Source organism: Microbulbifer maximicatervae (SeqCode), from assembly GCF_052467825.1.
Genome location: NZ_CP174327.1, coordinates 1,175,001 through 1,230,833, shown reverse-complemented (window position 1 = coordinate 1,230,833; position 55,833 = coordinate 1,175,001). Strand labels below are relative to the sequence as shown.

Here is a 55,833-nt window from a genome sequence, read left to right as displayed (position 1 = left end):
GGTGTTTATGATGTGCGGGATAACCTGACCAGTGCCCGTCGCGATATTGAGATCCAGCTGAAGCCTTACGCCACCACGATGGGCATTAACCTGTCAGATGTGGCCAGGCAGGTTCGTCAGGGTTTCTACGGTGAGGAGGTTCAACGTATCCCACGTGGTCGTGAGGATGTTCGCGTAATGGTTCGCTACCCTATGGAGGAGCGCGCCAGCGAAGAGCAGATGGACCGCATTCGCATTCGTACCAACGATGGGGAAGTACCCTTCTCAGCGGTGGCCGAGGCAGTTTACGTGCCGGGCTATACCACGATTCGCCGCAACGATCGCGAGCGCACCGTGCGGGTACTTGCCGAAATAACGCCGAATACTTCCAGCGCGCAGGATATCCTTAAGGATATGCGCGAGACCCTGGTACCTGAGCTGGAGCGCCAGTTCCCCGGTTTCTCCCTGAGAACCGCTGGGGAAATGCAGGAAGAGGAAGAGTTTAACGGTGCTATCCTGGCCTTCTTCGTATTGTCCCTGTTCGGCATTTATGCGCTGCTGGCGATTGCTTTCCGCTCCTACTCTCAGCCGCTGCTGATCCTTACTGCTGTGCCGTTTGGGTTCTTCGGTGCTTTAGTTGGCCACCTGTTGATGGGACACAACATCAGCATTATGTCGATGCTCGGCTTCCTCGCAGCGGCGGGCGTGGTTGTGAACGACAACCTGGTATTGATGGATCGTATTAATCAGCTGCGCGCTCAGGGTATGGCGGTGATGGATGCGGTAGTACACGCGGGCCGGGATCGTTTCCGCCCGATTATCCTGACCTCGATTACTACCTTTATCGGTCTGGTACCGATTATGTTCGAACGTTCAATCCAGGCCCAGTTCCTGATCCCGATGGTGATCAGCCTGGCATTCGGTGTACTGTTTGCAACGGCAGTGACTTTGATCTTGGTTCCCAACCTGTACAAAGTTATTGAGAAGTTACGCCCGAAGCACAAAGTTGCAGTAGAAGACGATACCCCGGTCTCATTGGAGACTGTGTAGCGCAGGTATTCAGGCGCAGTGGTGGATCGCCTTCACCATTGCGCCTTTGGGGTATAAATGCCTAAACTAACTGCCAGCAAAATGCCGACATTCCTGTCGGCTTTTTTATGGTGTTTGAATAGGATTCTCCCATGCGCATCCCGCGTATTTTTTCCAAGCAGCCTCTGGCTTCCGATCAAGAAGTAGACCTGGATGAGCTGGCTTCCCGTCACCTGGTAAAAGTACTTCGCTTGAATGCGGGCCACCCTTTAGTTCTTTTTGACGGCAATGGTGGTGAGTATACGGCGGAGTTGATCGAGACCGGCAAACGAGCGCGCGCACGCACGGGAGAGTACTGCGCAGGGGATCGCCAGTCACCGTTGGCACTGACCCTGGCGATCGGTATTTCTCGTGGCGATCGCTTCGATTGGGTGATTCAGAAAGCCACTGAGCTGGGAGTGGCGGCGATACAGCCGCTGTTTACCGAACGTTGTGAAGTGAAGCTGTCCGGGGACCGCTTACAGAAAAAACTGGGTCACTGGCGCCAGATTGCTATCAGTGCCTGTGAGCAGTGTGAGCGCAACCGGGTGCCGGAGATTGCCGAACCGATAAAGCTGGCGCAGTATTTACAGAGTGAATCTGCTGAAGCTGAGCCCCAAGCCAAGTTGGTATTGCATCACCGCACCGAGCTGGATTTGCGCCAATGGCAGGCGGAGCGCGGTACACCGGAGTCCGCCCTGCTACTGGTAGGTCCAGAAGGCGGGCTATCGCAGGTGGAAATCGATGCGGCACTGGCGCAGGACTTTATGCCTCTGCGCTTGGGACCAAGGGTGATGCGCACTGAGACAGCGCCGATAGCAGCATTGTCGGTATTGCAATTTCAATGGGGTGACTTGTAGTCGCTGAAGGAATGGACTCGAGAGTATTCAGGGAGAGAAGAGCATGATAAAAGCATTTATCTGGTTGTTGGGCATTGTCATCGTTGTGTTGTCACTGGCGATTATTGCCAAGCCGAAACTGGCACAAAGCCTCAGCGAACGGCTTAACGAAACCGGCTATGCCCTCTCCGCCTGGGCGCGAATTATTATTGGCCTGATCCTTTTACTAATTGCAGACACTCGCCACTGGTATATTTTGTTCAACGCTCTCGGCGTACTGGTACTATTGAGTGGTGCCTATATGCTGCAAATTGGTTTTGAGCGGGGCAAAGAATTAGCGGTTAAAATTTCCCGTGGCAATGAAAATTTCCTGCGTATTAGCGGCGTCATCGGTGTCATCCTCGGCCTGATGCTGCTCTCTGCGCGTTAACGATGTAGGTTCCCATGTCTTCTACCGATTTAATTATTTTTGACTGTGATGGTGTGCTGGTAGACAGCGAGAGCATCGTCTGTCGCATATTGGCAGAAGAAATGAATCGCCTGGGCTTGCAGACCACCGCCGAGGAGCTGGACGAGCAATTCAGCGGTCGCCCGGCCAGGGACTGCTTGGTGGAAATCGAGAAGCGCTTTGGCGGACCACTACCGGATAATTATTTTGGCAATACGGAGCGGCGTATCCGCGAGGCGTTCCAGCAGGAATTACAGCCAGTTGTGGGTATCGAAGGCCTGCTCGACCAACTGCAGCAGCTGGGGCTGCGCAGCTGCGTGGCCTCCTCGGGCTCTCACCAGAAAATGCAGCTGACACTGAATAAGACCGGCTTGTACGATTATTTCGACGGGCGTATTTTCAGTGCCGACGATGTATCCCGGGGCAAGCCCTGGCCAGAGCTGTTCCTGCACGCGGCAGATGCCATGGGGGTGGCACCGGAGCGCTGTCTGGTGGTGGAGGACTCCATTGCCGGTGTCTCTGCGGCCGTCTCTGCAGGTATGCGCGTGGTTGGCTACAGCGCTCACCCAGTGCGGGGCCCCCAGCTGGAACAGCAGGGTGCCCGGGTAGTCACAGATATGATGGCAGTTCTAAATTTTATTTAATGGCCACAGTGGCCGAGACTTCCGGTTGATCAGCGCTTTCGCTGTTCTACACTGAATTTGACGTCGAGAAACCGGAAGCTGTACCTATGGCGGGTAAATTCTTGTCTGCCAGTTGCCTATTCTTATTGGCCTTTACTCTGGTGGGCTGTGACCAGTCCGAATCCCCAAAGAAATATACGCTCGAACCTGTCGATGGAATACAGTCAGGTGACAGTGAGAAGACTGCCCGAGCAGCGGCCCCCTTTGCCGATGAGCTGGTGAGGTTTTTACGGGGAAATAACCGGTCCATCGGGGACACATTCCGCCTGCGCCTGGAGTTCGATCCCGGCGGTTTTGCCCCCCGCATAGAAACCATTGCCGATCTGGAAGCCTTGCTGGTGATCATGCGCGATTTTTCAGAGATGCGAATCTCCATTGAGGGGCATACAGACAGTGGCGGCGATGCGAAGAAGAATCTCAGCCTGTCCCAGCGTAGAGCGGATTGGGTAAAGCATTTCCTGATAGAGCGGGGCGTCTCCGCTGACCGTATGGAAGCCCAGGGCTACGGCGATACTGATCCGATTGCGGATAATGAGACAGAGAAAGGCAAGCGGGAGAACCGCCGCCTGATGATCCGGGTACTAAATTTTGATCGTGTTCCCAGCAAACTGCCGAGGCGCTAACCCCGAACAGCTTGCAGGTGAAGAGCTAGCTTAGGATAGTGTCTCAGCTAGAGGCATTACCCAATTCCTCACTGGAATTTACCGGCGCCTTTGGGGCTTGGTTGGAAAATATTTTCTTCATTAATTTTCCAGTTTGACGCAATCCAATAATACTCTGCGCTGTGAGCATACCGGAGATCATTGCACCGGCTACGCCGCAGCTCATCACATCCTGCCCTGTAAGGTAGAGCCCTTTGACCCGGCTTTTGGGTCTCAGCCAGGATTGCTCAAAGCGGTTGGGATCGTGATCCAGTCCGTAGATCTCTCCCCGTGGGTAGAAGCAGAAATAATCCGTGGATAACGGGGTTGAAAGCTCGTAGTAATCGATTTCCCCACGCAACTGCGGCATGTGCTTATACAAATGCTCCAGCAGGCGCTGGCTAAATGCCTCCTTCAGGTCCTCGTAATCATCTCCCCGCTTGCCCCAAGGCTTGTCGTGCCACTGGGCAAACCAATCGTAGTTGGCCGGTGCCACAATTTCGATAGTGGCGCGGCCCGGGTAGCGCTGGGTAAAGGTGGGGTCTTTCGCAGACGGGAACGAAATATAGACTAACGGTATTTCCTTATCCTGATCGTCGATAAAGGCCTGCATATCCTCTTCGTACTGATCGCTGGAATAGATCCAGTAATTAGTCTTGGGCAGGTTTAATTCTTCCGCAGTTTTTTCCAAGCCAATATACAGACACAGGTGAGACATGGAGCGGTTGACGGTGTCCAGGTCGCGGATATATCCCATGCGCTCACTGGTGCTGCGCGGTAACAGCTTCTCGAAGGTATTAAATACCCCTGCGCCGGAGACAACTAATGGCGCTTCGATTTCATGTCCGTCGGACATTCTTACACCGCGAACCTGATCCCCATTCATCAGGATGGTTTCCACCTTGGCATAGGTAAATACATCTCCACCACTGGCCTGGATTTGGGGAATAATCGTTTCGGAGATTTTGCTGGCGCCGCCGACAGGATAGTAACCGCCATAGAGATAATGCTTGGCGATCAGGGCGTGAATAATAAAGCTGCCCTCGGATGGGGTCATGCCATTATCACCCCACTGCCCTGTCAGCACAGAGATCAGCTTTTCATTGCTGGTGATTCCACTGAGAACTTCGCGGGTGGTTTTATTGAGCCAGGCGGGTTCGCGCAGCTTTCTCCACAGGCGAATAAAAGGCCCACACCAGGAGGGCAGCATTTTTTCCATTGCCAGTCGCTGCATGGCTTTGGCAACTACATTCAGCCGTTGCAGGTACTCCTCGATATTCGCGCGCTCATCGGGGAAGTGGCTGACCAACTCATCGATAAATTGCTGGCGGCCGGCTTTCAGGTCGTATTGTTTATCGCCAATACAGATGCGGTCATAGGTGCTGTCCATTGGCGCCCAGTGCAACTGGTTATTGGAAATAAAGTCGAAGATCTTGCGGGTCATGGTGGGGTGTTCGCCCACATCGCCGATATAGTGGACGCCGACATCCCACTCATAACCATTGCGGTCATAGGCGTGGGTGTATCCCCCGGCAGTGTAGTGTTGCTCAAGGACAAGTGCTTTCTTGCCCATGGCACTGAGCATCGCAGCACAAGTCAGACCGCCAATGCCTGAGCCGATGATAATGGCGTCGTAATTGCCTTCCAGGCGGCTCGGGCGATAGCGCCGACCAATACGCAGCCGGCTTGGTTTTGGGGCACTGCGCTTCTTCTCAGGGGTCTCTGTCATGATGGCCTCGCCACTATTGTTTTTATTCCTCAACCATAGCGCCCCCTATCGAGCTATGCAATAAGTTGCATATTAATATTCTGTATATCTATTTTGCGCTTTTATATGTAACGTATACAATTTGTATATAAAGCATATCAAGGTAATAGTTATGGGCATCGTCAAGATATCCGATGAGCTACACGATGAGATTCGCAAGGCCAGTACGGTGATGGCCCGTTCAATTAATTCCCAGGCGGAGTACTGGATCAAGATTGGGATGCTGGCGGAGCTGAACCCGGAATTAAGCTACAGCGACTTGTGTAAGAAGTTGCTGCGCAATCAGGCATTAACCCTGGAAGAGCTGACACGTGAGTGAAATAAAAATAAAGACTCCTGATGAGCAGGAGTTAATGCGCCAATCGGGTCAATTGTTGAGCCGTGTATTTGCCATGTTGGACTCCTTTATTGAACCGGGGGTCTCGACAATGCAAATTAATGAGCGGGTAGAAGAATTTATTGTCAATGAACTCAATGCCCGCCCCGCCAGCAAGGGGCAATATGATTATCCCTACGCCCTGAACACCTCAGTCAATGAAGTAGTCTGTCACGGCATGCCGAGTGATAAGCAGCTACTGCGGGAGGGAGATATCATCAATGTGGATATTACCCTGGAGAAATCTGGCTATATTGCGGATTCCAGCAAAATGTATAGCATCGGAACCGTGACCCCTATTGCCAGAAAACTGGTAACCACCTGCTATGAAGCTATGTGGGCCGGTATTGCCACGGTAAAGCCGGGAGTTACTTTTGGTGATATCGGCAATGCAATCCAGCGCCATACCGAGCGCAACGGCTTCAGTGTCGTACGGGAATATTGTGGTCATGGTATTGGCCGGGAAATGCACGAGGCCCCGCAGGTTCTTCACTTTGGGCGCCCTGGTTCCGGTGAAGTTTTGCAGGAGGGAATGACATTTACCATTGAGCCCATGATCAATCAGGGAAATCGTAAAACTAAACTTAAGAAAGATGGCTGGACTGTAGTAACTAAGGATAAAAAGTTATCTGCTCAATGGGAGCATACGATTTTGGTAACCGGTGACGGTTATGAAGTGCTAACGCTTAGGGATGAAGAGAGATCTTCTAAGATTAAATAGCGGCCAATTAGTGATCGTTAGGTAGATAGCAATGGGTAGCGAGACACTTTACATTTTCGCTACCCACTGTTTTCAATAGATATTTTAATCCAGGCATGCAGGTTCTGCTGCGGTAAACGTGTTAAAGACCCAAGTATTGGTGCCGCTGCAATCGCCCGGATCGGTATCATCTTCCAAATCGTAAGGTGAGTTATTGAGAGAGGTATTTCGAACAATCTTGTTAAATTCACTACCCTCAACAAAGATACCGATACCTCCTTCGCCATTACTCTCTACGGTATTTTGAGTTACTAGAGTATTTGAGGAAAGCCTAATCGGAATACCTAAACCAGAATTTCCTGAGACGTTATTTAGTGAGATGGTAGAAAAATCAGCATTGTCAGATTCATCTCCTTCCCCTACGGCAATACCATCATTTAATCCGTTGGTCACTATATTAGAGAAGACATTGGTAAATTGCCCATTTACTTCGATTCCCTGATTGCCACTTCCACTTATCTCATTAAAACTAATATTGTTAAAGGATCCTCTTAATTCAATGCCCGAGTTATCAATACCCGTTATGGTATTTCGAGTTACGGTATTAGTGTTACCATTTAATTCTATGCCATCGCCGCGATCGCTGTTGGTGATAATATTATCCCTGGCAATACTGTTATTGGATTCTATGTAGATGGCATCGAATATCGTATCAATGATTTCCATAGAATAAATACTGTGTGAGCCTTCCCCTTCCGCATTGACCCCGTCTCGACAGGCCGCAATGATCCCACCATATACCTGGGCTCCAATACCAGTTAACAGTATTCCGGCCTGCCCCGTTGCCTCTTCATCATCACAGGTAAGCTGAAAGCCGTCCATATTCAGGCTTCCACTAGGACCCTCTATGGTTAAAGCGACTTCATTTTGTTCCGTTATCACACAGAGCAAATCCCTATCCAGAGTGGTTGGTGTTGTAATAATATCTCCACAGTCAATAGCCCAAACAGAAAATGGACTCAATAATCCTGAAAATAAAACTGTTGCGTAAATGTTACGTATTTTCATTATGTGTACCTTTTAAGTGGAGAGTATTCCTATGACATTCGTTATGTTCCAATTGCGAATTTATAGGAATTAATTCCGCTTTTGTAATATATAATTGGAATTTATTTTCTGTTTTATATCATAATTTTAGATTTATTTATTTTTTTGTTTGGTGGCTGGCGCGCCAATTATTTATGTTGAATTCCTAAGGAAAGTATTGCGTTCGTGTAATGGTGACAGTGACGTCAGTCTTCTGTTTCCTTGACAGGTTCACGTCAAATGAAGATATACTGTATTTTTGTACAGTATTGTAGGTGTTTAATTATGCGCCCCAGAGTTATAGTTTTTGATAATGAACCCATAAGAATTTGCCGCTATCGATCCAGTTATGACAATCGCCCTATGTACGCGATTAGTATTTTGAACTATGAAAAGTACGTACGTCGGTTTTCTGTTGCTGTGGGAGTGGATTTGCGCAAGGAATTGGAGTTAACCTTGTGCCAGATGAGAGGGATCGAGAGTAATTTAAGGTGGCTGTCCGAATATACTGAAAAAACCAGTTCAGCGGGATAAGTGGGAGGCTATGGGTGTGTAGTGTCTTTGATGTCAGTGATCATGCGGGTATGGAGCGCTTTCTCGATACCTATGGTATTCGGGGTGCCGGACATATGATTTACGGTAGACGCCGGAGGCCCACCCAGCAGGTGTCTATCATAACTACTCGGAAGGGTGCTGCTGAAATAGAAAATGCCATTTGGCATCTCTACCTTGAGAGGTATGGTGATACTTGGCGGCCCCATAAAAAATACTGGTCCATCAACAGTAATTGGAAAAAACTGGACTCCAGACCGGAATATCGCAAGTCCCGTTGCTTAATACCCGCTACCGCCTGGGTGGAAAGCCAAGGTGGCAAGTACCCGGTAGAATTCAGTTATGGTGAACCTTTTTTCTTTTGTGGTTTGTATAAAATCTGGGGAAATTTACTCAGTTGCTCAATCATTACTTTGGACTCCCACCCAGCCACTAAGCGCTACCATGAAAAGTCACTTCCCATGATTGCGCCCAATCGCCCAGATTTTGTAGAGTCCTGGTTAAATTGTACGGAGTTGACAGAAGATTTTGGCCCATTCCTGAAACCGTCCGTTGAGTATTCGGGGAAAATACTTACAGCTCATCCTTTGCTGAGGGCAACTTCTACGGAGTATATCGGGGACCCTATCCCCGTAATTGAATAATTATTTGCCCTGGGATATTGGTGTATAGAAAAATTTATATTGCACAACCTAAATTGTACTCCTGGCGTGGTATATCAATTAGCTTCGTTCTTGAGCTTATACTTCTTTCGTGAGGTGCAAAATATGCGCTGGTTTCATCTAGAAGATCTACAAAGCGATATAGCCGATGTATTTGTTTTTGGTTTAAATTATCTTGAGCAAGGAGTGCATTGATTTCTGTGCTAGCCAGCTCCTTTGCTGCTATATCTTCTGGCAGGCCACTGCGAGTACATAATCCATAAGTCCCCTCAATAAAGTGTTGCCATTCCTCTTCGATATGTTGAGAGATTCCGGATGAAAATTTTGGGTTTCTTGATTCGTATCTTAAATTTTGCAATTGAGCTATTTTAGCCATATATCGATTAGCAAAGCATTGATAAATAGAGTTAAAGTCTTGCTTAGCCTCTATGATACCAATCCAGCTGGCGTAGCCTTTTGCAAAGTACTCAACTGCCTGTTTTTCGGAGTGGGGTCCAAAAAAGGATTCACACTCCCATTGAATATTAAGCTTATAAGAGGGCTTTGGCATAACACCCTCATCCTGGTAGCGCTGCAATTGTAGTTCGCTGATTTGAGTAGCCTGAATAAGCTGCTCTTTAGTTAGGAAGTGTTTATCCAGATAATTAAGCAATTCCACTGAATGTGCTCCAAGGTAGAAATCGAATGGAATTCTAGCGCCTGGAGCACTTAATACTTCGATGTGAGCCGAAGCATCTTTTCCCTTTTAACAAGTCTTGGAGAATTTATTCCTGCAGGAAGAGAATATCCGTTCTAATAATATATTTGATTCCTCGGGTGATTGGAGTAGAGCTGTGAATTCTGTGTAAGGGATGCATTCCATGGGGGAAGCACAGTACGGCTCCGGCAGGTGTGCGGACATCGATGTCTAATAAAGAGTCCCGACTGGGTTGTTTTAGGGGGTCATCTGCATTCACCCTGAATCGGGTTGCACCACCTTCAAAATCTTCACTCAGCAGTACTAAAAACGTCATTTCACTATAGCGATCGGGGTAGCCATTGGTGATCAACTGGTTGTTGTCAATGCGGCTACCGGGCCAGGCGCCATCGGTGTGGAACTGGAAGAAATCTCCCTCACCATAGCGATAAAAGCGAAAACGCCGATTTATGCCAACAGCCTCTCTTCCACCAAAGTAACCATTTAAGTCCTGCGCCAGGTCTCGGCATCGCTGCCAGATCTGCCGCTCTGTAACCTCGTCAACCACCCAGGTCAGGTTGTCGTTATGGCGGACCTCCCGGGGCAGGGAGACGGCTGCATCCGGTAAATAACCCACCGCTTCAGTGATATCAATCAGCCCTTGGCATTCGTCTTTGGAAAAGACATTGAGCAATTGGAAGGCTCCGGGTACCTCGGCGATATCTCGTCGTGAAACCGGTTGCGGTGCTTGTTCGGCCAGCGCCGCCGGGTTTTTACTGCGTGTAGCCCAGGTGGGTAGAGCCGGGTGTTCTGCTCCGGGTTCGCGAGCGATAACAAAGAAGTCATCCAAGTGGGTGACAGTATCAATACTTTCAGTCGTGGACATCTGCTGTACTTCTATTGGAAAATTTTTCAAAAACTTAGCGGTTTAAAACGGTAATTTGGGCAAACTGCCGGTGCCCTTCAGCTCCACCGTGGAAGCCAAAGCCACTTTGCTTGGCGCCCACCCAAGGTGAGCCGCCGGCGCCCTGGTTGATGCCAATCATTCCCGCTTGCAGCTGGCTGGCGACTTGCTCGGCCTGTTTGCTTTCACCAAACACAACCGCACCAAGACCGTAAACAGAGTTATTGGCCCGCTCGACCACATCGTCTACTGAGCTAAAGCGGTCGATGGCTACGATAGGCCCAAAAGTCTCATCATCTTCCACCAGCATGCCCGGTCGAATACCGCTGATAACTGTGGGCGGAATAAACGGCACCTGTGGATCGCGCTCCCCTAGAAGAAGCTTTGCGCCTTTATTCAGGGCATCGTGGATATGCTCCACTACCTTTTGATGTTGGCGGTGATTAACCAAGGGGCCGATATCCACCTGTGGCTCCTGCCACCCGCCGACACGATACTGCTTCGCCAATGCCACCACGGCATTTTCGAATTTATCGGCAATTTTTTCGTCCACATAAATACGCTCTGTGGAGGTACACATCTGGCCTGAATTCTCAAAACTGGAGCCAACGGCAAATTGTGCCGCCTGGGGAATATTGGCGCTCTGCAACACGATCATTGGGTCATTGCCACCCAACTCCATAACCAGGCGTTTCAATGCCGGAGCGGCATTGGCCATAATTTTTTGGCCCGTTGTTCGCGATCCAGTAAAGGCGACCATATTGATGGGGGATTTCACCAGGGCTTCACCGGTTGCGCCATCGCCGTGAGCAATTTGTAAAATGTCCTGGGGCAAGGTTTGATTGAGTGTTTTCACCAATAAGTCAGCGACCAATGGCGATTCTTCTGAAGGTTTTAAAATCACAGCGTTGCCGGCGACCAGGGCGGGAACAACCAGGTTATTGGCCATGGCAAGTGGATAATTCCAGGGGGAGATAACCGCAACAACGCCCAGTGGTCGATATTGAATTTCGCTACCGCCACTGCGTTTTGCCCGCAGGGCCTCTCCGGCATCCCCCGCTAACCAGGCACCGCCTTGGACTACGCCGCCGGCTTCATACTGTGCACGCCGGGCATCTTTGCCCATTTCACGGCTGATAAGTTGTGTCAGCTCTCTCTCTTCCGCATTCAGTTTTGTGTAAGCCTGCTGAAGTAGTTGTACCCGCTCCTGAAGAGATTTACTCGACCACACTCGCTGCGCTTTGTGGGCTTTCTCCACCATGTCCTGAATATCTTGGGGCTTGCTGACAGGTAGCGATCCGATGGCCTCTCCGGTTAGTGGATCAATCGATTGAAGTATATTTTCCATAATGAGGTCTCACTCAATCCGGCCACTTTATTGAGTGGCCGGGTGTTTTCTTAAAAGCGTTGGTGTTATTGGTCAAACAGGACAATAGTGCGAATTTCCAGGCTGGTTCTGCGTGGTGCCCCTGCACTTCCCGGCAGGTCGAAAGCGCAGTGGGGAACACCAGTTACATCGCCTCGGTGCTGGCTATCGAAGACTCGCAGTAAAATGCCTTCGCCGGGCTGCATGTCGCTAAACCAAATCCAGCGGTGAACCGGGTTGAAACTCAACACCGAAATCTGCCCTTTTCGCTCTGGGTAAATTAATCGCATATTGTGGAAATCACTGGCGGCGACAGTGCGCAGGTCCACCATTGCCAACGGTGACTCCTGCACCGGGCGCAATAGGGGCAGCCAGAGATTAATAAACTGGTAGCGCGGATAATCTGATGGCTTGTACCCCCGGGCCTCCAGGGTTTCCTTTAGCTGGCGCTCTGCGGACCAGGGTGTGTAGTCGTTGTGCACCAATTTCACCGGGGATCGGCGACTGCGACTCAGCTCCGGTGCCGCATCAGTCGATGGTTGGGCTCGTAACGTGTGGTCAAAGGTCAGTACCTTTGCTGCACCCAGGTGAGCGCCTATCCAGGATTCAATAGCTGGATACCATTGGGTGCGAATCAACTGGTCGCGCTCCTCAGGGCTGGGGCTACTCCCTGAGGGTTGGTCCAGCGCGTGTAGCGCATCATCCAGCTGGCGCAGGTTTATGCCGAGCATAGGGCGTACAAGCTCAAATCCCTGGGTATCGAGACGAAAACGCTCCCCGGCGGTTTTCAGGGCGCGACCATCGTAGATGTGAACCTGCTGGGAAATAACATTCTCGACCAGATTGGCGGGCCCGGGGCCCTCTGAACGCTTGTCGTACACCAGATCGCTACTGGGATCAGCGTAGTGAATAATTGCTGTAACTAATTGATCCTGAAAGGAGGATCGGGCTGCGGTTTGCATAGTGAACTCTCCCCCCACCGAAGTGGATGCCATACGGGCCAATCTACTCACAATGCTAGGGTTACGTGGATACAATGAAAACCAAGTAACAGTTGTGAGTGATACAGGTTTGAGCAGAAATCATCGGGCGAACCCACTGGAGAGGCTGGAGTTACGTCAACTTCGCTTAATGAACGCTATCTTGCGGGAACTGAACTTATCCCGGGTGGCTGACCAGCTGGGTGTGAGCCAGCAAACGGTCAGTGAACAATTGAAACGCCTGCGGGAAATCTTCGATGACCGGCTGTTTATTCGCACCAGCAACGGTGTTATTCCCACCCCCCTGGCCGAGCGCCTGGCTCCCAAATTGGATGAGATCCTGAATAATGTCGCGGCGCTGCTGCGTACGGATGAATTTGACCCGGCACAGCATCGGGGCATCTTTACCATCAGTGCAACAGACTTTGAGCAGCGGGTGGTACTGCCGGTTCTCCTCAAGCAACTGCGTCAGCAGGCCCCGGATATAAAAGTCGTGGTGCTTAAGTTGGAGATTGATCGCATGGCCCAGCAACTGCAAACCGGTGAAGTGGATCTGGTGTTTAGCACGCCGGGATTTGTGCCGGATAACAGTCCCAGCATGTTGTTGTATCGAGAGCGCTACGTCTGCGTATGCTGCCAGCACACCGAAATGCCGCACAGCGCCAGTCAGCCCTTGGGAATGGAAGAGTTGGCAGCTTTGCCACAGCTGGTGGTATCACCTTCCAGGGGGGATCTGCGGGGCATGGCGGATAGTTGGTTTGAGCAGTTTGGTTTGGAGCGCAATGTGGTGCTGTCTGTCCCCTCTTTTGCCGCCGCAGCCGAGTGCATTGCCTCTACCAATACCGTTGCCTTTTTGCCCTCGCGACTGTTGCCTGATCCCCGACTAAAAACACTGCCTATTGTCGAACAGCCCCCGGGGTTTGATGTGATTGCCGCCTGGCATACTCGCAGCAGTCAGGACCCATTGCACAAGTGGATTCGCACCCTATTGGCACAACAATTTCCCAGCAGTTAGTAAGAGAGGTAGCGCTGCTAAACTTGAGCATTCCAAGTGTTCCGGTAGTGGTCGCCATGCGTGTAGCATTTTTTCTGCTGATATTTTTAAGCGCTTCTGTTTACGCTCATACCAATTTTACCGAGCAAATGGGTATCCCCCACTTATTTGCCAAAGACGCACTGGTTGAGGAAATTAAAAAAGTGGATTGCACCCTCTCTGAGGGGCGCAAGACCCAATGCTGGATGATCGTGGTAAAGGCAGAGCCCAAGCATAAAATGGGGCCTTGGTGTCCACGCAATGTTGTCGACCCAATTACGTCTGGCGGCATGATGTTTATCAAGCAGCAGATAGTGCCGATTGATGGACCTTTCGTTAAAAATGCTGCGACCTTTTTCTCTGATCCAAAATGGAGCCTATATGATCCTAAAACTGGGGCGATAAAGGTTACCGATTCGAAGCAGGCTTGCGAGATGGCCGCGCGGCCTGATGTGGCACCGCAATACAACAATTACTGCGTGGAGTGCCTGGCCAGCTATATGGGCCCGGATTTTCATACCCGCTACCTGATCCCCGTACAGCCTGCCAAGGCCAAGGCCAAGTCAAAGCAGAATCCCGATGGTTTTTCCGGCTATGGGGTTGCTTTTAATGGGGTTAAATTTGATATCGCCGCGCCCATCGGTGCAATTTTAGGTGCACATACCTTAGCGCCAGTGGATGCCTGCGGTGGTCATGTAAACCCCCATGTGGGCTATCACTACCACGCTGCCCTGGGTTGCAGCCAAGCCTACCCGTCTGCCGCAAGTCATGCTGCGATTGTCGGTGTCGCCATAGATGGCTACCTGATCTATGCGCGGGAGAATGCCGATGGCCGCGAGCCCGGTGACCTGGATGAATGTCGTGGCCATGAGTTTGCAGACCTGGGCTACCACTACCACGCCAACCTCGCTGCAGAAAACGATATCTTGCATTGCCTAAAAGGGGAGAGAGGTTGTGCCCTGACCGGCAATCAAAGCCAGTGCGATTTCTCCCACCGGGGACCTCCCGGACCACCCAGGCGTTAACTCAGGCCCGATTGTTGCTTCAAATAGTGAAAGACGAAGAGAGTCTCAGCGCTCTTTTTGGTATTGATATCAATAAATGGCGTCGAATAACTGTCTTATAAGCCCAGGACTTGATCTGACCGTCAGGTTTCCTTAATGGCCTTGGGAGATAATGCCTCTAACTATTTCAGGTAATCCGGAATACCAACAATGAGCAATGGTACAAATTTCTATCTGATCCGAATGGTGGAATCCCTCGGTGTGCTGGTGCGCACTCGCCTGTGGATGCAGATAGTGGTCGCCATGATCCTGGGGCTAACTGTCGGCCTGCTGCTATCTCCTGAAGGGGCCGCGCTGGTGAGCCAGGATCTCAGTACGGCATTGGCCAGCTGGTTTAAGCTGCCGGGCTCCATCTTTCTGAATATGATCCAGATGGTGGTGATACCGCTGATTATGTCCTCAATCATCCTGGGGCTCAGTGGCAGCGGGAACGTCAGTCAGCTTAAACGTGTCGGACTGCGCATCGCTCCCTACTTTGTCGGCACTACCACTGTTGCGGTGATTATCGGCATTATCCTGGTCCAGTTGATCCAACCCGGTGACTATATCGATGAGTCCCTGCTCAGCGCCGCCACTGAGTTACAGGTTGCGAGTGCCCCCCAGGTGATGGAGTCCAAACCGCTTCCCGAGCGTATTGCTGAATTGATTCCCGCAAACCTCAACGAAAGTATCGCCATGCGCAATATGTTGCAGCTGGTGGTCTACGCGATTTTTATTGGTGTTGCCGTGATGCTGTTGCCGCAAAAGCAGCGGGAAACCGCGGTATACGCTTTTGGCATTATTCAGGAGGTGGCACTTAAAGTGGTTGGCTGGGCCATGCTGTTTGCGCCCCTGGCCGTATTTGGCCTCCTGGCAGATATTGCTATTCGTGTGGGCCTCACTGCAATTCTGGGAATGTCTGTGTATGTGGGCACCGTGATTCTGGGACTACTTATTCTTCTCAGTTTTTACCTGATAATTGTTTCCCTGGTGACCTCCGTCGGCCCGATCACATTTTTGCAGAGAATTAGCGGAGTGCAGCTGCTGGCATTCTCCACATCCAGCTCTGCTGCGGTAATGCCGCTGTCAATGAAAGTTGCAGAAAGTCCCCTGGGAGTAAAACCATCCATCGCCAAATTTATTGTGCCCCTGGGCGCTACTGTGAATATGGATGGCACGGCGCTCTATCAGGTAATCGCTGCGGTGTTCTTAACTCAGGTATATGGAATCGACCTGACAACCGCGCAGCTAGTGGGGCTGACAGTGACTACCGTTGGCGCTTCAATTGGTTCTCCCAGTACGCCGGGTGTCGGTATCGTAATCCTGGCGACAATTCTGGCCGGTATTGGTGTCCCGCCGGAAGGTATTGCGCTGATTCTGGGGGTGGATCGGATTCTGGATATGTGTCGTACCGCAGTCAATGTGACCGGGGATCTGACAGCCTGTCTGGTGATGGACCGCTTGTTAGGCAGCGACAACCTGGAGGAGGAAGCCGCCCAAACGGCCTGACTGTTAAAGTGATGGCTTAAGTGAGGGTTCCCGGTTTCTATTGCGGCATAACTAGAATTTCCAGAGTACGAGGGTCTTTTTGACCTTCGTAGTATTTCTCCAGGATTGTATCAAATAAAGTTCTGCCCTCTTCTGCCAATGCGGATAAGGCCATAGAATATTTCACCTTCAAATCTTAATTACTTCTAATGTATCTAAAGGAAGCTTGAAATAGAGAAAAATTGGCATATGTAAAGTATGGGTGATCTTTATAATATGAAAAAACAAATATAAATTATTTAATATCGTTCCAGTCTTTATATTTTTTATAATTTATCTGATTAAAAAATATGTAGAAATACTAAAAGTAATTTTTAGAGATAAAATCCCAAGTCTGTTCATACAGTAATTGATGTCCCTTGGAATTTGCATGGAGGCCATCCTCTGAGAGAAGGGTAATAAATTCCTGATCTCGCCATAAATTGTCAAACTCCAGTATGGGGATCATTTCGGCAGTGGCAGATTCTTTCATAGCTTGGTTATAAAGGTTCGCATCAGCCTGATAGAAATAGCTATCACTATTCCGAAAGGGAGTAGTTCGTTGCTCATCGAACGGAATGCCTGTCATTAGGAAGGACGGCGCGATGGTTTTAGACGTTTGTAACAGCTGTCGCACTGTTTGACGGAAAGAGTCCAGCGCTACAGAATTCTCAGCCTTTGGTCCCCCGATGCGGCAAATATCATTGAAACCAGGATATATCCCGATTAAGTGTGGCCTTCTTGGAGGCAGTTCTCGGGAAAGTCTTATGGCTAAAGAGTTCGTGTTCTCTCCGAATATTCCCAGAGCGTAAACTATATTATTGGGATCTAAAGCTTCGAACCGAAACCGGAATCGTTGAACAAATCCGCCTAGTTCTGTATCACCTTTTCCATAGATAGAACTGGAGCCAATAAAGACAATTTTTTTGGGGACTCTTCGTGCCATAGAAAATCACTAATTTGACTGAACTTTGGATTTTATTTGCCGTTACCATTATAGACATTGACCAAGTCCAGGTTGTATTGATTAGTATCAAATCGTGATTTCGAAAAGTTGAGAGTCCAAGGCTGGAGTAGGAATAGCCTTGTTAAAAGACAATTAGAAATCGAATGGAGAGAGTTCTAAGGTGGGCTGTAGATTTACAGTTTCTTTGGAGGGGGGGAAGAGGTGCTGATCGGCTTGGCTTAAAATGATGAGGAAAATTTAATATGGGTAGAGTGGTAGATTCTGTGAGTATGGATACTACAGTTTGTACGCCAATATAATGGTTCAGATTATGATTGCCATCCAGCCTTCCGATCATAAAAAAGCTCCACCCTTGCAGGTAACTAATGTTGGACAGGAACTTTCAGTATCTCGAAAGTACGAAGGTCCTTCTGTCCTTCATAGTATTTTTCCAGCACCTCTTCAAATAGCTTGTCTTTGGGATCGGCGATAGAAAATAGCGTCATGGATGACTTAAGTTTTACATCATCCGGTGAGCCGAATATCTGGTAAGCGGAGTAATTATTCAGTTGCAATAACTCCTTGCAGCACTCTTTGAGTCTGGGCCCGAGCACAGGGTGCTCCAGGTAAGCCCGGGCTTCATCCAGGTTTTTAATTGCAAAATGTTCGGATGTCGCGCTGTGCCCCAGGCCGGAGATTTGGGGGAATATATACCACATCCAGTGGGAGCGCTTATGGCCGCTATGCAACTCACTCAGGGCACTTTCATAAGAGCTTTCTTGCGCCGTCACAAAACGCTCAAGGTGAAATGGTTGGGCCATGCTTTGATTCCCTTTATTCTTATTCCTTTGCAGGCCCAAGGTTAGCAGCAATAAGGATGAATGCGAGAGGATGAACTGCCTGACGGCTGAACTTCCACCAATTAATTGATATTCATCATGATCTCAGCAAGGGCGGGCTCTTTGGCTCCCACTGGAGAATCTCCCAATAGGTTCTTCATATCGGCATAGGAAAGTTGAATTAGCCGATGTATGTCATTGGAGGTGTCAGCAGTACAAGGAAAACTACCGCTGACAAAGACGGAAATTGAATTTGTTCGCTGAGTATTAAAAATACGAATTTCCCGCCTGAAAAAATCATTGCCGCGACAGGATGCCGCTCTTCCTGATGGAATACTATTGCCTGCGGGAACGCTTAGCAGTACATCTTTGGATCTTTCTTCAAAGGGGCCACGTCTATAGATCAACATTTCTCGTAGTCCTTTAGACACTGGATGGTTAAACTCCAGACCGCTAATTGCGTCGATAACCTGCAAGCTTTCAACATCGTAGTAGCTGTGAGCTTGTCGATCGAAGGGGCCCTTTAACCCATAGAGAAGCTCCCGCAAACGTCGGGAGACTAGCGACTTGACGGGCTGCTTTTCAATCTCTCCAATAAGTTCAGGATCGGTCGGCAAATAGAAATTACCAAATTCCTTTAATAGGGCCTTGGATTCACGACTTGCTTCCTCATTTTGGAACAGCTTATCGAGTAAGGCTCGAATTGAAACTGATTGGTTGTTATCATCAATTTGTAGTTCCAGCTCATTGTTTCCTATTTTCACCCGTAGGGAACCATTACTTTCACTTTTATAGAGTAAAAAACAAAAGCTCAAAACAATAAGAGCAATGATACTTCCATAAATAAAATGAACACTCTTATTCGGCTTCCCTGCTGGCATATATACCTCTGAAACTTAGCTATAACTTTTTTGTGGTTCACTGCTTAGGTGCAAAAAGCCGCGCATTCTACAGTAGGTAGGGTGTTGGTCCAATTAAATATCTATCTTACGCTTGATATTTTTGATTGAAATGGTATTGGCCGAAAAGTTACAGGCTGAGATGATTAGGAAAGGGAAGTGAAATGATTCAAAATACTGTTAAGCTGATTTTTACCTTTAAAAAATACAATTAATATCAGGGTGCCTTCTTATTGCAGAAAGTTTAACTTCGTTGAATGTTACAGCGTAATGGCGCGATTTTTCTGGGGTGTATTTTAATTGTTGAATTTTTTCAAGTTCTGTAAGATTAGGCTCAAAGTCAGCATTGTCTTTATAAAATTTCAAGCTTACTAAAGTGGATAAGCAGTTTGGATATTTTTCTTCATCTAAACCTGGGATATTCGCTATTTTGCTTCCCATGTAGCTTTCTGCCATCAAGGTTAAATTGTTATTTTTTAATTCATTGGTTGCATGTTCTTGAGCTAGTGCCCGGGCTTCATTGAGGATGTTGTCATTGCCTTCTTTTCCGTATAGAAAGCTGTAAATTGATGAGAATAAAATAAGCATTAAAGAGGCTGTGCCAACTAGTATATAGTTCTTCATGTTGTATTCTTTTGTGGTTACAATTCTCTTGGTAAAAGACCAACGGATGTATGCATATATTCTGGCTTGCCAAGAAACCTGATAGATTCTTCGGCCTCTTTAAGAGGGATTAGTATTGGGTTTTTATTTTTCTCAAAGATAGCTACATATCTTGAGTTTACTTCTATTTTTTCCGGTTTTCCACAGCTTGATCCTTGCCGATGAACGCTAATGAATTTAGGCTGTGGATCTCCCCATCCATATAAAACTATAAAGCCAGTTTGTGCGTCGTATGGATGGTTGGTGTAATGATGATCAACATGGATTTCAACAATAGCGATATTACTAGAATTTTCAATTTTCTGAATAAAATAATCTTTTTCAGGTTTTGGGTATACGTATGTAAATTCTTTATCTGGAGACAGTGGGGGAATAGCGATCTTCTTTTGAATGATTGGCGCACATGCAGTAGATAAAGAGGGGGAAGTGACAAATATAAGGAGAGATATTTCTTTGAGTGTCATTGTTCTGATCCATCCCGCCTAGTTGTTGAAATATAGAAGTTGGTATAAAGGCTAAGTTTCTATTCTTCAGATATTTTTCTAGTTGAAAATTGATTCATTGTTAATGGTCAAAATAGGTAATATTTTCTCACAGTTTCTATTTTCAAGAGCGGAGATAATTAAACATTAATTTGCCCAGATAATACTTATTATAGGTGCTCCTTAAGTTAGATGTCACTTAGCGCTAAGGCGTGGTAGGGCCTTACTAACAAAAACAATTGCCAAAATAGATGAAAAGGGGAGGGTTTCCATCAAGCATAATCCAATAATTAATGAGGTCGAGAAGAAATAAAGCAATCTCTTAAAAAGCTGCACTTTGAGGTAGAAGGGGTGAAAGGACTCATGAAGAGGGTGGGGGAAATGGGTCGAGGTGTAAGCTTTCTAGTCCTAATGAGTTAAAAGCAAAAAGAATTTTTAAGGTGAAATGGGGGTTGGTGGGGTTAACAGGGCTGGATGAAAAGCGGACAAGCGTAGCAGAAGGGTGGGTGATTAATAAGTATGCCCTAGATTTGAAAGCTAGAGTTTCGTTGTGAATCAAGCATAAAAAAAGCCCCATCCTTGCGGATGAGGCTTTTTAATATGGTGCCCGGAGGCGGAATCGAACCACCGACACGGGGATTTTCAATCCCCTGCTCTACCGACTGAGCTATCCGGGCTTTGCGATCTTGCTGGGCTTCCCCTGCGTCGCGAGGCGCGTATTAAAGCCCTTCCCCGGGTCAGAGTCAACCCCTTGATTATAAAAAAGTTTTTTTTCTTTGCCGGGAAAGCTTCGGGGCCTTGTGTTACTGCTGTTCCGGCGGAACGTAACCGTCGGCTGCGTCGTATTCCTCGCCGCTTAAGAACTTCATCATCTGCTCGCTCAAGTAGGCGCGGCTTGAGGGTTCCATCATGTTCAGGTGCTTTTCGTTAATCAGCATGGTCTGGTGGGACATCCACTCCAGCCAGGCTTTTTTGGAAACGTTCTCGAAGATATCCATGCCTTTGGGGCCGGGGAAGGGCGGTGCATCCAGACCTTCCAATTCCTCTTGGTACTTGCGGCAGAATACGGTTCTGGACATGGACTCCTCCTGGTTTTAGTCGGCAGTGGTCGGCGTGAGCAGGGGAGCCTGCAGCGCCAGTAGTTGTTTTGCCAGCTTGACGATAGGGGCGGGTAGCCCCAGTTCCTGGGCCGCACGAGGGCGGTTTAAACGCCGCAGTTTATACCAGCCAGCGCCGCTCTCCGCCACCTGTGCAGGGACTTTGCTCAGTTGTACCCACACCGGGGAAATATCCAGGTGAAAGTGAGTGAAGGTGTGTCGCAGGGTCGGCAGGGTCTGGACGTCACTGGCACGCCAGCGCTTTGCCTTGAGCCAGTCGCTGCTATTGTCGGCTTCAGGTGGGCTCCAGAGTCCGCCCCAGATACCGCTGGGCGGGCGCTGTTCCAGATAGATTTCACCTTTGTGTTCAAGCAAGAGCAGGGTGGCGCTGCGCACCGGCTTTTCCTTGCGCGGTTTCTTGCCGGGGTAATCCTGTGGGTTGCCCTGGGCGTGAGCCACACAGGATTTTTTCACCGGGCATTCCTCGCAGCGGGGTTTCGAGCGGGTGCACAGGGTGGCACCCAGGTCCATCATCACCTGGGTGTAGTCGTTAACGCGTTGGTTTGGGGTGTAGGTCTCGGCCAGTTGCCACAGTTGATTGGCAACTGCGGTCTGTCCGGGCCAGCCCTCCACGGCGTGAAAGCGAGCCAGCACCCGTTTGACGTTGCCATCGAGGATCGGCGCCCTGAGTCGCATACTGATACTGGCAATAGCGCCAGCGGTGGAGCGGCCTATGCCGCTTAATTCGGTCAGTTCCTCTACGTCCTGGGGAAACTCCCCGCCGTATTCCTCCAGCACCGTCTGGGCGCACTTGTGCAGGTTGCGGGCGCGGGCGTAGTAGCCGAGGCCGCTCCAGTGAGCCAGGACTTTGTCTTGAGGCGCTCGGGCGAGACTTTCCAGGGTGGGGAAGCTCTGCATAAAGCGCTCAAAGTAGGGAATCACCGTGGTGACCTGGGTCTGTTGCAGCATGATTTCGGACACCCAAACCCGATAGGGGTTGATGTCCTGCTGCCAGGGCAGGTCTTTGCGCCCGTGTTTGTCGAACCATTTCAGGACGGCATTTTGGAACTGCTTTGGGGTCATGGGGATACTGCGGGCTGGAATCTGTGGTTGAACGCTGGAGTTGTGCACCGGGTGGACCCCGGTGCACTTTAGCGGGGCCTTAACGGCCGAAGAGATTTTTCAATTTTTCTTTCAGTTCGTCGACCTTTTCTTCAACTTTATCGCCATATTTCTTTTCGGCTTTGTGCTTCAGTTCTTCCCGCAGCAAGTCGTCGAGGCGGCGGCTGTCGGGTTTACAGGTGCTGATGTTCACATCGTCGAAGTCGCCCTTGCAGCGCAGCGGCAGCGGGCGATTGCGCCAGCGCTTGTTGCGCACGGTACAGCCGTCGGCGGAGGTGCTCTCGCCCACCAGGGCCAGGCCGAGCTTGAAGTCGAAGTCCTGTTTCTTCAGGTCCACCTCTCCGTCACCGGTCAGGGCGATATTTTCGATACCGGCGAGAATTTCGCTCACATCTACCTGGTCGCCTTTCACCGCGATGGTGGCGCGAAGGTCCTGCAGTCCGGTGCTATTGGGCCAGTCCCGGGTGGGCATTTCGGTATTTTCCGCGTAGCTGAACAGCTGGCACATGTTTTTCTCCAGGTTGAATGGAGAAATCGACATTTCCTTGCTGGAAACCTCAACGGAGGCGCGCAGGTTTTTCTCTAAGGCTGTGGATGTTTTACCTTTGGTGCTGGCACTCCAGTTAACGCTGGCTTCCCCAGCCAGCTGGACGTCTTCACTGGGGAAGAGGGCAGCTTGGACCTTGCCGATATCGACATTGGTGAGACCGCCGCGCATCTGCGCCTCGGCGGACTGGGCGCGAGCGTTGAGCTGGCCATTCGTGTTCAGCTGGCCACCATAGATATCGGCGCTCAATTTTTGCAGGCGGTAGAGGCCGTTATCCACGGTGAGTTGGATTTCCGGGCTGTCCATTTGCAGGTCAGCGGCTTGCAGTTGGTCCAGTGCCAGGCTGATATTGGCGTTGAAGCCGCGCAGGTCGCTCAGTGGCAGGGGTTCTGCCGCGGGCGGCTTGGCTGCTACTGTTCTCTTTGGTTTTTCTGCGGTTTCAGTTTGATCACTCTGTGTCGCCTGCTCTCCCGGCTTTTTGCTTTCAGCGGCAGGAGCTTGCGCACTCTGTGCTTCCACTCCCTCGGTTTGTTCCGCCGAAGCGGCTCCAGCCTCATCTTCGTTCGAAGGGGGCAGATAGTTATCCAGATTAAAGGCGCCGCCGCGCAGGTTCAGGTCCAGCCCGGGCATTTCTGCGTTGCGCAACTGGGCGTTGCCGCTAAAGGTGACGTCGTCCAGTTTCAATTGCAGCGGTGTTAGGTCGAGCTTTTGCTCTGTACCTTCCACACTCGCTTCGATACTCAGCTTTTGCAGTGCCGCTTTATCGCGGGTATCGATTTCGGTGCCCGTCAGTTCAAACCAGGGGCGCAGAGGGTCGGCATTGGCGTTGACGTTTAGTTGTATACGCCAGGGCTGGGTGTTGCTGTCCCTGCGCAGGTAGCCGCGCATATGCAGGCTGGCCTTGGCGCTGTTCTCAGAGGTGAGGTCTACTTGTAGCGGTTGCAGGCGCAGCCCATTGAGGCCCTCATCCAGGGCGAGGGTGCTATCAATTTTAAGCTTCAGCGGGTGTTTGAGGTCGCTGCCGGTAAGGTCTGCTGCGGCAGTGAGTTTGCCCGGCTCGCCACCCGGCACCAGGTTGATAACGCTTACCTGCAGGTCTTGGACTTTGTACTCTTTGTTGGTCTGGGCATCGCTGTAGAGCACCACGCCCTTCTCGATACGCAGCTTTTGCAGACTCAGGTCGACCTGTTGTTGTGAAGGCTCTTCCTGTTCCTTGGGGATGGAGAGTTTGGGAGGTTGCTTGCTCTGCGCTTCCAGGGCCTCGCTGATCAGTTCCCAGTTACCGCGTCCCTCCTTGTCAACGGTGAGCTCAATTTGCGGAGCCACCAGGACGATTTCTTCAGCTTCCACTTTGCGCTGTAGAAGAGGTTTGAGAGCGACACCGATGGCAATTTTATCCGCCTTGACCAGAGTCTGCTTTGGCAGTTTTAGCGGTGCAAGTTGAACGTCTTCCAGTTGCAGGCCGAGCTTGGGCCACAGCTGCCAGCCGATATCGCCTTCGAGCTGCAGGGAGATGCCCTGCTTGGCGGCGAGCTTTTCCAGCTGCGGTTTGTACTGGTTGATATCGAGCCCTGCGAGTAGCCAAGCGACGGCGCCGGCGAGAAGCAGGAAGACGATCAAAAGAGCGATAAAAGTGCGCTTGATCCAGGCCATGGAGTGCATTGTCCCTGTTTATTTACAGAAAGTGAGTCATGTAATACTACATGTCAGACGTCACAGCGCGGCTAGATGTTCCCGCGCACTTCTACGTAGAGGGTATGCCGGAATTGTAGGAGATACAGCCCCGCGAGGCTGGGAAAGCGCTGCGGGGCCATTGAAGCAGGTGTTTATTAGAAAATAAACCGCACACCGGCTTCGACACTGCGGCCCGCTTCGGGAGCGTAATCGCGCAGCAGAGAGGTGGAGTTGCGAATTTCTTCGTCGAGCAGGTTGCGGGCACTGGCGAAGATCACCGCATTGCTGCTGCCGATATTGAGGTTGTAGTGGGCACTCAGGTCCATGCGAGTGTAGCCGTCAGTTTCCTCTTCGTAGGCACCGGCGCGATCCTGGTCCGCAGCTTCAGTCGTGCGCCACTCCCAGCCCCACTGGTCGTATTCCGCCCCCAGGGCGAGACCCAGGCGCAGGGGAGGCATGCGGGGCACATCGGAACTCTCACCGGCGATATCTTCGTCGAAGTTCGCGCGCACAACATCGCCAAACAGAGTCAGGTAGAAGTTGCTGCGCAGGGGAAATTTCACCGAGGCTTCAGCACCGTAGAAGGTGGCATCGCGGTTGCCATAGGCGTAGATGGGCAGCTCTTCTTCAAACAACTCATTGGTGTTTTGCGCGTAGATGTAGTCGCCGATGCGGTTGTAGAAGACGCTGGCTTCAATCTGCGCTGCATGCCAGCCACTGGCCGCTTCGTTGTGGTGGTGATAGCCCAACTCCAGGTTAATGGATCGTTCTTTGTCCAGGTCACTGTTGCCAATTAAGTATGTACCCTCGGCCAGGTGCTCGCCGTCGGCAAACAGCTCTTCGGCTACCGGGGCGCGTTCGGAGCGGGTGGCACCGACGCTGATATGCTGGTGCTCTTGCAAGAAGTACTGCAGGGTAGCGCTGGTGCTGAACAGGTTGAAGTCGCGATCCTCTGCGGTCTCCGGGTCGACATCGACACGCTCAATACGCGCGCCCAGGTCCAGGTGCCAGTTGCCCCATTCGCGTTCCTTCATAGTGAAGAGGCCGGCGCTGCGGGTGCGGGAGGGCTGGATAAATGCCCCTTCGTCAGAGGTAAAGTCTTTATCGGACAACTGCAGACCGTAGGCGCCACGCCACTCACTATCGTTGTCGTGGGTGATTTCCAAGCGACCTTCCCAGGCTTCGTTGGCATAGCGGGTACCGGCTGCGTCCTCTTCCAACTCTACGTGCTCGTAGTCGTTATAGCCGATACGCAGGCGTAACTTGTCCCAATAGTTGCTGTTAAAGCGGTGCTCGCCTTTGAGGTCGTAGCGAGTCTGCGCCATATCGATACGCACAGCTTCGGCTTCGCTCTCCTCCTCATGCTCTTCGTGTTCCTCGTGATCGTCCTCGTCGTGCTCCTCATCATCGTGGTGGTGCTCGTGAGTGCCGAGGGGGATACCGTAGTTGTTTTCCAGCTTGTTTACTGACAGGCCGATGTAGCCACTTTCAGTAATCCAGGAAACACCGCCGCTGTAGCTGTGAGCGCGGGCATTGGTGTTGCCGACGAAGCCGTCGGTGTTGAACTCTTCCTCGTGCTCGCCTTCGTCCTCGTCGTGCTCTTCATGTTCCTCGTGCTCGACAATAGCGAGGCCGGGGATTTCCGTGTCGTCGTTTTCGCGATAGACACCGTCGAAGTACCAGGCCAGCTGCCCGGTACCGCCGGTAAAGCGGAATACCGAGGCATCCTGGCTGTTGGCAGTGTCGTGGCGCATCTCAACCGCGCCTTCAACTTCCTCGGGTACCTCAGTGGGGATGCGACCGTCGATAATATTTACCACCCCGCCGATAGCGCCGCTGCCGTAGCGCAGTGCCGCCGGTCCGCGCAGTATCTCGATGCGCTCCGCCAGTAGAGGTTCGATACTAGCGGCGTGATCGGCGCTGGTGTTGGAGGCGTCAGAGACATCCAGGTTGTCGTTCAGGATCTTCACCCGGTTGGCGCTCTGGCCGCGAATAACCGGCAGGCCCACGCCACTGCCAAAGGAGGCGTTGGCCACTCCCGGCTGGTTCTTCAGGGTTTCGCCCAGGGTGGCGGAAGCGGCTTTGCGCAGGGTCTCGCCGGAGAGCACCGATACCGGGGCAGCTACTGCGTCGGCGGGCTTATCCAGGGGAGATACGGTGACGTTAACTTCTTCCAGTTTGTTGCTGTCTTCTGCGGCGCAAATAGCGGGCACGGCCAAGCTGGCAATAGCCAGGGCCAAAGTATTGAACTTAGTCATTGTTTTTTATTCCTGTCACAGGCGGACAATGCCATACGCGCTCCAGCGCGGGCATTCACTAAAAAATATCGGTTTTTGGGTGTTAGCTGAGTGACAGGAAGAAGGGAGGGGCGCGCGCACTCTGGCGCTCTGGCTGGCAATCGCGCGCGGTTGGCGCAGAGGGCCGTTCATAGTGACTTTGGGGCTCAGCCTGTACGAGCAATGGCTCGCTGCCGAGTGCTGCAGGTGAATGCATGCAACACAGGTCACACATCTCTACCTGGGTGTTGCCCAGGTGAAAGTGCTCCGCCCACAGCGGCTGAGCTGCTACTACGGCGAGTAACAGGAACAGGCTGGCCCAGTAATGGGATTTTCGGCGCGTTAGAGTAACCATGCGGTGCATGATAGGGCTAAACAAATACGAATCAAGTTTCATCTGACACTAGAGAACCACAGGGGGTGTCATTCATCCTATAATTTGCGCCCTCTGTCTTATCGTGCAAATAAGGATCGCTTTCGATGCGTACAGCTAGCGTCACCCGTGACACCCTGGAAACCAAGATTCAAGTCAGCGTTAACCTGGACGGCCAAGGTCATGGCAAGTTCGCGACTGGGGTTCCTTTCCTGGAGCATATGCTCGATCAAATTGCCCGCCACGGCATGATCGACATGGACATTAGCTGCGATGGCGATATTCATATCGATGACCATCATACGGTGGAAGATATCGGCATTACCCTGGGCAAAGCCATTACCGAAGCGCTGGGAGATAAAAAGGGGATGACCCGTTACGGCCACAGCTATGTCCCATTGGATGAGGCGCTTTCCCGGGTCGTAATCGACTTCTCCGGGCGGCCCGGCCTGGTTATGGATGTGCCTTTCACCCAGAAGCGGATCGGCAACTTTGATACCGAACTGTTTTTTGAGTTCTTCCAGGGCTTCGTCAATCACGCGCTGGTAACCGTACATATTGATTGCCTACGCGGCCACAACGCTCACCATCAGGTGGAAACTGTATTTAAAGCCTTTGGCCGCGCCCTGCGTATGGCGTTGACCCCGGACCCCCGTATGGCCGGCACTATGCCCTCCACCAAAGGAGTCTTGTGATGGGTAAGATCGCAGTACTCGATTACGGTATGGGCAACCTGCACTCGGTGGCCAGCGCCCTGAACAAGGTGGCGCCGGAGGCCGAGGTGGTGCTGGCACAGACGCCGGATCAGGCCGAGGACGCAGAGCGCCTGGTGGTGCCCGGTGTGGGTGCCATTCGGGATTGTATGGCAGGGTTTGTCGATGCGGGTTTTTCGCCGCTGCTTCGCGAGGCCATCAGTGTGGGTACCCCGGTGCTGGGTATCTGTGTGGGTATGCAGATCATGATGCACCACAGCGAGGAGAATAATGGCGTTGATTGCCTGGGGATTTTCCCGGAGCCGGTGAAGTTCTTCGGCGACAACATTCCCTCGGCGCAGAGTGCCGAACGGCTCAAGGTGCCCCATATGGGCTGGAATAGTGTTCAGCAGCGGCAGCCGCACCCCATGTGGGCCGATATTGCCGATGGCAGCCGTTTCTACTTTGTCCACAGTTACTATGTGCCGGCTGCTGAAAATCCGGATATTGCCGGGCAAGCCGAATACGGCATTCCCCTGGCTGCCGCAGTTGCCAGGGAGAATATCTTCGCCACCCAGTTCCACCCGGAGAAGAGTGCCGAGGCTGGCTTGCAGCTGCTAAAGAACTTTGTCCACTGGAACGGCCGGGCCCAATAGACCCAGCTCACCGATCACACTGAAATTACTGCCGACGTAAGAAAAGACATGATTGTAATTCCCGCGATAGATTTAAAAGACGGCCAATGCGTGCGCCTGCGCCAGGGCGAGATGGATGACGCCACTGTATTTTCCGATGATCCCCTGGCTACAGCTCAGCATTGGGTGAACGAGGGAGCCAAGCGACTGCACCTGGTGGATTTGAACGGCGCCTTCGCCGGCAACCCGGTGAACGGTGAAGCGGTAACTGCTATCGCCAAACAGTTTCCCGATTTACCGGTGCAAATTGGCGGAGGCATTCGCGATTTGCACACTATCGAGCGCTATCTGGATGCCGGTGTGCAGTGGGGGATTATCGGCACTGCGGCGGTAAAAAATCCCAAGCTGGTGGAAGAGGCGTGTCGCGAGTTTGAGGGCCATATTATTGTCGGGCTCGATGCCAAAGATGGCTTGGTGGCTACTGAGGGCTGGGCTGAGGTTTCCGAGCTGAAGGCCACAGAATTGGCCAAGCGCTTTGCCGATTGTGGCGTCAGCTCTATTGTTTATACAGATATTGCCCGCGACGGGATGATGCAAGGCGTCAATATTGAGGCGACTCTGGAAATGGCCCGCGCAGTGCAGGTGCCTATTATTGCCTCCGGCGGTGTCAGCAGCATTGAGGACATTGAACAGCTGTTGGATGCCGGTGAAATCTACGGTGCGATTACCGGCCGGGCGATCTACGAAGACAAGTTGAACCTGCGCGAAGCGCAGCAGCTTTGCGACCAACGGAACAAATAATGGCTCTGGCGAAACGTATTATTCCCTGTCTCGATGTGGACAACGGCCGTGTGGTGAAGGGTGTTAACTTTGTCGATATTCGCGATGCCGGCGACCCGGTGGAAATTGCCCGCCGCTACAACGAAGCGGGCGCGGATGAAGTCACTTTCCTCGATATCACCGCCACCCACGAGCAGCGCGATACCATCCTGCACACCGTGGAGAAAATGGCCCACGAGGTGTTTATCCCCCTCACTGTTGGCGGCGGTGTGCGCACCTTGCAAGATATCCGCAATCTGCTGAATGCCGGTGCGGACAAGACTGCAATCAATTCAGCGGCAGTGAAAAACCCCGAGTTTGTACGCGAGGCCGCCGAGCGCTTTGGCAGCCAGTGTATTGTGGTGGCCATTGATGCCAAACAGGTGGGAGAGGGCCGCTGGGAGATCTTCACTCATGGCGGGCGCCAGCCCACTGGCATTGATGCAGTGGCCTGGGCTCGGCAGATGGCCGAATACGGTGCCGGCGAAATCCTGCTGACCAGTATGGATCGCGACGGCACCAAGAACGGTTTTGACCTGGCCCTGACCCGGGCGGTTACTGAGGCGGTTCAAGTGCCAGTCATTGCTTCCGGTGGTGTGGGAGACCTACAGCACCTGGCGGATGGCGTATTGCACGGTGGTGCGGATGCGGTATTGGCTGCGAGTATTTTTCACTTCGGCGAATACACCATTGCCGAAGCGAAAGCGTTTATGCACAGCGCAGGGATTGAAATGCGGTTGTAGGTAATGCTGGGGTAGTCTTGCACGGCGGGCCCTGGGCCCGCCGTACTTTGCTTACTGCTGTTCGTCTGCGCGGGCAAGGCGCTCGCGCAAACCCCTGTCCCTGTGAGCGTAGAGATTGAGGCCCTTGAGTACATTGAGGGCTTCGAAGATTTGGTTGTCACGATCCATCCAGTCTTCCCGTTCTTCCTGTTCTCTCGAGCGGTCTTCAGAAGTCCGGTCGGCACCACCGTTACCGTTGTCCAGATGCCCGGCCAAATCAGCTTCAGTGGGCCTGGGAGAGTCGTCCAAGCGGGTGACTTTCACCCGCTCTACCACGATATCCGGTGTGATGCCCTGGGCCTGGATTGAGCGGCCATTGGGAGTGAAGTAGAGCGCGGTTGTCAGCTTGATGGCGCGTTCATTATTGATAGGGATTACTGTTTGTACCGATCCCTTGCCGAAGCTGTCGGTGCCCATCACCACTGCGCGGCGGTGGTCCTGTAGGGCGCCGGCGACAATTTCCGCTGCAGAGGCGGAGCCCGCGTTGATTAATACAACCAGCGGAGCGCCTTCGGTTAAATCGCCCGGCTCGGCGGAATAGCTCAGGTTGGCGGCTTCATTGCGGCCTTCGGTGTAGACCACCAGGCCCTCTTCCAAAAATGCATCCGCTACTTCCACCGAGGATTGCAGCACGCCACCGGGATTGTTGCGCAGGTCGATAACCAGCCCTTTAAGTGCGCCTTTCTTCTGCAACTTGATCAGCTCGTCGGCCACATCGGCGCCGGTGTCCAGCTGAAACTGGCTGATGCGCAGATAACCGTAGCCATCATCGAGGACTTTGCTGCGCACACTGCGCACGCGCACGGTGTCTCGCTTGAGGGTGACATCGAAAGGCTCTTTAAAACCTTTGCGAGCGATGGTCAGGGTGACACTGCTTCCTTTGGGCCCGCGCATCCACTCCACCGCTTCATCCAGGCTCACGCCCTTCATGGATTTGCCCGACAAGCGCAGTATGACATCGCCGGCCTTGAGGCCAGCGCGGGAGGCGGGGGTGTCGTCCATGGGGGTGACGACGGTGATATGGTCGTTTTCGATGCCCACCTCGATCCCTAGGCCGGCAAACTCACCGGTGGTGTTGGCTTGTAAATCGTCAAAGGATCGGCGATCAAGATAGGAGGAGTGCGGGTCTAGGCCTTGCAGCATGCCCTTGATGGCGTATTCCAGCAGGGTGCGGTCGTCCACTTCCTCGATATAGCCCTGGCGAATTTGCTCGAAAACTTTGGCAAAGCTGCGCAGATCTTCCAGCGGCAGGCGGGCTTCAGTGTCTGCAGCCACCTGGGAATGGCTATCGCCGTCGGTCAAACCCATTAAAGGCAGGGCTGTCAGAGCGGCTGCGCCGATCAAGGTTGTCAGCGCCTTGGGGATAAACATGTTGTTGTGACCTCTGCCTTATTTCTTCGCTGCTTTGCGAAAGTGTAGACCGCAGAGATTGGCAGGGATTCTAAGCGGACGCCAAATTCTACAGTGTCACGATCTTAGTCGTCATAAGCCCAGGGGTCTTACACCTGGGTTGGCTCCCGCTCTTATTCTCTTTTGGCGATAAAAAAGCCGATACTCCGCAGCTTTTCGTCGTGGTGCTTTCTCATTTAATTAGCACAGCGGCGGGAGTCGTGAGATGAAGTGGGGAGCATTAGGCGGGTGTGTAATCCCGATCGCTGTGATTTGCGAGGGGGCTCCATAACGGGTGCGTGGAAAATGCCCGGGATTTTACGCCTCGTGTTATGCCCTCTGTGCCAGCTCTGATCAGGAGCGGCACCAAACTGTGGGGTCCTGCGCTTTACCCCGGTGGCGAATTTCGAAGTAAACACCGCTATGGCTGAGTCCACCGCTATTGCCAACCCGAGCGATGGTGTCACCACTTTCCACCCACTCGCCAATATTACGGGTGAGGGACTGGTTGTGGGCGTAGAGACTCATGTACTCCTCTCCATGATCCAGGATAACCAGCATGCCGTGGCCGCGCAGGTAATCGGAGAAAACCACGCGGCCGCGGTGGATTGCCCGTACCGGCTCCCCTTCATTGGCGCGCAAGGTGACACCTTTCCAGGTGATGCCATTGGCGCGGCGCTGTCCATAAGCGTTGGCGCGGCGGCCATCAACAGGCCACTGCATCTTGCCCCGCTGGTGCGCAAAGGGCTTTTGCTCGCTGGGGTTTACCAGTGAGGCGATGGCGCGACCTACTTCGTCGATCAATTTTTGTAGGCGTGTGCGATCCCCTTGGAGCTGCTTGAGTTCACCGCTGCCATCGGAGAGCCGCGCCGCCAGTTTATCCAGCGTGTCCTTGCGATTCTGCTGTGCGACGCGCAGTTTGCTCTGGCGTTTCTGCAGCTGCTCTCGCTCCGCTTTCAGGGTTTCGCGCTCGCGCTCAATGGAGGCGGATACGGTTTCCAGTGAGGTGAGGGTTTCCAGGTAAGTGTCTATGATGCGGCTGCGTTCTTGGAGGAAGTAATCGTGGTAGCGGAGATGGCGGGCGACGTTCTGTGGATCTTGCTGGTTGAGCAGGAGCTTGATCTGCTCCTGTCGGCCTAGTCGGTATGCGGCGGCGATCTCCTGCTCGACCCGCCGCTGCATACTTCGTCGCGACTCTTGCAGTTGCTGTTGTTCCTGCTGGAGTTCGCGCAGCTTGTCCGAGCGGCTGCGCATATCCTGTTTGATCTTGTCTATGCGCTGGTGCAGCCCGGAAATATCTTTCTCGTTCTCTTCCAAATCCTTGAGCAATTGGTCGCGCTGGCCCCGCACCTGGTTGAGTTCCTGTTGCAGGGACTCAATGCGTTGCTTGATTTGCGCCAGGCGCGCCTGCTCATCTCCCTCAGCCTGGCTCCAGGCGGGTAGGGAAATCAGTGTGATCAGGAAGAGTACGAGAGTTTTCATCAGTCCATTTTTACCAAACTTTGGCCGGTCATTTCCGTCGGCTGTGGCAGATCCATCAACGCTAACATGGTTGGTGCTACATCCGCCAGACTACCTCCGTCACACATTTGCACATTGCGCTCGCCGATATAAACAAAAGGCACCGGCAGAGTGGAGTGCTGGGTGCTGACCTGGCCGGAGTTGGCGTCGAACATCTCTTCCACATTGCCGTGATCGGCAGTAATCAGCACCTCGCCGCCGGCAGCCAGAGCGGCGTTTACGACGCGCTCTACACACTGGTCCAGGGCTTCGACGGCTTTTACTGCAGCCTCGAAAACACCGGTATGGCCGACCATATCGCCGTTGGCGTAGTTGCAGATAATGGCGTCGTACTCGCCGCTCTCAATCGCCGCTACCAGTTTGTCAGTGACAATTGGCGCATTCATTTCCGGTTGCAGATCGTAGGTGGCCACATCCGGTGACTTGATCAGTTCGCGGGTTTCGCCGTTGTAGGGCTCTTCGCGGCCGCCGCTAAAGAAGAAGGTAACGTGGGCGTACTTCTCTGTCTCGGCGATGCGCAGCTGGGTTTTGCCCTCTGCAGACAAGTACTCGCCGAGGGAGTTGACCAGGTTTTCTGGTGGGAAGGCACAGCTGGCGTGGATATCGGCAGCGTATTCGGTCGTCATGACAAAGTCCGCCAGCTGCGGCTTGGCTTTGCGCTCGAAGCCGCTGAAGTCCTGCTCGGTAAAAGCGCGGGTTAACTGGCGCGCGCGATCCGGGCGGAAATTCATAAAGATAAGGGCATCGCCGTCTTGGATGGGAGCGGGCTCGCCAATCACCGTTGGCGCGACAAACTCATCGTTTTCACCGCGCTCATAGGCTGAGGCCAGTCCTGCCAGGGCGTCACTGGCACGGTGCTTTGCTGTACCCAGGGTCAGCATGTCGTAAACGGACTCGGTGCGCTCCCAGCGCTGGTCGCGATCCATGGCGAAGTAGCGCCCGGCCAGGGTAGCCATATGGGCATTGCCGACGGAGTCACACACCTGCATCAGGCGCGCCAGGGAGGGTTCGGCACTGCGCGGTGGGGTGTCGCGGCCATCGAGAAATGCGTGTACATAAATAGCGCGGGCGCCGCGCTGTGCCGCCAGGGTTATCATGGCAACAATATGATCTTCGTGGCTGTGTACGCCGCCTTCGGACAGGAGTCCCATAATATGGACGGCGCCGTTGTTGGCGATAGCCTTATCGACCGCAGTGGTGTAAGCGGTATTGCGGAAGAAGTCGCCGTCCTGGATGGCTTTGTTGATCCGGGTAAAGTTCTGGTAGACCACTCGACCAGCACCCAGTGTCATATGGCCGACTTCCGAGTTGCCCATTTGTCCATCGGGCAGGCCCACCGCCATCCCGGATGTCTGGATCAGGGTTTTTGGGCGGGTCGACCAGATATTGTCCCAGACCGGAGACTTGGCTGCGTGAATCGCATTGTGCTCGGGATTGTCGCTGTGGCCGAAGCCGTCCAGAATCAGCAGGACCAGGGGGCGTTTTTGCGGGGCTTGCGTAGCGGCCATAGCGACAGTATTCCTCTTCCAAGGGTTAAATTGCGGACGCGGATTTTAACCTGTGGGGCTGGTATTTCACCATTTTATTTAGCTTAAGCCGGATTACAAAGAGGCTGGGGCGGAGGGATTTGGTTGATTAGAATTTCGCCATGATCGTGTATACTCCCGCCGGCATTGGGCGCCATAGCGCCCTATTGATTACCACTTGAGGATTTTGGGGGCGAAGTGGATTTTCTCGACTTTTTAGCTGAGCAGTGGCTGTTGGTCGGCCTGCTTGTGGCATTGCTTTACGCATTTGTTTTGACTGAGCGATTCAAGTCTGGCGAGCCGGCATCACTTCATGAAGTGACCAAGCTGATCAATAGCGACGGGGCGAAGGTGCTGGATATTCGCGATCGCAGCGAGTTCACTGCCGGTCATATTGTCGACTCCCTGCATATTCCCCACGGGGATGTGGCTGAGCGCATTGCCGAGCTGGAACCGTTTAAAGACAAGACCATTATTGTCGCTGACAAGATGGGGCAGCACGCAGGTCCGGTGGGGCGCATGCTGAAACAGAAAGGTTTCCAAGTGCGTCGCCTGCAGGGCGGAATGAGCGAGTGGGCTAACCAGAACCTGCCTGTCGTTAAAGGCAAAGGTTAACCTGAAGTATAAGTTTGACGGAGTTTTGTCATGCAGAATGTTGTCATTTATACCACCCGTTTCTGCCCCTACTGTATTCGCGCCAAGCAGCTGCTGGATAGCAAGGGTGTCGCTTATCGCGAAATCCCTGTGGACAATAATCCCGGCTTGCGCGCAGAAATGGCTGACAAGGCGGGGCGCCGCTCGGTGCCGCAGATTTGGATTGGCGATAAGCATGTAGGTGGTTGCGACGACCTGATGGCGTTGGAGCGCGGTGGCCGACTCGACAAATTGCTGAAAGCAGCGGGATAAACGGAAAACTGACGCGGCCGCCAACATGCGGTCCCCAATTTTTGCTATTTATCCGGTCTGGGCCTTGAAACGTTTTATCGAGGCCCCAACTGTTGAGTTATTACCGGAGTCTTTCTCACGGAAGGCATCAATAAACTTTTTATAATGAACAGGCTGTAACATGGCTGAAGAATTAAATGGCGCAGCGGCAAACGCAGAGGCTCCACAAGTACAATTTGCGATGCAACGCATCTACCTGAAAGACCTCTCCTTCGAAACCCCGATGGGTGCCGAGGTCTTCAAAAAGCAGTGGAAGCCCCAGGTTAATCAGGAGCTGAACACCAAGACTGCGAAGATCGAGGACGATCTGTACGAAGTGGCTCTGACCCTGACTATCACCGTAAAGCTGGAAGAAGACACCGCTTTCCTGGTGGAAGTAAAACAAGCTGGCCTGTTCGGTATCAAAGGCCTTGAAGGTCAACAGCTGGCCCAGGCCCTGAATACTGCCTGCCCGCAAATTCTGTTCCCCTACGCTCGCGAAGTGATCGATAACGCTGTAGTTAAAGGTTCTTTCCCGGCACTGATGTTGCCGCCGGTGAACTTCGACGCTCTGTTCGCTGCTGCCCTCGATAAGGCACAGAAAGAAGCAGAGGGCGCTCAAGCGAACGCTTAATTCGCTTTAGCCCAGCTGGCACGATAAAAAGGTCCCTTAGCGGGGCCTTTTTTTATATCTGTAATCTCCCCGGGGATAGCGTCCATTTTACTGACTATCCCTCCGCAACCGCAGCACAAACCTGGAGCCGCTTATGCAGTGGGATCTGCCAAACCCATTTATCACCACAGTGACGGTTGGCGCCGAACATGTGGATGGTCTGAGTCATGCCAACAATGCGGAATATGTGCGCTGGTGTGAGGCTACCGCCTGGGCGCACAGCGCAGCCCTGGGTCTGGATGTCACGAATTATCAGCAGCTTGACCGGGGAATGGCAATTCGTCATGGCGAGTATGACTATATACTGGCGGCCAGAGAGGGGGAGGAATTGCTGTTTGGCACCTGGCTCACTGAGGTGGACGGGCGTCTGAATATGACTCGCCGCTTTCAGGTGTTTCGCGCCGCCGATAAGGCATTGGTATTGCGGGCCGAATGGCGGATGGTGTGCATTGAGCTTTCCACTGGCAAGCCAAAACGTATGCCGGCGATCTTCAAGGAAATTTACAGTCCGGCAGTGACTGCCCCGGAGGCTGAAAAAAATGAGTGAAGAGTTTGTATCCCTGACCAACAATTCAGGGGCGCTTAAGGACAAGACCATCTTTATCACTGGTGCCAGTCGCGGCATTGGCCGGGCGATTGCCCTCAAATGCGCGGCGGATGGTGCCAATATCGTGATTGCCGCTAAGTCGGCAGAGCCACATCCCAAGCTTCCGGGAACCATCTTCTCGGTGGCGGAGGAAGTGGAGAAAGCCGGCGGCAATGCCTTGGCCCTGCAGGTGGATGTGCGCGATGAGCAGCGAGTAGAGCAGGCTATGTCGGAGGCTGCCGAAAAATTTGGCGGCATCGACGCTGTGATTAATAATGCGGGCGCGATCAACCTGACCAATGTTGAGTCGACACCACCCAAGCGCTACGACCTGATGCAGAGTATCAACAGTCGCGCGGTGTATCTCACCGCCCACTTGGCGACTCCCTACCTGAAGAAAGCTGACAATTCTCATATTCTCAGCCTGTGCCCACCGCTGAATATCCAGCCCAAGTGGTTGGGGCCCTTCGCTCCTTACGCCCTGTCAAAATTTGGTATGACCATTCTCAGCCTGGGTTTGGCAGAAGAGCTGCGTGAGGCGGGGATCAGCGTGAACACCTTGTGGCCGCGCACACTGGTGGCCACCGCCGCGATTGAATTTGCGGTGGGTAGTCGTGATATGTTTGAGCAGAGCCGCAAGCCCTCGATTATGGCCGATGCGGCCTACGAGATACTGACGACTAAAGATGTCGCCTTGAGCGGTCGCCAGCTAATCGATGAAGAGCTGTTGGCAGAGCGCGGTGTGAAGGATTTCACCGGTTATGCCCACAATCCAGCCAATGCAGACAATTTAACCAAGGATTTATTTCTCGACTGACGCTGGCAGGGGGTATTTGTGAGCAGCGACAGCAAATTATTTAAAGACGCTCTCGGTGAAATGGGAGACGTTAAACCGCTGGCGCAGGAGCGCCGCGTCAATTTGCGCAAGGAGCCGAAGCAATCTGAGTCTATGTTGCGGGAGCGCCGCGCCGCTGCCACGCGACTGACAGAGCGGGAAATGAACCCCCTGTCCGGTGAATATATTGATCTGGTAGAGCCATGGGATCCGTTGGAATTCAAGCGCGATGGTGTGCAAAACGGGGTCTATCGCAATTTGCGCCTGGGCAAATACAGCATAGATGCGCGCCTGGATTTACATCGCCACTCTGTGGAGATGGCGCGCAGGGCCGTGATGGAATTTATCCGTGATTGTGTTGAAGCGGATGTGCGCTGTGCCCTGATTACCCACGGTAAGGGTGAGGGGCGTAAGCAGCCGGCGTTATTGAAAAGCTGTATCAATCACTGGTTGCCGCAGCTGCATGAAGTACTGGCTTTTCACAGTGCGCAACCCCAACACGGGGGCTTGGGAGCGACTTATCTGCTGCTGAGAAAGAGTGAACGCAAGCGGCAGGAGAATCTGGAGATACATCAAAGACGCCGTTAAGGTTCTTTTGTAACTTTTCTGTCACTTATGCAAATTAAGATGCGCCGCTGAGGCTTTCCCCTCAAGAGTGCTTTTTTAGACTCCTAAAGCTCATCTTTTTGATTCTTCTTGATTGTCATTCTGGCGACCCAATGGGTCGCCTTTTTTATAGGGTTGGGCCTGGCGGTAGCTGCGGTCTACTTGTTCAAACTCAATATAGGCACTGCCATCGGTATTGCTGATCATCATCTTGTTACCCACGATAACAATCAAATCAGACTTTCTCAGGGCATTGAGGTAATCGATCTCCAGTTCATCGCTGGGGTGTGCTCCCCCCATGCGCGCAATAGCGGGAATCCGCTCCCAGGTGAAAGCACCGCTGCTAGTGAGAGAAAATCGCCCTAGGTACGGATTGGTGCCACTGTTGCCCCTAACATAACCAAATTGATCGCATTTGAAAAAGGGTCTATCCCGCCAAAACCTGCTCCAGCTCAGGGTTGAGTCATAAGTGCGCCCGGAGTAATACAAGCTCGATAGCACCCACTCGTGCTCACAGGCAGACCAAGCCGATCGTTGGAGTTGGGGAATAGGGGGATTGGGGGTGCTGCAGCCTGCAAGCACCAGGTTGCATACGATAATACTCAGTAGTAAGTAAAAAGCACGACGTGGCATGATGTCGTTCTCATTGATTTTGCGACATTTAACCTAAAAATTTACAGGTCTTCTGTGGCGGCGTTCAAGGTCCGGCCTTTACGTATTCTATATAGATATCACCGGAGGGGTCACGAAGTATCAAACGATTCCCGCGCGATTTGGTAAATGCCTGGCGAGTGGCGGCGAGGGCACCGAGGTAGGCATGCTCTTGCCGCAGCAAGGGTTCGGGGCCGCCCATCTTGGTAGAGACAAAGCTGGAGGTATCCCAAAGTAACTGCCCGTTATCGGTTACCTGCACCTCCCCCCGATAGGTGTTTATGCCACTCCTCCCCATGACATTGCCTTGGAGATTGCACACAAAGGTAAAGTCCGCAGGCCTCTGGATGTCGACCACCCCACCATTGACGCGCAAGCGTACCAGCTGCCACTTCTTACCACAGACTGCTCCCATACTGCCTGAGGATTGAACAACTTGGGCTTCTTCTATTCGGTTTGTTAGACATCCGCCGACAACTAATAGGGCTCCCAGAAGCCATATTTGTACCAACCTACTCATCGACGAATAACTCCCAAACACAAACCCTTCTCCAGCCCACACCCAAGCCAGCCACTTTTCGGCTTTCACAAAAGCTTAGTTGTTGGCTGCCGTGACGAGACGACAGCAGTGACAAGCTATGCTTGCACTGATGTAAAAAAATAGTATTTGGCCATCGATTAAAGGACGGTCGTCGATATGATCAGGCGCACCAAAATTGTTGCCACCCTGGGTCCAGCTACCGATAAAGAAGAAACACTTCGGCAATTAATCAAGGCCGGTGTGGATATGGTTCGCCTGAACTTCTCTCATGGAAAAATTGATGATCACAGGCGTCGGGCAAAATTTGTCCGCGAGGAAGCCGAGCGTCAGTGCAGACATATTGCCCTGCTGGGAGATTTGCAGGGGCCCAAAATTCGTGTCGGAAAATTCACTGATGGGCGTATATATCTGCGCAAAGGTGAAGAATTTATTTTGGACCCGGATTGGGATAAAGATAGTGGCAGTCCTGAAGGTGTCTGGGTTGATTATGAAGCACTCGCAGAAGACTGTAATGAGGGAGACCGCCTGTTACTGGATGACGGCCGATTGAGTTTGCGCATCAAAAAAATTATTGGTTTGTCGTTAAAAACTGAAGTTGAAAATGGTGGCTGGTTATCTGATAGAAAGGGAATAAATAAGCAGGGAGGTGGCCTTACTGCGCCGGCACTGACAGAAAAAGACCATCGGGATATCAAAGTTGCCGCCGAGTTACAGGTAGATTATTTAGCCGTTTCTTTCCCTCGCGATGCTCGCGATATTCACAAAGCGAGAAAGTTACTCAGAGAGGCGGGTGGCACAGCACATATTATTGCCAAAATTGAAAGGGCTGAAGCGGTATCCAATGATGCTCGACTCGAGAAGCTTATCTTGGCCAGTGATGCCATTATGGTAGCGCGCGGTGATCTCGCCGTGGAGATTGGTGATGCAGAATTAATGGGAGTACAAAAACATTTAATCAGCTATGCCCGCTATCTCAATCGGGTAGTTATTACTGCGACACAAATGATGGAGTCGATGATTTTGAGCCCGGTACCTACTCGAGCAGAAGTCTGCGATGTGGCCAATGCAGTACTGGATGGTACTGATGCGGTAATGTTATCTGCTGAGACAGCGGCAGGTGAATATCCTATTGAAACCGTTAAGCATATGGCTGAAGTGATTCTTGGGGCAGAAAAACACCGTAAAATTTATTCCACGCCGGAAAGCCTTCGCGGCGATTACCCTGCGGGTGATGCGTGTATCGCCATGGCCGCCATGATCATAGCGAATCATTGCCGAGAAATTAAAGCCATTATTTGCCAGACCGAAACTGGAAATACTGCGTTATTGATGTCGAGAGTATGTGCATTAATTCCTATTTACGCTTTTTGTCGGCACCAGAAGTGCTGCAATCGTGTAGCCCTCTACAGCGGCGTTGACCCTGTATTAATGGATGTTTCTAATATGGACGGCCCGCTGCGAGATCAAAAAGCAATTTCTTATTTGCTGGATCAGGAACTGCTAATTTCAGGGGACTTCGTTTTGATATCCCGGGGTTATCAACAGGATATTGGTGGTCACACCGATACCCTGCGTATTGTCCGCGTGCCCTGATACAAACGATTAAATTACAAATTCTTACAGTGCAAATAACTTACCCCGCACGAACACATCTAACCAGTACCTTGGTCTCCAATTCCTGCTCAACACAGCGAAACTTCTGACCGTCAAGGGTTAATGACTTTGGGCTTCCCTGGGGCGCGGTTGTCGAACAACCGGCAACTCCTGTCGCCAGGGCCACGGCAAGCAGAATAAGTAGTATTTTCTGCACCGCAGTTACCTCTTTGAGTAGTGTGAGTGACGCATTCCCGAATAACTTGTTTATTCAGGGTAGAGGTAATAGCCGTCATTGAGATGTATAGCGCGCCAATTTGTTAAAAGTGGCGACAGTGATATTGGAGGGAGAAGGCTAATTAAACGGACGGTTGTATTGAGGTTGGCGATTAACTAACCCCGCTGCGTCTTTTGATGGTTTGCTACAGCGGGGTTAGTTACCTAATAAAGCTTGGAGTTAGCGTCTACCGCGATGGTGTCCACCGCGAACACGATAGTGGCCTCTATGGCCCCGGTAGCCGCGATAACCGCCGCGGTGATAACTTCTATAGCCTCGGTGATGGGCCCGGTAGCGGGCGTGGGGTGACCGAGGATAATAGAAACGGTTGTAGTAGGGCATTCCGCGATAGTAATAGCGAGCCCGGTAGCGAGGGTGGCCGCGGAATGATGCGGATCGGTAACTGGCGTAGCCACCGCGGTAATAATAGGTATTCACCGGAGTGAAACCAACGGTTTGGTAAACCGGTGTCCTGTAGGAAGTTAAATAGACATTACTCGAAGCGTAATAGTTGGGCGTGGCATAGGGATAAGCGTAGGAGGAGGTGTAAGCGACTTGCCCTCCACTTGGGCCACCGTAACTGGTGTAGGTGGTGTAGTAACCATCGGTGGCACAGGCACCCAGGGCTAGGGCTGTGCACACCGTGGCGGTGAGAATCACCGTTTTTACAGCTCTATTCATAGTGCTTTCTCCGGTAAGTGGAATTTCCCCCCGGAGAGGCCCGGCAGGGGCCAAGCCCCTAGGCGCGCCAACTAGGCGAGCACAGAATCTCAGACTTAGTAAGGTCTTGCGCGCGGCGGTGGATCGACAATTTGATACTGGGTATTTACAACCGCAGGCGGTCTCAGGCGATAAAAGTTGCCGTCCCAGTAGAAGTTACAGTGCTGCATATTGTGACAGGTGCCATCCGGGTGGCAGTGGGCATAGCGGCCACGCAGGTTGTAATACGTCTTGTTGTAATAAGGGCTGTATCCGTAATAACTGGCGGAACAATCGTTGCCTCCGCAGGGATAGCCGGATGTTCCATTACAGGCCGATAGAGCCAGTCCTGCTGCGATGGCGAGCGCACAACCTGAGCCTCGCAGCAATCTAGTGGGCAGCGGTTTCATCAAGACCTCCACACCTATTGGCGGGTAACACTTCTACATTCAGCCTAGCATTTTTGTCGCGTGAATCATCACGGGGCAGAGTAAATGTTCTAGCAAAGCTGAATACCGAGGCAGGTCTGTATTGGTTGATGGAAACTCTTCAGTTTCGATTTGATAGACCCACTTGTTCGGAGTCAAAAAAGGTAAGGTCGGCAGGCGGGTGAAACCACTAAAAATTCGCACATTGTGAGAAAAATGGTTCTCTCGCAATGCGCGAATCAAGCCATGAAGGTTTTTTAACCTAGTGACTGCTGGGCAGGAGATTGGGGTTTATTGACTCTAAGTAGGCGCCGCTGCTCAGCAACTGCTTTGCCTCTTCAATATCCGGGGCAAAGTAGCGGTCCTTGTCATAGAAAGGTACTCGGGCGCGAAGTTTTGCCTTGGCGGCCTCCAGTTTTTCCGTGGATTTTAACGGCGCGCGGAAATCCAGTCCCTGGCAGGCAGCGAGTAGCTCCACCGCCAGGATGCCACAGGTATTGTCGGCCATATCCCGCAGGCGACGGCCAGCAAAGGTGGCCATGGATACATGGTCTTCCTGGTTGGCGGAGGTGGGCAGTGAGTCCACGCAGGCTGGGTGTGCCATGGATTTGTTCTCACTGGCAAGCGCCGCTGAGGTGACTTGGGCGATCATAAAGCCGGAGTTCACCCCGCCATTTTCCACCAGGAAGGGAGGCAGGCCGGATAGGTTGCTGTCGATCAACAGCGCCATGCGACGCTCGGATAGGGAGCCGATTTCTGCCAATGCCAGCGCCAGGTTGTCGGCGACCATAGCAACAGGCTCCGCGTGGAAGTTACCGCCGGAAATAATGTCGGAGTTATCCGGATTTTCCTCGTCGGTAAATACCAGCGGGTTATCGGAAACACCATTTGCCTCGGCCAACAATACTTCGGCAGCGAAGCGCATCTGCTGCAGACAGGCACCCATTACCTGGGGCTGACAGCGCAGGGAGTAGGGGTCCTGCACTTTTTCACAGAACTGGTGGGAATCACCGATCTGGCTGGTTTCAGCGAGCAGGTCCCGATAAATTGCCGCTACGTCGCGCTGAGCCTGTTGGCCGCGGGCGTTGTGAATACGATCATCGAAGGGGCGGCGTGAGCCTTTGGCGGCTTCCAGAGTAATAGCACCGGTTACCAGGGCGCCGGCGAACAAGTCTTCACTGGCGAACAGGCCGAGCAGGGCAAAGGCGGTAGAAGCCTGGGTGCCGTTTAGCAGGGCGAGGCCTTCTTTGGGAGCCAGTGTAATGGGCTCAAGCCCCGCGGCTTTGAGGCCTTCGTGAGCACTCTTGCGCTCGCCCTTGATAAATACTTCCCCTTCACCGAGAAGTACCACGCTCATATGAGCCAGCGGCGCCAAATCGCCAGAAGCGCCTACAGAGCCTTTCTCAGGGATGGCGGGGTAGACACCGGCATTGACCAGTTGCATTAAAGCTTCGATAACCTGTGGGCGCACACCGGAGAAGCCGCGCGCGAGCGAATTGATTTTCAACACCATCAGCAGACGCACGGTGACTTCACTCATAAAGTTGCCGGTACCGGCGGCATGGCTCAGTACAATAGCGCGCTGCAGGTTTTCCAGGTCGTGCTTTTCAATGCGGGTGTTGGCCAATAAACCAAAACCGGTATTAATTCCGTAAACCGTGCGCCCCTCGGTAATAACCTGGGCAACAGTGTGGGCAGAGGCTTCAATAGCGGGGTAGGCGCTTTTCGCCAGGGACAGCTGCACCGACTCGCGGGCTACGCGGCGCAGTTGCGCAAGGCTCAATTGACCGGGATCGATTTCCAATTGATACATAAATTCATTCACCAAAAAATATTTACTGCTTAGCAGGCTGTTGAAAAACAGCCTGCGCGGGCGGTGCGAAAGCGCCTGCCGCAAAATCAAGCACTGCAATTGCTTGATTTGAGTGCCCATCTTTGTGGACATGTGCCGCAAAGATGGCTTGAAAAAGTCGCTTGTTGGCTTTTTCAACACCCTGTTGGGCGCCGGCAGCGCAGCCCGATAAAAATTATTCGGGCTGTAAAAGATTTCCGCCGGCGGTATTTTTATTGCGGTAAAAAATCAGTCGTTCAGCATGGGCAGGTCCAGGCCCTGCTCTTTTGCACATTTTTTTGCGATCTCGTAACCGGCATCGGCGTGGCGCATTACGCCGGTGGCGGGATCATTCCAGAGAACCCGTTCGATACGTTTGCGCGCAGCTTCGGTACCGTCACAGACAATGACCACCCCAGAGTGCTGGGAGAAGCCCATGCCTACGCCACCACCGTGATGCAGGGATACCCAGGTAGCGCCGGAGGCAGTGTTCAGCAGGGCATTCATCAGCGGCCAGTCGGAGACAGCGTCGGAACCATCCATCATGGCTTCAGTTTCGCGGTTGGGGCTCGCTACAGAGCCGCTGTCGAGGTGGTCGCGGCCGATCACTACCGGTGCTTCCAATTCACCGTTGGCTACCATTTCGTTAAATGCCAGTGCCAGACGCGCGCGATCTTTCAGGCCCACCCAGCAGATACGTGCGGGCAGTCCCTGGAAGTGAATCCGCTCGCGGGCCATATCGAGCCAGTTGTGCAGCTGCGGATTGTCGGGAATCAGTTCCTTAACCTTGGCATCGGTCTTGTAGATATCTTCCGGGTTGCCGGACAGGGCCGCCCAGCGGAAAGGACCGACACCTTCGCAGAACAGAGGGCGAATATAAGCGGGTACAAAACCGGGGAAATCGAAGGCATTTTCCACACCTTCCTCGAGAGCCATCTGACGAATATTGTTGCCGTAGTCGAGGGTTGCGGCTCCGCGCTTTTGCAGCTCCAGCATGGCTTCAACCTGAACCGCCATAGACTGTTTGGCTGCCTTTACTACTGCGGCTTCATCTTTCTTGCGCATCTCCGCTGCGTATTCCATGGTCCAGCCCTGGGGCAGGTAGCCATTTAAAGGATCGTGAGCGGAAGTCTGGTCGGTAACCGAATCTGGCAGAATATTGCGTTTTACAATTTCCGGGAAAATATCTGCTGCGTTGCCCAGCAGGCCAACGGAAATGGCTTCGCCTTTTTCCATCGCGGCTTCAATCATTTGCAGGGCTTCGTCGAGGCTGGTGGCTTTTTTGTCTACATAGCCAGTGCGCAGACGGAAATCGATACGGGTTTCGTCGCACTCTACTGCGATCATGCTGAAACCGGCCATGGTCGCCGCCAGTGGCTGAGCGCCACCCATGCCGCCGAGGCCACCGGTAAGAATCCATTTGCCTTTCGCTTCGCCATTAAAGTGTTTGCGTGCGACGGCGGCAAAGGTTTCATAGGTACCCTGGACGATGCCTTGGGAGCCGATATAAATCCAAGAGCCGGCAGTCATCTGGCCGTACATGGCCAGGCCTTTTTTATCCAGCTCGTTAAAGTGTTCCCAGTTGGCCCAGTGGGGTACCAAGTTGGAGTTGGCAATTAATACCCGGGGTGCATCGGCGTGGGTTTTAAAGACTCCGACAGGCTTGCCGGACTGCACCAGCAGGGTTTCATCGTCTTCCAGGCGCTTCAGCACTTCGACAATCTTGTCGTAGCACTCCCAATCCCGCGCGGCGCGGCCGATACCACCGTACACCACCAGGTCCTCCGGGCGTTCAGCTACCTCGGCGTCCAGGTTGTTCATCAACATGCGCAGGGGAGCTTCGGTGAGCCAGCTTTTGGCATTGAGCTCACTGCCGCGAGGCGCGCGGATTTTGCGGCTGGGATCGTGGCGTTTGTCGGTAGACATAGCTTCCTCGTCAATTTTTCTCGTAAAAAAATTCACACGTCCCGGATTTGATTGTTTCTTTTCCCAGGGCGCGCGGGATAAATCAATAACTAGAATCTCAGTTGTGCACCGAGGCGGTATCGATTGCCTGGGTGAACCAGGCGCGCGAAGCTCACGGTGCCGGCACTGCATTTAGTGCGCCGCCAAACCTGGAGGCACGCATCTCCGGGGGCAATTTCCAGAGCGTGGGCGATAGCGGCTTCCGCAGCTATGGCCTCGACGGTTGTATCGGCCTCGGTCAGCGGTGCGACTTTGGAAAGATAGGCGTTGGGGGTGGTGTGGGCGAAGTCCTGGTCCAGGTAATCTGGAGCCAAGGCTGGATTGGTAAACCGCTCTTCCCACTGCACCGGCAAGCCGTTGTCACAGTGCACAATAATGGAGTGAAACACTTTTGCCTGTTCGGGCACTTCCAATGCCAGGGCTACATCGGCGCTGGCGACACAGGGCTGAGCTAACAGAATGCGGTTGCTGTAACTGTGCCCCCGGGCCGAGATCTCGTCGGCGATATTGCGCACTTCCAACAGTGAGCTGGCGGGCACCGGCTCGGCGACAAAAGTACCCAGCCCCTGGGAGCGCATCAGAACGCGCTCATCGGTTAACTCGGTGAGTGCCCGCCTTGCGGTCATCCGGCTCACACTGAATTGCTGTGCCAGTTGGTTCTCCGAGGGCACCTGGGAGTGAATTGGCCACTCGCCAGACTCAATTTGTTGGCGGATATGGCGCTTGATGGCCGCGTATCGGGGTTCACTTGCAGTATTCATAGACTCAGGTACAGTGCTTCCGTGGCTTGTATATTGTTGTATATACAAGAATGGTTACGGTTACTATGGTTTCCCTGCTGCGGGCTGTCAAGTCGAAGAGGGGAGCTGTATCCTGCCCGTTACTGGTTTGTCGGTCATCGGGCCGAGCATCTATGGTTTAAAAGGAAAAGCGTGCCGCTAAAAGCTTATGTCAGAACGCTGTGATTTGCTGATTACCAATTTGAATGCCGCCACAATGGACCCATCCATTGCCGGTGGTTACGGTGTTATCGAGGATGCTGCAATTGCGGTAACCAAAGGTCGGATCGTTTGGATTGGTCCCCGCCGGGATCTGCCCGAGTGCACCCCAGACCGTATTGTTGATGGCGAAGGTCAATGGGCAACTCCGGGCCTGATCGATTGCCACACGCATCTCGTATATGGAGGCCATCGCGCAGGGGAGTTTGCCCGTCGCCTGGGGGGAGAGAGTTACGAAGAAGTGGCTCGCTCTGGCGGGGGTATTATTTCTACCGTGCGGGCGACAAGGGGTGCCAGTGCCGAGAACCTGTATAAGTTGGCTGAGCCCCGTCTGCACGCCCTGATGGCCGAAGGCGTTACAACCGTGGAAATTAAATCCGGTTATGGCCTGGACCTGGATACTGAACTAAAGCAACTGCGCACCGCGAGACGCCTGGCGCAACACAACTCAGTGGAAATAGTAACGACCTGTCTGGCAGCTCACGCTCTGCCACCGGAATACGACGGTCGTGCCGATGAATATATCGACCTTATCTGCGAGCAGATATTGCCCGCTGTAGCCCGCGAGCAATTGGCCGATGCGGTGGATATGTTTTGCGAGACGATTGGATTTACTGTCGATCAGTGCCAGAGAGTTATCGATGCAGCGAAAAAACTGGACCTGCCAGTAAAAGTGCACGCCGAGCAGTTGGCGCGTACAGGGGCTACTGAAATGGCGGCAAAGTCCGGGGCATTATCGGTAGATCATATTGAATACATCAGCGATGCGGATGTCCGGGCCATGGCGGAAAGCGGCACCGTGGCCGTCCTCCTGCCGGGTGCTTTCTATACGCTGCACGAAACCCAGGTTCCGCCTATTGAAAAATTACGCGAGGCGGGGGTTTGTATGGCATTGGCTACAGACCTTAATCCCGGGAGTTGTCCAATCGCTTCCCTACGTTTGATGATGAATATGGGTTGTCAGCTGTTTGGCTTAACTCCGGCAGAAGCTCTCGCAGGTGTTACCCGTGCAGCCGCTCGGGCATTGGGTTTGTGCTGTTCTCGCGGTGTACTGCGCGAGGGGCTGCGAGCAGATATTGTTCTTTGGCCGATGGATACCCCGGATCAGCTCGCTTATGAAGTTGGCGCTTTAAAGCCTGCAAAAATTTTCCTGGAGGGGCGCGATGTTACAGCTTGCTGATATGCAACTGAGAATCGGGTAAGTTGATTCTTAGGATGGATGTACATCGGAAATAAGGATAAGTTGGTGCTAAATGAGCAACAATATTATCAACAATTTTTATAAGGTTTTTGCGCCCATTATTATCTGAGAATTGGAATGTTGATCTCTATTTAGTATCTATCGAGGACTTTATTTTTAGTTCATGAGTGCTGCTTTGTATTTACAATGGGCGACACTTTTTGATACTGCTAGCCAATGTCACAGCGTTGGCTGATAAATAGGGCATACTTATAAACTGTAAGCCTCTTTAGATTTACAATCGGAATAAATAAACGGTCCCCTCTTAACATTAATGATCAGGGGGCTGTAACCGATAAATAAGTAATAAGGATTTTTGTATACCTTACATTTTCACAGGAAGTGCATCTTGCCTTTGCAATATCTCTATATCAGTTAATGCACACTAAATTCATTACTCTAAAGCTAGGAGCTCTTGAAAATGAGTAATTCCAGTCTTTCAGGAGCAGTGGTGCTCCCGCAAGAAAATCCTCGTATTTTGGCCTTTGATCTGACCCGAGGCATTGCCGTACTATTTATGATTGCTATTCACGTCTTATATCATTATGGACGAACAGACGTGGCAGACAGTGCTATTGGTGTTGCTATCCAGGTATCTGCGGGAACTCCGGCAGCTTCAGCATTTATGCTGATTATGGGTATTTTCATTGGCTTTAGTTCGAAGCCGAGTCTGAAACAGGATTTGTTTCGTGCTGCTGGTCTTTTTGCAATAGGGTATTTACTTAATTTCGCCCGTGGCACAGTGCCTATGTGGCTTTCTTTACAGTTTGGCCTTGTCACACAAGAGCAACTGGGAGAATACACACCGCTGAGTGAATTTCTTATGGTAGATATTTTCCAGTTTGCTGGCCTTGCGCTTGCTATTTGTGCACTAGTCAGGCACTTCTTGCCTCATCCTATATACTGGCTCGCTGCGGCAGCTATCGTAGCATTCGGCTCCTCACTCGTCTGGGATATCGGCAGTAACTCCGTTGTTATTGACGAAATTTTACAGTTGTTTTTTGGCAATAAGCGCGAAGGGGTAATGTTCCCGTTATTTTCCTGGCTTGCCTATCCCCTCGCAGGCATGGCAGTTGGCTACTGGTTTAAAAATACAAAAAATATAGATGCATTGTTCTCACGCAGCATATGGATTGGCTTAGCCCTAATGAGCATAGGTGGCCTTCTAATCATGTTGAATACGCAATACTTCTTTGCCGAAAACATGAGAGGTGGCCCAGGTCTAATTATTCTGCTTATTGGCTATACTTTCCTTTGGCTTTGGATTAGTAATTTTCTCTTAAACAAAGTAAAGAACAGAAAGCTCATTGACGTAGTGGTGTTTTGGGGTAAAAACATAACTCCGTTCTATATTGCTCAGTGGTTGATAATTGGATGGGGATTAATGTTAGTTGGTTCCCAGCAGCTTGGTATGGCCAGTACGTTAACAGCAATGTTTATCGTACTTCTGCTTTCTCATTTTGGGACTCGAGCTTGGGTTAATTTCCGTTCCCATAAAGGGAAAGTTATGGAGCAGCCTGCAGGGTCTGCGGTATAGTACCGACATGCAACACGTGCTGTTGAAAAATGCGGCACGTTAGTGTTGTAGAAGCGCAACTTAAATGCTTCTTTTCCGTGACATATTTTAAGGTACTCGCAGAGGGCATTGCTTGATCGTCTACTTCCAAAAGTATCGGCAGCTTTCGCGTTGGGGCTTTACAGTTCCCACAGCCCGCTGTGCGAAGGTTTGCGCGCGCATATTGCGCACGGCCAATGGATATTCCGGTTCAACTTGCCTACAAAGTGGGGGCTTGAAGCCAATAAAGATCTTCCTCGGAGGTATTGATGTTACAGCTCGCTGATATGCAGTTATGGAGTGGTCGCACCGACTCTGAGGATGGACGTGCAGGTGAGCGCTGGCACCAGCGGATTTCTCCTTTGCAATTGGATGACCCTCCCGGCCTGACTATTCTCGGCTTCGCTTCTGATGAGGGTGTGCGTCGAAATAAAGGGCGAATTGGCGCGGCCAAGGGACCGAGAATATTGCGTTTGGCCATGGCGAACTTGCCGGCAACTTTTGATGCGCCCTTATACGATGCGGGTAACGTCAGGGTCGAACGGGAAGACTTGGAGTCTGCCCAATCGCTATTGGGTGCCCGTATCAATGAGTTGCTCGGTGCCGGTCACTTTCCACTGGTATTGGGAGGCGGCCATGAAATTGCTTTTGGCAGTTATCAGGGGATTGCCCGCTGGATGCGCGAGCATCACCGCGAGAGCAGTCTGGGTATTATCAATTTTGATGCGCATTTGGATTTACGCACACCTGCACCAAAGGGGTCATCGGGTACGCCATTTTTCCAGATTGCAGAGCAGTGCAGGATAAATGGCCGCGAATTTAATTATCTCTGTGTAGGAGCAGCGGATAACGCCAACACACCTGCTCTCTACCAGAGAGCTGATGAGCTGGGTGCCCAGGTTATTCGGGATCGTGAAATCAGTAGCTGGAATCTGAATACGGTTCAGGCGCGAATCCGCGACTTTATTGAGAAGGTGGATTTTGTTTATCTGACGGTATGTCTGGATGTATTGCCGGCGGCAGTAATGCCAGCGGTGAGTGCCCCCTCTGGCAGGGGGGTTTCCATGGAGTTTTTGGAAGTCTTGCTGGATACCGTTTTGGAGTCCAATAAAGTTTGTTTGGCGGATATCGCTGAATTTAATCCTTATTTCGATATTGAGGATCATGGTGCGCGTACCGCGGCCCGCCTGGGATTTCAAATTGCAAATCGTGCGGCCAGAAAAATCCCCTGAGTATTTTTAATAATACAGCGCGGCCACTATGGCTTTGGAGGTCGCGTTAACTTCAGTATTAGAAACTACTATTTTAATCTTTATCTACAGCCGTAAGTGACTGGCAGAAAGCTCCGCTTTTGTAGTTGATATGATCAAAGATCTTGAAATTAATCACTTAAAAACTCTGGAAATACTATTCAGGGTTGAAAGTATCTCCCTTGCAGCAGAGCATCTGCAGGTTTCGCAGCAAGCTGTCAGTTTGCAGCTGAAGAAGATTAGAAAAATAGTTGGGGATGATCTATTTGTGCGCACTGGGCATGGGATGGCTCCCACCAGTTATGCAAAATTTATAGAGCCACAGATTCGACAGGTGCTGACGTTACTCAGTGAGATTCCCGCCCCGGGTTCTCTTGATTCAAGCCAGACTTCCCGGACCCTGGTGATCTCTGCTACAGATTACGCGCAAAAAGTGGTTGTTGCCGAGTTGATCCAAAGGGTCAGGCAATATGCGCCGAAAGTGAAATTTATTGTCACTAATATTGAAAGCGTCTCGCTCACCCAGAAAATGCATCAGGGAGAAATTGACTTAGCTTTCACATCAGCGGGGTATGTGCCTGATGGAATTAATACACAGGTGCTCTTTAATGAGCGTTATGTCTGTATATCGGCTAATCCTATGTATAGTTTAGATGAGTTGGTCCCTATTGATCAGTTGATGCAATCTGATTTTGTGATTACATCGCCAGGGGTTGGAGGCTTGCGCGGTTCAGCCGATCGTTGGCTAGAGGGGCAAGGTCTAAAAAGAGAGATTGTTGTTTCGGCGCCCTCTTTTTATATAGCCCAGGAGTTCTTGAAAAGGACGGATACCCTGGCCTTTATTCCCTCTAGGTTGATGCCTTGTGAGGGCTTGGTGGAAATTACCTTGGATAAGTATCCACCTGGCTATGAAGTTGTAGCCGCCTTTCATCCCCGAGTGGAAAATGATCCATTGGTAAGTTGGATTCTCAATGATCTGCACCAACGGTTTTCTAAGTCAATGGCTTCCTGATTGTATCCGTAACAAGCTTTACCCCATAGCTTTGGCAAAGCTGCCTTTCTACTATGATTTTTTCATGGCTAGAAAGCGTACAGGTCCGTTATGAGTATTCTGAATATTAATCCTTCTTCACTTTATGATGGCAGCTCTTCCTGTCTCTCCCACGCCCGAGTTGATACAAAAACAGGCTTGGTATTTGTATCGGGTCAGGTGGATTGGGATAGTAATTGTGAAGTTAAAAACATAGGGATTGATTCACAGGCAGAAAGTGCCATGCAAAATTTGCTGACGGTGTTGGATGAGGCCGGATCCTCTGTAGTGAACCTCCTACAGTTGCGCATCTATGTTCGTGGAGAAGTGAGCGAGCATCTGGAGAAAATAGCTCCCGTGCTAGCCAAGTATCTGGGTACAACCCGTCCGGCAATCACGGGAGTGGGAGTCGCGTCCCTGGCATCGCCACAGACATTGATAGAGATTGAGGCAGTGGCTAAAACCCTGCTCTAAGTGCCTGAATAAAAAAGCCCCGCATTGCGGGGCATTTTGGTTTTACTTGAGGTGTTCCCTCAGCTCGGAGCCTGCTTGATCAAGAGCATCCTGCACGGCGGGCACGTCACTCAAGGCATTTAGTAGGCCGTAGTCGTGAATCATGCCGTTATAGCGAACAGCGGTTACGGTCACACCAGCGTCGTTAAGCTTGCGGGCATAAGCTTCCCCTTCATCTCTCAGCACGTCCATCTCAGCAGTCTGCACCAAAGCTGGAGGTAAGCCGGTCAACTGGGTTTTGCTTGCGCGCAGAGGTGAAGCATAGATCTCGTTGCGCTGTTTGGGGTCGGTAATGTAGTTATCCCAGAACCACTTCATCATATCCCGTGTGAGGAAGTGATCCTGGGCGAACTGCTTGTAAGAAGCGTTGTTGAAGTTGGCATCGGTAACCGGCCAGAGCAGCAGTTGGAATTGCAGATCCGGTGTTCCTTTCTCTTTCGCCATCAAGGCAACCACGGCTGCCATATTGCCACCGACACTGTTACCGGCCACGGCAAGACGGGAACCGTCGACCCCGATCTTTTCGCCATTCTCCGCGACCCACTGGGTAGCCGCATAAGCCTGGTTAATTGCAGTCGGGTACTTGGCCTCTGGAGATGGGGTGTAATCCACATATACCGCAGCGGCGCCGGAGCGTTGAACCAGGTCGCGGATCAAGCGTTCGTGGGTTGGGTAGTCACCCAAGACCCAGCCTCCGCCGTGGAAATACATAAAGGCGGGAATCTGGCCCCGGGTGTTTTTCGGTTTAACGATAGTCAGTTCCAGCTTTTCTCCATTAACCGTAATGGTTTTCTTGCTGACTTCAGCGGGCGGCAGTTGCGCACCCTCTTGGGCTCCGACCAGGACGGCGCGGGCATCTTTTGGTGATAGTTGCTCAATGGGTTTGCCGCCACCTTGTGCCAGAGCTTGAAGGAACCCCTGGGTATTTTGCTCAACACCAGGGGAAATAGAAGCAGATGCAGAAGTCATACCTAGAGCAAAGAAAAGGGGTAGTGCCAGCTTGGAAACTTTTAAGCCATTCATAACGGATACCTTCAATTCTCTACCGGTTGCTTAAGAAGATATGTGCAGGCGCACATCAACATTGCCTCGGGTTGCATTGGAATAAGGGCAAACTTCATCGTGAGCGGTGTTGGCAATTTTTTCTGCCGTCGCTTGATCCAGGCCAGGAAGATCGATATAGAGGTCAATATCCAGACCAAACCCCTTACCCTGGGGACCGATTCCAACTTCAGCGCGCACAGTGGTTTCTTCCGGGACTTTTACTTTCTCTTTACCGGCGACAAACTTAAGAGCGCCAATAAAGCAGGCAGAGTAACCCGCAGCAAACAGTTGCTCTGGGTTGGTGCCATCGCCACCGGGGCCGCCAAGCTCTTTGGGAATACTGAGCTTGACGCTTAACTTTCCATCTGATGATTGAGCTTCGCCATCACGGCCGCCATTTGCGGTTGCTACTGCGGTGTAAACTGTTTGCATTAACCTGTCCTCATTGATGTGTGTTTGTCTGTCAGAAGCCGCCTGGAATGGAGTCCAGTACTTTTCCCGCTGGATTTATTGAGCTGGGGGTAGTAGTCCGGATTTCTAAGTCAGCTTCTAAACAGCGCGTCAGCTTGGACGCCAGATAAAGTTATTGCGATAACTGTTATTGCGATAATTAAATTTCGCTATAAGGACGATAGCTATAACAAATGGAGTCAAAGCGGGGGCCCCGCTAATGGCGGGGCGATAAAAGAGGCGAAGATTAGGGGTTCGCTAAATATTGGCGAAGCGTCTCTATTTGCGTCTTTAGCGCCCGTGCAGACTGAGGATTCAAGCCACAGGCATTCAGCACTTGAGTGGGAATTGAAGCAGCTTCTTTTTGCATCGACCTACCGGCATCAGTCAGCTCGATAATGACTCGACGCTCATCCTCCGGGTCTCGGTGGCGGTTGATCAGCTTTTGATTCTCCAGTCGTTTGATAACTGGCGTTAGGGCACCTTTATCCTGGCCAAGCCGCAGACTCAGCTCCGTAGCGGTGATTCCATCGTCTTCCCAGAGCACCAGCATCATCAAGTACTGGGGGTAGGTTATTCCCAGTGTCTCCAATAGAGGCTTGTACATCTTGCTCATTGCCAGGGAGGCAGAATAAAGGCTGAAGCAAAGTTGGTTATCGAGTTTTTGGTCTTCGTTTATGGACTTGGCCATAGGCACACCCTACTTACCGGTGGCAGTTTTGCGCCAGTGTAGCGCAAGTATGGACTTACCACGCTCCTTCATTGTTCCAGAACCGACACATACTGCCAATCGAGAGCAGCGAAACTTTTTGTAAGGTTTTATTTGAAGCCGGTACAGTAATTTTCATAGACGATGGAGTGGCCGGTGGAATTACGGGATCAATTATTTCAACAAGCGACTACGGAATATACTGAAGGGGTTTCCCGGCTGGTACATAGCTATGTGCGATCAAAAGCCGAGCATGATGACCTGTTACAGGAAATCTGGCTGGGGCTCTGGCGGGCCCTGCCGACATTTCGCGGTGATGCTAGCTTAAAAACCTTTGTATATCGTATCGCACATAACCGCTGTGTGACCGAGCTGACCCGTAGGAAACCTTATCATGGGAGTGATGATGAATTACTGGAGCTTGAGGACCACCAGCCGGGCCCGGCAGAGCGACTGGTAGCCGAACGCAAGTCTGAACAGCTGGTTCGTGCAGTGCAGAAATTACCCTTAGGACTCCGGCAGACATTGACTCTTCGCCTGGAAGGCCTGAGCTATGCGGAAATCTCTGAAGTTCTGGGTATTACCGAGTCCAATATTGCAGTGCGGCTCAACCGGGCAAAAGAGCGTCTCAATATCTGCCTTTTGGGAAGTGCAAAATGAATGAAGCAGACACAGAAAAACAGTGGCTAGAGCTGGAAAGTATCTGGAAGGGGCAACAGACTAGCGCAGAAATCCCAACTACAGTGCTGAATTGGGTGCGTCGCCAGGAGCGACGAATGCGATTGGCGGTCGCTTTTGAGTATCTTCTTGCCATAGCTGGGG

61 protein-coding genes and 1 tRNA gene (2 of these 62 running past the window's edge) are annotated in these 55,833 nt (G+C 52.0%); 30 read left to right on the top strand and 32 right to left on the bottom strand.

Annotated elements, in window-relative coordinates; translation table 11 throughout:
- From ACJJII_RS05515 to ACJJII_RS05495, 5 genes are all read left to right on the top strand, one after another.
- Positions 1-1,029: the final stretch of an efflux RND transporter permease subunit gene (locus tag ACJJII_RS05515; protein ID WP_444918565.1), read on the top strand. The gene continues 2,103 nt to the left of window position 1, outside the view; only the last 1,029 of its 3,132 coding nucleotides appear in the window; its start codon lies beyond the left edge, outside the window; it ends in the stop codon at positions 1,027-1,029.
- Between the two features lie 131 nt (positions 1,030-1,160).
- Positions 1,161-1,907 (top strand): 16S rRNA (uracil(1498)-N(3))-methyltransferase, encoded by a 747-nt coding sequence (locus ACJJII_RS05510; RefSeq protein WP_444911786.1) that lies wholly within the window; start codon positions 1,161-1,163, stop codon positions 1,905-1,907.
- Positions 1,908-1,950: 43 nt separating this feature from the next.
- Positions 1,951-2,316: a hypothetical protein gene (locus tag ACJJII_RS05505; RefSeq protein ID WP_282930692.1), complete on the top strand. Its 366-nt coding sequence runs from the start codon at positions 1,951-1,953 to the stop codon at positions 2,314-2,316.
- Between the two features lie 14 nt (positions 2,317-2,330).
- Positions 2,331-2,978, top strand: a complete 648-nt coding sequence (locus ACJJII_RS05500; RefSeq protein WP_282930693.1) for an HAD family hydrolase — start codon at positions 2,331-2,333, stop codon at positions 2,976-2,978.
- Between the two features lie 86 nt (positions 2,979-3,064).
- A complete protein-coding gene (locus tag ACJJII_RS05495) occupies positions 3,065-3,640 on the top strand; it encodes an OmpA family protein (RefSeq protein ID WP_444906891.1) in 576 nt (191 codons plus the stop codon).
- Between the two features lie 43 nt (positions 3,641-3,683).
- On the opposite strand, the gene ACJJII_RS05490 is transcribed toward ACJJII_RS05495, so the two are convergent.
- Positions 3,684-5,387 carry a phytoene desaturase family protein gene (locus tag ACJJII_RS05490; protein WP_413663774.1) on the bottom strand — a complete coding sequence of 568 codons (1,704 nt, stop codon included), beginning with the start codon at positions 5,385-5,387 and terminating at the stop codon, positions 3,684-3,686.
- A gap of 151 nt (positions 5,388-5,538) precedes the next feature.
- Between ACJJII_RS05490 and ACJJII_RS05485 the strand changes: the two genes are divergently transcribed.
- Together ACJJII_RS05485 and map are read left to right on the top strand one after the other, a co-directional pair.
- Positions 5,539-5,745, top strand: coding sequence for a ParD-like family protein (locus ACJJII_RS05485; protein ID WP_413663773.1), 207 nt, complete (start codon positions 5,539-5,541; stop codon positions 5,743-5,745).
- A complete protein-coding gene (gene map / locus ACJJII_RS05480) occupies positions 5,738-6,523 on the top strand; it encodes a type I methionyl aminopeptidase (RefSeq protein ID WP_444892341.1) in 786 nt (261 codons plus the stop codon). Before ACJJII_RS05485 ends, map begins: the two co-directional genes overlap by 8 nt.
- Positions 6,524-6,607: 84 nt before the next feature.
- On the opposite strand, the gene ACJJII_RS05475 is transcribed toward map, so the two are convergent.
- The gene (locus tag ACJJII_RS05475; RefSeq protein ID WP_444895708.1) at positions 6,608-7,570 is read right to left on the bottom strand and encodes a right-handed parallel beta-helix repeat-containing protein; all 963 of its coding nucleotides are present in this window, start codon (positions 7,568-7,570) and stop codon (positions 6,608-6,610) included.
- A 303-nt stretch (positions 7,571-7,873) separates the two neighbouring features.
- Here ACJJII_RS05475 and ACJJII_RS05470 point away from each other — a divergent pair, with 303 nt between their 5' ends.
- Positions 7,874-8,122 carry a hypothetical protein gene (locus tag ACJJII_RS05470; protein ID WP_444918564.1) on the top strand — a complete coding sequence of 83 codons (249 nt, stop codon included), beginning with the start codon at positions 7,874-7,876 and terminating at the stop codon, positions 8,120-8,122.
- Between the two features lie 14 nt (positions 8,123-8,136).
- On the top strand, positions 8,137-8,784 hold the full coding sequence (locus ACJJII_RS05465) for an SOS response-associated peptidase family protein (RefSeq protein ID WP_444918563.1): 648 nt from the start codon (positions 8,137-8,139) through the stop codon (positions 8,782-8,784).
- A gap of 34 nt (positions 8,785-8,818) precedes the next feature.
- Here the strand turns inward: ACJJII_RS05465 and ACJJII_RS05460 are convergent, their stop codons facing one another.
- The 4 genes from ACJJII_RS05460 to ACJJII_RS05445 all read right to left on the bottom strand — a co-directional run bounded on the left by ACJJII_RS05460 (position 8,819) and on the right by ACJJII_RS05445 (position 12,710).
- Positions 8,819-9,460, bottom strand: a complete 642-nt coding sequence (locus ACJJII_RS05460) for a DUF6058 family natural product biosynthesis protein (protein WP_444918562.1) — start codon at positions 9,458-9,460, stop codon at positions 8,819-8,821.
- A gap of 106 nt (positions 9,461-9,566) precedes the next feature.
- Complete coding sequence (locus ACJJII_RS05455) at positions 9,567-10,364, bottom strand: prolyl hydroxylase family protein (protein ID WP_444895711.1); 798 nt, start codon at positions 10,362-10,364, stop codon at positions 9,567-9,569.
- Between the two features lie 34 nt (positions 10,365-10,398).
- Positions 10,399-11,730 (bottom strand): aldehyde dehydrogenase family protein, encoded by a 1,332-nt coding sequence (locus tag ACJJII_RS05450; protein ID WP_444918561.1) that lies wholly within the window; start codon positions 11,728-11,730, stop codon positions 10,399-10,401.
- 65 nt (positions 11,731-11,795) lie between these two features.
- Positions 11,796-12,710 (bottom strand): CmcJ/NvfI family oxidoreductase, encoded by a 915-nt coding sequence (locus ACJJII_RS05445; protein ID WP_444895713.1) that lies wholly within the window; start codon positions 12,708-12,710, stop codon positions 11,796-11,798.
- Between the two features lies 1 nt (position 12,711).
- On the opposite strand from ACJJII_RS05445, the gene ACJJII_RS05440 reads away from it, so the two are divergent.
- The 3 genes from ACJJII_RS05440 to ACJJII_RS05430 all read left to right on the top strand — a co-directional run bounded on the left by ACJJII_RS05440 (position 12,712) and on the right by ACJJII_RS05430 (position 16,313).
- Positions 12,712-13,743 (top strand): LysR family transcriptional regulator, encoded by a 1,032-nt coding sequence (locus ACJJII_RS05440; protein ID WP_444918560.1) that lies wholly within the window; start codon positions 12,712-12,714, stop codon positions 13,741-13,743.
- Positions 13,701-14,786, top strand: coding sequence for a YHYH protein (locus ACJJII_RS05435; RefSeq protein WP_444918559.1), 1,086 nt, complete (start codon positions 13,701-13,703; stop codon positions 14,784-14,786). Before ACJJII_RS05440 ends, ACJJII_RS05435 begins: the two co-directional genes overlap by 43 nt.
- Positions 14,787-14,975: 189 nt before the next feature.
- Positions 14,976-16,313: a dicarboxylate/amino acid:cation symporter gene (locus ACJJII_RS05430; RefSeq protein WP_444918558.1), complete on the top strand. Its 1,338-nt coding sequence runs from the start codon at positions 14,976-14,978 to the stop codon at positions 16,311-16,313.
- Between the two features lie 37 nt (positions 16,314-16,350).
- On the opposite strand, the gene ACJJII_RS05425 is transcribed toward ACJJII_RS05430, so the two are convergent.
- The 12 genes from ACJJII_RS05425 to ACJJII_RS05370 all read right to left on the bottom strand — a co-directional run bounded on the left by ACJJII_RS05425 (position 16,351) and on the right by ACJJII_RS05370 (position 27,273).
- Positions 16,351-16,479: a DUF1810 family protein gene (locus ACJJII_RS05425; protein ID WP_444918557.1), complete on the bottom strand. Its 129-nt coding sequence runs from the start codon at positions 16,477-16,479 to the stop codon at positions 16,351-16,353.
- A 174-nt stretch (positions 16,480-16,653) separates the two neighbouring features.
- Positions 16,654-17,277 carry a GDSL-type esterase/lipase family protein gene (locus tag ACJJII_RS05420; RefSeq protein ID WP_444918556.1) on the bottom strand — a complete coding sequence of 208 codons (624 nt, stop codon included), beginning with the start codon at positions 17,275-17,277 and terminating at the stop codon, positions 16,654-16,656.
- Positions 17,278-17,660: 383 nt separating this feature from the next.
- Entirely contained in the window at positions 17,661-18,098 is a 438-nt protein-coding gene (locus ACJJII_RS05415) for a DUF1810 domain-containing protein (RefSeq protein WP_413663762.1), read from the bottom strand.
- A gap of 101 nt (positions 18,099-18,199) precedes the next feature.
- Positions 18,200-18,880 (bottom strand): hypothetical protein, encoded by a 681-nt coding sequence (locus ACJJII_RS05410; protein WP_444918555.1) that lies wholly within the window; start codon positions 18,878-18,880, stop codon positions 18,200-18,202.
- Between the two features lie 333 nt (positions 18,881-19,213).
- Positions 19,214-19,639, bottom strand: a complete 426-nt coding sequence (locus tag ACJJII_RS05405; RefSeq protein ID WP_444918554.1) for a hypothetical protein — start codon at positions 19,637-19,639, stop codon at positions 19,214-19,216.
- 17 nt (positions 19,640-19,656) lie between these two features.
- The gene (locus tag ACJJII_RS05400) at positions 19,657-20,142 is read right to left on the bottom strand and encodes a hypothetical protein (protein WP_444918553.1); all 486 of its coding nucleotides are present in this window, start codon (positions 20,140-20,142) and stop codon (positions 19,657-19,659) included.
- 619 nt (positions 20,143-20,761) lie between these two features.
- A tRNA-Phe gene (locus ACJJII_RS05395) sits at positions 20,762-20,837 on the bottom strand.
- A gap of 126 nt (positions 20,838-20,963) precedes the next feature.
- Positions 20,964-21,239 (bottom strand): oxidative damage protection protein, encoded by a 276-nt coding sequence (locus tag ACJJII_RS05390; protein ID WP_282930759.1) that lies wholly within the window; start codon positions 21,237-21,239, stop codon positions 20,964-20,966.
- A 15-nt stretch (positions 21,240-21,254) separates the two neighbouring features.
- A complete protein-coding gene (gene mutY / locus ACJJII_RS05385; protein ID WP_444919258.1) occupies positions 21,255-22,340 on the bottom strand; it encodes an A/G-specific adenine glycosylase in 1,086 nt (361 codons plus the stop codon).
- 79 nt (positions 22,341-22,419) lie between these two features.
- Positions 22,420-24,579 (bottom strand): AsmA family protein, encoded by a 2,160-nt coding sequence (locus tag ACJJII_RS05380; protein WP_444918552.1) that lies wholly within the window; start codon positions 24,577-24,579, stop codon positions 22,420-22,422.
- 176 nt (positions 24,580-24,755) lie between these two features.
- A complete protein-coding gene (locus ACJJII_RS05375) occupies positions 24,756-26,858 on the bottom strand; it encodes a TonB-dependent receptor (protein ID WP_444918551.1) in 2,103 nt (700 codons plus the stop codon).
- Positions 26,859-26,940: 82 nt separating this feature from the next.
- Positions 26,941-27,273, bottom strand: coding sequence for a hypothetical protein (locus ACJJII_RS05370; protein WP_444918550.1), 333 nt, complete (start codon positions 27,271-27,273; stop codon positions 26,941-26,943).
- An 83-nt stretch (positions 27,274-27,356) separates the two neighbouring features.
- Between ACJJII_RS05370 and hisB the strand changes: the two genes are divergently transcribed.
- The 4 genes from hisB to hisF are packed head-to-tail and all read left to right on the top strand — an operon-like array spanning position 27,357 to position 30,138.
- Positions 27,357-27,944, top strand: a complete 588-nt coding sequence (gene hisB, locus ACJJII_RS05365) for an imidazoleglycerol-phosphate dehydratase HisB (RefSeq protein WP_282930763.1) — start codon at positions 27,357-27,359, stop codon at positions 27,942-27,944.
- The gene (gene hisH / locus ACJJII_RS05360) at positions 27,944-28,597 is read left to right on the top strand and encodes an imidazole glycerol phosphate synthase subunit HisH (protein ID WP_444918549.1); all 654 of its coding nucleotides are present in this window, start codon (positions 27,944-27,946) and stop codon (positions 28,595-28,597) included. Before hisB ends, hisH begins: the two co-directional genes overlap by 1 nt.
- Before the next feature lie 48 nt (positions 28,598-28,645).
- Positions 28,646-29,377, top strand: a complete 732-nt coding sequence (hisA, locus tag ACJJII_RS05355; RefSeq protein WP_413663754.1) for a 1-(5-phosphoribosyl)-5-[(5-phosphoribosylamino)methylideneamino]imidazole-4-carboxamide isomerase — start codon at positions 28,646-28,648, stop codon at positions 29,375-29,377.
- Positions 29,377-30,138 (top strand): imidazole glycerol phosphate synthase subunit HisF, encoded by a 762-nt coding sequence (hisF, locus tag ACJJII_RS05350; RefSeq protein ID WP_282930766.1) that lies wholly within the window; start codon positions 29,377-29,379, stop codon positions 30,136-30,138. Before hisA ends, hisF begins: the two co-directional genes overlap by 1 nt.
- A gap of 51 nt (positions 30,139-30,189) precedes the next feature.
- On the opposite strand, the gene ACJJII_RS05345 is transcribed toward hisF, so the two are convergent.
- From ACJJII_RS05345 to gpmI, 3 genes are all read right to left on the bottom strand, one after another.
- Entirely contained in the window at positions 30,190-31,548 is a 1,359-nt protein-coding gene (locus ACJJII_RS05345) for a S41 family peptidase (protein WP_413663753.1), read from the bottom strand.
- A 372-nt stretch (positions 31,549-31,920) separates the two neighbouring features.
- Positions 31,921-33,048 carry a murein hydrolase activator EnvC family protein gene (locus ACJJII_RS05340; protein ID WP_444918548.1) on the bottom strand — a complete coding sequence of 376 codons (1,128 nt, stop codon included), beginning with the start codon at positions 33,046-33,048 and terminating at the stop codon, positions 31,921-31,923.
- Positions 33,048-34,595 (bottom strand): 2,3-bisphosphoglycerate-independent phosphoglycerate mutase, encoded by a 1,548-nt coding sequence (gene gpmI, locus ACJJII_RS05335; RefSeq protein ID WP_444918547.1) that lies wholly within the window; start codon positions 34,593-34,595, stop codon positions 33,048-33,050. Before gpmI ends, ACJJII_RS05340 begins: the two co-directional genes overlap by 1 nt.
- 216 nt (positions 34,596-34,811) lie before the next feature.
- On the opposite strand from gpmI, the gene ACJJII_RS05330 reads away from it, so the two are divergent.
- From ACJJII_RS05330 to smrA, 6 genes are all read left to right on the top strand, one after another.
- On the top strand, positions 34,812-35,228 hold the full coding sequence (locus ACJJII_RS05330; protein ID WP_282930770.1) for a rhodanese-like domain-containing protein: 417 nt from the start codon (positions 34,812-34,814) through the stop codon (positions 35,226-35,228).
- 30 nt (positions 35,229-35,258) lie between these two features.
- Positions 35,259-35,519: a glutaredoxin 3 gene (gene grxC, locus ACJJII_RS05325; RefSeq protein WP_282930771.1), complete on the top strand. Its 261-nt coding sequence runs from the start codon at positions 35,259-35,261 to the stop codon at positions 35,517-35,519.
- Positions 35,520-35,679: 160 nt separating this feature from the next.
- A complete protein-coding gene (gene secB / locus ACJJII_RS05320) occupies positions 35,680-36,171 on the top strand; it encodes a protein-export chaperone SecB (protein ID WP_282930772.1) in 492 nt (163 codons plus the stop codon).
- A 133-nt stretch (positions 36,172-36,304) separates the two neighbouring features.
- Entirely contained in the window at positions 36,305-36,757 is a 453-nt protein-coding gene (locus ACJJII_RS05315; protein WP_444918546.1) for an acyl-CoA thioesterase, read from the top strand.
- Complete coding sequence (locus ACJJII_RS05310; protein ID WP_444918545.1) at positions 36,750-37,613, top strand: SDR family oxidoreductase; 864 nt, start codon at positions 36,750-36,752, stop codon at positions 37,611-37,613. Before ACJJII_RS05315 ends, ACJJII_RS05310 begins: the two co-directional genes overlap by 8 nt.
- 18 nt (positions 37,614-37,631) lie before the next feature.
- Entirely contained in the window at positions 37,632-38,219 is a 588-nt protein-coding gene (smrA, locus tag ACJJII_RS05305) for a DNA endonuclease SmrA (RefSeq protein ID WP_282930775.1), read from the top strand.
- Positions 38,220-38,309: 90 nt separating this feature from the next.
- Here smrA and ACJJII_RS05300 read toward each other — a convergent pair whose 3' ends face one another.
- A complete protein-coding gene (locus ACJJII_RS05300; RefSeq protein WP_282930776.1) occupies positions 38,310-38,870 on the bottom strand; it encodes an META domain-containing protein in 561 nt (186 codons plus the stop codon).
- Between the two features lie 64 nt (positions 38,871-38,934).
- The gene (locus ACJJII_RS05295; protein ID WP_413663749.1) at positions 38,935-39,408 is read right to left on the bottom strand and encodes an META domain-containing protein; all 474 of its coding nucleotides are present in this window, start codon (positions 39,406-39,408) and stop codon (positions 38,935-38,937) included.
- A gap of 177 nt (positions 39,409-39,585) precedes the next feature.
- Between ACJJII_RS05295 and pyk the strand changes: the two genes are divergently transcribed.
- Positions 39,586-41,022 carry a pyruvate kinase gene (gene pyk, locus ACJJII_RS05290; RefSeq protein ID WP_444918544.1) on the top strand — a complete coding sequence of 479 codons (1,437 nt, stop codon included), beginning with the start codon at positions 39,586-39,588 and terminating at the stop codon, positions 41,020-41,022.
- Positions 41,023-41,062: 40 nt separating this feature from the next.
- On the opposite strand, the gene ACJJII_RS05285 is transcribed toward pyk, so the two are convergent.
- The 6 genes from ACJJII_RS05285 to hutC all read right to left on the bottom strand — a co-directional run bounded on the left by ACJJII_RS05285 (position 41,063) and on the right by hutC (position 46,983).
- Positions 41,063-41,239, bottom strand: coding sequence for a hypothetical protein (locus ACJJII_RS05285; protein WP_413663747.1), 177 nt, complete (start codon positions 41,237-41,239; stop codon positions 41,063-41,065).
- Between the two features lie 240 nt (positions 41,240-41,479).
- On the bottom strand, positions 41,480-41,980 hold the full coding sequence (locus ACJJII_RS05280; protein ID WP_282930780.1) for a hypothetical protein: 501 nt from the start codon (positions 41,978-41,980) through the stop codon (positions 41,480-41,482).
- 95 nt (positions 41,981-42,075) lie between these two features.
- On the bottom strand, positions 42,076-42,408 hold the full coding sequence (locus ACJJII_RS05275) for a hypothetical protein (protein WP_282930781.1): 333 nt from the start codon (positions 42,406-42,408) through the stop codon (positions 42,076-42,078).
- 280 nt (positions 42,409-42,688) lie between these two features.
- Positions 42,689-44,239, bottom strand: a complete 1,551-nt coding sequence (hutH, locus tag ACJJII_RS05270) for a histidine ammonia-lyase (RefSeq protein ID WP_444918543.1) — start codon at positions 44,237-44,239, stop codon at positions 42,689-42,691.
- 267 nt (positions 44,240-44,506) lie between these two features.
- Complete coding sequence (gene hutU, locus ACJJII_RS05265) at positions 44,507-46,183, bottom strand: urocanate hydratase (protein WP_444906916.1); 1,677 nt, start codon at positions 46,181-46,183, stop codon at positions 44,507-44,509.
- 89 nt (positions 46,184-46,272) lie between these two features.
- Positions 46,273-46,983: a histidine utilization transcriptional repressor HutC gene (hutC, locus tag ACJJII_RS05260; RefSeq protein WP_282930784.1), complete on the bottom strand. Its 711-nt coding sequence runs from the start codon at positions 46,981-46,983 to the stop codon at positions 46,273-46,275.
- A 187-nt stretch (positions 46,984-47,170) separates the two neighbouring features.
- On the opposite strand from hutC, the gene hutI reads away from it, so the two are divergent.
- The 5 genes from hutI (at position 47,171) to ACJJII_RS05235 (ending at position 52,769) form a co-directional block, all read left to right on the top strand.
- The gene (gene hutI, locus ACJJII_RS05255) at positions 47,171-48,400 is read left to right on the top strand and encodes an imidazolonepropionase (RefSeq protein WP_444918542.1); all 1,230 of its coding nucleotides are present in this window, start codon (positions 47,171-47,173) and stop codon (positions 48,398-48,400) included.
- A gap of 481 nt (positions 48,401-48,881) precedes the next feature.
- Entirely contained in the window at positions 48,882-49,997 is a 1,116-nt protein-coding gene (locus ACJJII_RS05250; protein ID WP_444918541.1) for a heparan-alpha-glucosaminide N-acetyltransferase domain-containing protein, read from the top strand.
- A gap of 287 nt (positions 49,998-50,284) precedes the next feature.
- Entirely contained in the window at positions 50,285-51,247 is a 963-nt protein-coding gene (gene hutG, locus ACJJII_RS05245) for a formimidoylglutamase (protein ID WP_108734921.1), read from the top strand.
- A gap of 130 nt (positions 51,248-51,377) precedes the next feature.
- Complete coding sequence (locus tag ACJJII_RS05240; protein ID WP_444918540.1) at positions 51,378-52,277, top strand: LysR family transcriptional regulator; 900 nt, start codon at positions 51,378-51,380, stop codon at positions 52,275-52,277.
- Between the two features lie 90 nt (positions 52,278-52,367).
- Entirely contained in the window at positions 52,368-52,769 is a 402-nt protein-coding gene (locus tag ACJJII_RS05235) for a RidA family protein (protein ID WP_444918539.1), read from the top strand.
- A 42-nt stretch (positions 52,770-52,811) separates the two neighbouring features.
- Here ACJJII_RS05235 and ACJJII_RS05230 read toward each other — a convergent pair whose 3' ends face one another.
- The 3 genes from ACJJII_RS05230 to ACJJII_RS05220 all read right to left on the bottom strand — a co-directional run bounded on the left by ACJJII_RS05230 (position 52,812) and on the right by ACJJII_RS05220 (position 54,993).
- Positions 52,812-53,831 (bottom strand): alpha/beta hydrolase, encoded by a 1,020-nt coding sequence (locus ACJJII_RS05230; RefSeq protein WP_444918538.1) that lies wholly within the window; start codon positions 53,829-53,831, stop codon positions 52,812-52,814.
- A gap of 30 nt (positions 53,832-53,861) precedes the next feature.
- Positions 53,862-54,284: an organic hydroperoxide resistance protein gene (locus tag ACJJII_RS05225; RefSeq protein WP_413663738.1), complete on the bottom strand. Its 423-nt coding sequence runs from the start codon at positions 54,282-54,284 to the stop codon at positions 53,862-53,864.
- Positions 54,285-54,549: 265 nt separating this feature from the next.
- The gene (locus ACJJII_RS05220) at positions 54,550-54,993 is read right to left on the bottom strand and encodes a MarR family winged helix-turn-helix transcriptional regulator (protein WP_413663737.1); all 444 of its coding nucleotides are present in this window, start codon (positions 54,991-54,993) and stop codon (positions 54,550-54,552) included.
- 174 nt (positions 54,994-55,167) lie between these two features.
- Between ACJJII_RS05220 and ACJJII_RS05215 the strand changes: the two genes are divergently transcribed.
- Positions 55,168-55,671: an RNA polymerase sigma factor gene (locus ACJJII_RS05215; protein ID WP_444892304.1), complete on the top strand. Its 504-nt coding sequence runs from the start codon at positions 55,168-55,170 to the stop codon at positions 55,669-55,671.
- A protein-coding gene (locus ACJJII_RS05210; RefSeq protein WP_444918537.1) for a hypothetical protein crosses the window boundary here: on the top strand, positions 55,668-55,833 show its beginning. It continues 422 nt past the right edge of the window; only the first 166 of its 588 coding nucleotides appear in the window; the start codon lies at positions 55,668-55,670; its stop codon lies off the right edge, out of view. Before ACJJII_RS05215 ends, ACJJII_RS05210 begins: the two co-directional genes overlap by 4 nt.

Coding starts and splice junctions, on each gene's coding strand:
- hutI (WP_444918542.1), top strand. CDS start 47,171: ATGTCAGAACGCTGTGATTTGCTGATTACCAATTTGAATGCCGCCACA.
- hutG (WP_108734921.1), top strand. CDS start 50,285: ATGTTACAGCTCGCTGATATGCAGTTATGGAGTGGTCGCACCGACTCT.
- ACJJII_RS05345 (WP_413663753.1), bottom strand. CDS start 31,548: ATGTTTATCCCCAAGGCGCTGACAACCTTGATCGGCGCAGCCGCTCTG.
- ACJJII_RS05405 (WP_444918554.1), bottom strand. CDS start 19,639: ATGAAGAACTATATACTAGTTGGCACAGCCTCTTTAATGCTTATTTTA.
- ACJJII_RS05445 (WP_444895713.1), bottom strand. CDS start 12,710: ATGCAAACCGCAGCCCGATCCTCCTTTCAGGATCAATTAGTTACAGCA.
- ACJJII_RS05510 (WP_444911786.1), top strand. CDS start 1,161: ATGCGCATCCCGCGTATTTTTTCCAAGCAGCCTCTGGCTTCCGATCAA.
- ACJJII_RS05340 (WP_444918548.1), bottom strand. CDS start 33,048: ATGAAAACTCTCGTACTCTTCCTGATCACACTGATTTCCCTACCCGCC.
- ACJJII_RS05310 (WP_444918545.1), top strand. CDS start 36,750: ATGAGTGAAGAGTTTGTATCCCTGACCAACAATTCAGGGGCGCTTAAG.
- ACJJII_RS05485 (WP_413663773.1), top strand. CDS start 5,539: ATGGGCATCGTCAAGATATCCGATGAGCTACACGATGAGATTCGCAAG.
- ACJJII_RS05380 (WP_444918552.1), bottom strand. CDS start 24,579: ATGGCCTGGATCAAGCGCACTTTTATCGCTCTTTTGATCGTCTTCCTG.
- ACJJII_RS05490 (WP_413663774.1), bottom strand. CDS start 5,387: ATGACAGAGACCCCTGAGAAGAAGCGCAGTGCCCCAAAACCAAGCCGG.
- hutH (WP_444918543.1), bottom strand. CDS start 44,239: ATGTATCAATTGGAAATCGATCCCGGTCAATTGAGCCTTGCGCAACTG.
- ACJJII_RS05455 (WP_444895711.1), bottom strand. CDS start 10,364: ATGTCCACGACTGAAAGTATTGATACTGTCACCCACTTGGATGACTTC.
- ACJJII_RS05420 (WP_444918556.1), bottom strand. CDS start 17,277: ATGGCACGAAGAGTCCCCAAAAAAATTGTCTTTATTGGCTCCAGTTCT.
- ACJJII_RS05475 (WP_444895708.1), bottom strand. CDS start 7,570: ATGAAAATACGTAACATTTACGCAACAGTTTTATTTTCAGGATTATTG.
- hisB (WP_282930763.1), top strand. CDS start 27,357: ATGCGTACAGCTAGCGTCACCCGTGACACCCTGGAAACCAAGATTCAA.
- ACJJII_RS05370 (WP_444918550.1), bottom strand. CDS start 27,273: ATGAAACTTGATTCGTATTTGTTTAGCCCTATCATGCACCGCATGGTT.
- secB (WP_282930772.1), top strand. CDS start 35,680: ATGGCTGAAGAATTAAATGGCGCAGCGGCAAACGCAGAGGCTCCACAA.
- ACJJII_RS05505 (WP_282930692.1), top strand. CDS start 1,951: ATGATAAAAGCATTTATCTGGTTGTTGGGCATTGTCATCGTTGTGTTG.
- ACJJII_RS05280 (WP_282930780.1), bottom strand. CDS start 41,980: ATGAATAGAGCTGTAAAAACGGTGATTCTCACCGCCACGGTGTGCACA.
- hisA (WP_413663754.1), top strand. CDS start 28,646: ATGATTGTAATTCCCGCGATAGATTTAAAAGACGGCCAATGCGTGCGC.
- ACJJII_RS05235 (WP_444918539.1), top strand. CDS start 52,368: ATGAGTATTCTGAATATTAATCCTTCTTCACTTTATGATGGCAGCTCT.
- ACJJII_RS05450 (WP_444918561.1), bottom strand. CDS start 11,730: ATGGAAAATATACTTCAATCGATTGATCCACTAACCGGAGAGGCCATC.
- ACJJII_RS05230 (WP_444918538.1), bottom strand. CDS start 53,831: ATGAATGGCTTAAAAGTTTCCAAGCTGGCACTACCCCTTTTCTTTGCT.
- ACJJII_RS05470 (WP_444918564.1), top strand. CDS start 7,874: ATGCGCCCCAGAGTTATAGTTTTTGATAATGAACCCATAAGAATTTGC.
- ACJJII_RS05415 (WP_413663762.1), bottom strand. CDS start 18,098: ATGGCCCAACCATTTCACCTTGAGCGTTTTGTGACGGCGCAAGAAAGC.
- ACJJII_RS05495 (WP_444906891.1), top strand. CDS start 3,065: ATGGCGGGTAAATTCTTGTCTGCCAGTTGCCTATTCTTATTGGCCTTT.
- ACJJII_RS05430 (WP_444918558.1), top strand. CDS start 14,976: ATGAGCAATGGTACAAATTTCTATCTGATCCGAATGGTGGAATCCCTC.
- ACJJII_RS05300 (WP_282930776.1), bottom strand. CDS start 38,870: ATGCCACGTCGTGCTTTTTACTTACTACTGAGTATTATCGTATGCAAC.
- ACJJII_RS05225 (WP_413663738.1), bottom strand. CDS start 54,284: ATGCAAACAGTTTACACCGCAGTAGCAACCGCAAATGGCGGCCGTGAT.
- ACJJII_RS05375 (WP_444918551.1), bottom strand. CDS start 26,858: ATGACTAAGTTCAATACTTTGGCCCTGGCTATTGCCAGCTTGGCCGTG.
- ACJJII_RS05315 (WP_444918546.1), top strand. CDS start 36,305: ATGCAGTGGGATCTGCCAAACCCATTTATCACCACAGTGACGGTTGGC.
- ACJJII_RS05250 (WP_444918541.1), top strand. CDS start 48,882: ATGAGTAATTCCAGTCTTTCAGGAGCAGTGGTGCTCCCGCAAGAAAAT.
- hutU (WP_444906916.1), bottom strand. CDS start 46,183: ATGTCTACCGACAAACGCCACGATCCCAGCCGCAAAATCCGCGCGCCT.
- mutY (WP_444919258.1), bottom strand. CDS start 22,340: ATGACCCCAAAGCAGTTCCAAAATGCCGTCCTGAAATGGTTCGACAAA.
- ACJJII_RS05500 (WP_282930693.1), top strand. CDS start 2,331: ATGTCTTCTACCGATTTAATTATTTTTGACTGTGATGGTGTGCTGGTA.
- gpmI (WP_444918547.1), bottom strand. CDS start 34,595: ATGGCCGCTACGCAAGCCCCGCAAAAACGCCCCCTGGTCCTGCTGATT.
- pyk (WP_444918544.1), top strand. CDS start 39,586: ATGATCAGGCGCACCAAAATTGTTGCCACCCTGGGTCCAGCTACCGAT.
- hisH (WP_444918549.1), top strand. CDS start 27,944: ATGGGTAAGATCGCAGTACTCGATTACGGTATGGGCAACCTGCACTCG.
- ACJJII_RS05400 (WP_444918553.1), bottom strand. CDS start 20,142: ATGACACTCAAAGAAATATCTCTCCTTATATTTGTCACTTCCCCCTCT.
- grxC (WP_282930771.1), top strand. CDS start 35,259: ATGCAGAATGTTGTCATTTATACCACCCGTTTCTGCCCCTACTGTATT.
- hisF (WP_282930766.1), top strand. CDS start 29,377: ATGGCTCTGGCGAAACGTATTATTCCCTGTCTCGATGTGGACAACGGC.
- ACJJII_RS05390 (WP_282930759.1), bottom strand. CDS start 21,239: ATGTCCAGAACCGTATTCTGCCGCAAGTACCAAGAGGAATTGGAAGGT.
- ACJJII_RS05220 (WP_413663737.1), bottom strand. CDS start 54,993: ATGGCCAAGTCCATAAACGAAGACCAAAAACTCGATAACCAACTTTGC.
- hutC (WP_282930784.1), bottom strand. CDS start 46,983: ATGAATACTGCAAGTGAACCCCGATACGCGGCCATCAAGCGCCATATC.
- ACJJII_RS05275 (WP_282930781.1), bottom strand. CDS start 42,408: ATGAAACCGCTGCCCACTAGATTGCTGCGAGGCTCAGGTTGTGCGCTC.
- ACJJII_RS05295 (WP_413663749.1), bottom strand. CDS start 39,408: ATGAGTAGGTTGGTACAAATATGGCTTCTGGGAGCCCTATTAGTTGTC.
- ACJJII_RS05240 (WP_444918540.1), top strand. CDS start 51,378: ATGATCAAAGATCTTGAAATTAATCACTTAAAAACTCTGGAAATACTA.